Origin of the sequence: Stenotrophomonas maltophilia (assembly GCF_002799155.1) — a bacterium.
Classification (GTDB): domain Bacteria; phylum Pseudomonadota; class Gammaproteobacteria; order Xanthomonadales; family Xanthomonadaceae; genus Stenotrophomonas; species Stenotrophomonas maltophilia_R.
In genome coordinates this window covers 113,393-171,063 of sequence record NZ_NERD01000002.1, presented here as the reverse complement: position 1 = coordinate 171,063, position 57,671 = coordinate 113,393, and the positions used below count along the sequence as shown (strand labels likewise).

The 57,671-nt window shown below is 68.1% G+C and carries 45 protein-coding genes (2 of these 45 running past the window's edge); 16 read left to right on the top strand and 29 right to left on the bottom strand.

Going from position 1 to position 57,671, the window contains the following annotated elements; all coding sequences use genetic code 11:
* The 3 genes from B9Y82_RS01270 to B9Y82_RS01260 form a co-directional block, all read right to left on the bottom strand.
* A protein-coding gene (locus tag B9Y82_RS01270; RefSeq protein ID WP_100471252.1) for a fimbria/pilus outer membrane usher protein crosses the window boundary here: on the bottom strand, positions 1-1,179 show its start. It extends 1,386 nt beyond the left edge of the window; the window shows 1,179 of its 2,565 coding nt (coding positions 1-1,179); its start codon is at positions 1,177-1,179; its stop codon lies beyond the left edge, outside the window.
* A 92-nt stretch (positions 1,180-1,271) separates the two neighbouring features.
* The gene (locus B9Y82_RS01265; RefSeq protein ID WP_100471251.1) at positions 1,272-2,000 is read right to left on the bottom strand and encodes a fimbrial biogenesis chaperone; all 729 of its coding nucleotides are present in this window, start codon (positions 1,998-2,000) and stop codon (positions 1,272-1,274) included.
* A gap of 85 nt (positions 2,001-2,085) precedes the next feature.
* Positions 2,086-2,625 (bottom strand): fimbrial protein, encoded by a 540-nt coding sequence (locus B9Y82_RS01260; protein WP_100471250.1) that lies wholly within the window; start codon positions 2,623-2,625, stop codon positions 2,086-2,088.
* Between the two features lie 459 nt (positions 2,626-3,084).
* Between B9Y82_RS01260 and B9Y82_RS01255 the strand changes: the two genes are divergently transcribed.
* A complete protein-coding gene (locus tag B9Y82_RS01255; protein ID WP_087921496.1) occupies positions 3,085-3,450 on the top strand; it encodes a hypothetical protein in 366 nt (121 codons plus the stop codon).
* Between the two features lie 9 nt (positions 3,451-3,459).
* Here the strand turns inward: B9Y82_RS01255 and pncB are convergent, their stop codons facing one another.
* From pncB to purL, 17 genes are all read right to left on the bottom strand, one after another.
* Positions 3,460-4,638, bottom strand: coding sequence for a nicotinate phosphoribosyltransferase (gene pncB / locus B9Y82_RS01250; RefSeq protein WP_100471249.1), 1,179 nt, complete (start codon positions 4,636-4,638; stop codon positions 3,460-3,462).
* Between the two features lie 109 nt (positions 4,639-4,747).
* Positions 4,748-5,587: a glycosyltransferase family 2 protein gene (locus B9Y82_RS01245; protein ID WP_100471248.1), complete on the bottom strand. Its 840-nt coding sequence runs from the start codon at positions 5,585-5,587 to the stop codon at positions 4,748-4,750.
* On the bottom strand, positions 5,584-6,435 hold the full coding sequence (locus B9Y82_RS01240; RefSeq protein ID WP_100471247.1) for a glycosyltransferase family 2 protein: 852 nt from the start codon (positions 6,433-6,435) through the stop codon (positions 5,584-5,586). The genes B9Y82_RS01245 and B9Y82_RS01240 overlap by 4 nt, the downstream gene beginning before the upstream one ends.
* Positions 6,436-7,045: 610 nt before the next feature.
* A complete protein-coding gene (gene gspD, locus B9Y82_RS01235; RefSeq protein WP_100471246.1) occupies positions 7,046-9,247 on the bottom strand; it encodes a type II secretion system secretin GspD in 2,202 nt (733 codons plus the stop codon).
* Between the two features lie 9 nt (positions 9,248-9,256).
* The gene (locus B9Y82_RS01230) at positions 9,257-10,042 is read right to left on the bottom strand and encodes a general secretion pathway protein GspN (RefSeq protein WP_100471245.1); all 786 of its coding nucleotides are present in this window, start codon (positions 10,040-10,042) and stop codon (positions 9,257-9,259) included.
* Complete coding sequence (gene gspM, locus B9Y82_RS01225; RefSeq protein WP_100471244.1) at positions 10,032-10,748, bottom strand: type II secretion system protein GspM; 717 nt, start codon at positions 10,746-10,748, stop codon at positions 10,032-10,034. Before gspM ends, B9Y82_RS01230 begins: the two co-directional genes overlap by 11 nt.
* Entirely contained in the window at positions 10,723-11,868 is a 1,146-nt protein-coding gene (locus tag B9Y82_RS01220) for a PilN domain-containing protein (protein ID WP_100471243.1), read from the bottom strand. The genes gspM and B9Y82_RS01220 overlap by 26 nt, the downstream gene beginning before the upstream one ends.
* The gene (locus B9Y82_RS01215; RefSeq protein ID WP_100471242.1) at positions 11,865-12,728 is read right to left on the bottom strand and encodes a general secretion pathway protein GspK; all 864 of its coding nucleotides are present in this window, start codon (positions 12,726-12,728) and stop codon (positions 11,865-11,867) included. Before B9Y82_RS01215 ends, B9Y82_RS01220 begins: the two co-directional genes overlap by 4 nt.
* Positions 12,725-13,357: a type II secretion system protein J gene (locus B9Y82_RS01210; protein WP_100471241.1), complete on the bottom strand. Its 633-nt coding sequence runs from the start codon at positions 13,355-13,357 to the stop codon at positions 12,725-12,727. Before B9Y82_RS01210 ends, B9Y82_RS01215 begins: the two co-directional genes overlap by 4 nt.
* Complete coding sequence (gene xpsI / locus B9Y82_RS01205) at positions 13,354-13,773, bottom strand: type II secretion system protein XpsI (RefSeq protein WP_100471240.1); 420 nt, start codon at positions 13,771-13,773, stop codon at positions 13,354-13,356. Before xpsI ends, B9Y82_RS01210 begins: the two co-directional genes overlap by 4 nt.
* Positions 13,770-14,264 (bottom strand): type II secretion system protein XpsH, encoded by a 495-nt coding sequence (xpsH, locus tag B9Y82_RS01200; protein ID WP_100471239.1) that lies wholly within the window; start codon positions 14,262-14,264, stop codon positions 13,770-13,772. The genes xpsI and xpsH overlap by 4 nt, the downstream gene beginning before the upstream one ends.
* 6 nt (positions 14,265-14,270) lie before the next feature.
* The gene (gene gspG, locus B9Y82_RS01195) at positions 14,271-14,714 is read right to left on the bottom strand and encodes a type II secretion system major pseudopilin GspG (protein ID WP_087921484.1); all 444 of its coding nucleotides are present in this window, start codon (positions 14,712-14,714) and stop codon (positions 14,271-14,273) included.
* Positions 14,715-14,763: 49 nt separating this feature from the next.
* Positions 14,764-15,984 (bottom strand): type II secretion system protein XpsF, encoded by a 1,221-nt coding sequence (gene xpsF, locus B9Y82_RS01190; RefSeq protein ID WP_014035932.1) that lies wholly within the window; start codon positions 15,982-15,984, stop codon positions 14,764-14,766.
* A gap of 24 nt (positions 15,985-16,008) precedes the next feature.
* Entirely contained in the window at positions 16,009-17,730 is a 1,722-nt protein-coding gene (gene gspE, locus B9Y82_RS01185) for a type II secretion system ATPase GspE (protein ID WP_100471238.1), read from the bottom strand.
* A 136-nt stretch (positions 17,731-17,866) separates the two neighbouring features.
* Complete coding sequence (locus B9Y82_RS01180; RefSeq protein WP_100471237.1) at positions 17,867-19,720, bottom strand: S8 family peptidase; 1,854 nt, start codon at positions 19,718-19,720, stop codon at positions 17,867-17,869.
* A 157-nt stretch (positions 19,721-19,877) separates the two neighbouring features.
* Positions 19,878-27,404 carry an ESPR-type extended signal peptide-containing protein gene (locus B9Y82_RS01175; RefSeq protein ID WP_100471236.1) on the bottom strand — a complete coding sequence of 2,509 codons (7,527 nt, stop codon included), beginning with the start codon at positions 27,402-27,404 and terminating at the stop codon, positions 19,878-19,880.
* 438 nt (positions 27,405-27,842) lie between these two features.
* On the bottom strand, positions 27,843-31,727 hold the full coding sequence (gene purL / locus B9Y82_RS01170; protein ID WP_100471235.1) for a phosphoribosylformylglycinamidine synthase: 3,885 nt from the start codon (positions 31,725-31,727) through the stop codon (positions 27,843-27,845).
* Positions 31,728-32,461: 734 nt separating this feature from the next.
* Between purL and B9Y82_RS01165 the strand changes: the two genes are divergently transcribed.
* On the top strand, positions 32,462-34,561 hold the full coding sequence (locus B9Y82_RS01165) for a glycosyl hydrolase family 18 protein (protein ID WP_100471234.1): 2,100 nt from the start codon (positions 32,462-32,464) through the stop codon (positions 34,559-34,561).
* A gap of 58 nt (positions 34,562-34,619) precedes the next feature.
* Here B9Y82_RS01165 and B9Y82_RS01160 read toward each other — a convergent pair whose 3' ends face one another.
* Together B9Y82_RS01160 and xerD are read right to left on the bottom strand one after the other, a co-directional pair.
* Complete coding sequence (locus B9Y82_RS01160; protein WP_100471233.1) at positions 34,620-35,402, bottom strand: thioredoxin fold domain-containing protein; 783 nt, start codon at positions 35,400-35,402, stop codon at positions 34,620-34,622.
* Positions 35,403-35,490: 88 nt separating this feature from the next.
* Complete coding sequence (xerD, locus tag B9Y82_RS01155) at positions 35,491-36,468, bottom strand: site-specific tyrosine recombinase XerD (protein WP_100471232.1); 978 nt, start codon at positions 36,466-36,468, stop codon at positions 35,491-35,493.
* 56 nt (positions 36,469-36,524) lie between these two features.
* On the opposite strand from xerD, the gene B9Y82_RS01150 reads away from it, so the two are divergent.
* A complete protein-coding gene (locus tag B9Y82_RS01150) occupies positions 36,525-37,016 on the top strand; it encodes an RDD family protein (protein ID WP_100471231.1) in 492 nt (163 codons plus the stop codon).
* 56 nt (positions 37,017-37,072) lie between these two features.
* Here the strand turns inward: B9Y82_RS01150 and lptG are convergent, their stop codons facing one another.
* A complete protein-coding gene (gene lptG / locus B9Y82_RS01145; protein WP_100471230.1) occupies positions 37,073-38,179 on the bottom strand; it encodes an LPS export ABC transporter permease LptG in 1,107 nt (368 codons plus the stop codon).
* A complete protein-coding gene (lptF, locus tag B9Y82_RS01140) occupies positions 38,176-39,258 on the bottom strand; it encodes an LPS export ABC transporter permease LptF (RefSeq protein ID WP_100471229.1) in 1,083 nt (360 codons plus the stop codon). Before lptF ends, lptG begins: the two co-directional genes overlap by 4 nt.
* A gap of 104 nt (positions 39,259-39,362) precedes the next feature.
* On the opposite strand from lptF, the gene B9Y82_RS01135 reads away from it, so the two are divergent.
* From B9Y82_RS01135 to B9Y82_RS01115, 5 genes are all read left to right on the top strand, one after another.
* Positions 39,363-40,841 carry a leucyl aminopeptidase gene (locus B9Y82_RS01135; RefSeq protein ID WP_100471228.1) on the top strand — a complete coding sequence of 493 codons (1,479 nt, stop codon included), beginning with the start codon at positions 39,363-39,365 and terminating at the stop codon, positions 40,839-40,841.
* Positions 40,842-40,923: 82 nt separating this feature from the next.
* The gene (locus B9Y82_RS01130; protein ID WP_005415211.1) at positions 40,924-41,349 is read left to right on the top strand and encodes a DNA polymerase III subunit chi; all 426 of its coding nucleotides are present in this window, start codon (positions 40,924-40,926) and stop codon (positions 41,347-41,349) included.
* 19 nt (positions 41,350-41,368) lie between these two features.
* Positions 41,369-41,560, top strand: coding sequence for a YqaE/Pmp3 family membrane protein (locus tag B9Y82_RS01125; protein ID WP_014035920.1), 192 nt, complete (start codon positions 41,369-41,371; stop codon positions 41,558-41,560).
* Between the two features lie 33 nt (positions 41,561-41,593).
* Positions 41,594-44,422, top strand: coding sequence for a valine--tRNA ligase (locus B9Y82_RS01120; RefSeq protein ID WP_100471227.1), 2,829 nt, complete (start codon positions 41,594-41,596; stop codon positions 44,420-44,422).
* A 134-nt stretch (positions 44,423-44,556) separates the two neighbouring features.
* Entirely contained in the window at positions 44,557-45,378 is an 822-nt protein-coding gene (locus tag B9Y82_RS01115; protein WP_100471226.1) for an EamA family transporter, read from the top strand.
* A 45-nt stretch (positions 45,379-45,423) separates the two neighbouring features.
* Here B9Y82_RS01115 and rimI read toward each other — a convergent pair whose 3' ends face one another.
* The 3 genes from rimI to pssA are packed head-to-tail and all read right to left on the bottom strand — an operon-like array spanning position 45,424 to position 47,194.
* A complete protein-coding gene (rimI, locus tag B9Y82_RS01110) occupies positions 45,424-45,921 on the bottom strand; it encodes a ribosomal protein S18-alanine N-acetyltransferase (RefSeq protein WP_100471225.1) in 498 nt (165 codons plus the stop codon).
* The gene (locus tag B9Y82_RS01105; RefSeq protein ID WP_100471224.1) at positions 45,918-46,421 is read right to left on the bottom strand and encodes a hypothetical protein; all 504 of its coding nucleotides are present in this window, start codon (positions 46,419-46,421) and stop codon (positions 45,918-45,920) included. Before B9Y82_RS01105 ends, rimI begins: the two co-directional genes overlap by 4 nt.
* Positions 46,418-47,194 (bottom strand): CDP-diacylglycerol--serine O-phosphatidyltransferase, encoded by a 777-nt coding sequence (pssA, locus tag B9Y82_RS01100; protein ID WP_019660986.1) that lies wholly within the window; start codon positions 47,192-47,194, stop codon positions 46,418-46,420. The genes B9Y82_RS01105 and pssA overlap by 4 nt, the downstream gene beginning before the upstream one ends.
* A gap of 80 nt (positions 47,195-47,274) precedes the next feature.
* On the opposite strand from pssA, the gene B9Y82_RS01095 reads away from it, so the two are divergent.
* The 3 genes from B9Y82_RS01095 (at position 47,275) to B9Y82_RS01085 (ending at position 50,221) form a co-directional block, all read left to right on the top strand.
* Entirely contained in the window at positions 47,275-47,649 is a 375-nt protein-coding gene (locus tag B9Y82_RS01095; RefSeq protein WP_100475149.1) for a DUF4124 domain-containing protein, read from the top strand.
* Between the two features lie 262 nt (positions 47,650-47,911).
* Entirely contained in the window at positions 47,912-49,615 is a 1,704-nt protein-coding gene (locus B9Y82_RS01090; RefSeq protein WP_100471223.1) for a proline--tRNA ligase, read from the top strand.
* Positions 49,616-49,837: 222 nt separating this feature from the next.
* A complete protein-coding gene (locus tag B9Y82_RS01085; protein WP_005415203.1) occupies positions 49,838-50,221 on the top strand; it encodes an H-NS family nucleoid-associated regulatory protein in 384 nt (127 codons plus the stop codon).
* A gap of 111 nt (positions 50,222-50,332) precedes the next feature.
* Here the strand turns inward: B9Y82_RS01085 and B9Y82_RS01080 are convergent, their stop codons facing one another.
* The gene (locus B9Y82_RS01080) at positions 50,333-51,592 is read right to left on the bottom strand and encodes a threonine/serine ThrE exporter family protein (RefSeq protein WP_100471222.1); all 1,260 of its coding nucleotides are present in this window, start codon (positions 51,590-51,592) and stop codon (positions 50,333-50,335) included.
* 91 nt (positions 51,593-51,683) lie between these two features.
* Between B9Y82_RS01080 and B9Y82_RS01075 the strand changes: the two genes are divergently transcribed.
* From B9Y82_RS01075 to B9Y82_RS01060, 4 genes are read left to right on the top strand one after another with little or no spacing between them, the layout of a single operon-like run.
* A complete protein-coding gene (locus B9Y82_RS01075) occupies positions 51,684-52,805 on the top strand; it encodes an MlaE family ABC transporter permease (RefSeq protein WP_100471221.1) in 1,122 nt (373 codons plus the stop codon).
* 1 nt (position 52,806) lies between these two features.
* Positions 52,807-53,634, top strand: a complete 828-nt coding sequence (locus tag B9Y82_RS01070; RefSeq protein WP_100471220.1) for an ABC transporter ATP-binding protein — start codon at positions 52,807-52,809, stop codon at positions 53,632-53,634.
* 3 nt (positions 53,635-53,637) lie between these two features.
* Positions 53,638-54,564 carry an MlaD family protein gene (locus B9Y82_RS01065; protein ID WP_057496696.1) on the top strand — a complete coding sequence of 309 codons (927 nt, stop codon included), beginning with the start codon at positions 53,638-53,640 and terminating at the stop codon, positions 54,562-54,564.
* Positions 54,561-55,202 carry an ABC-type transport auxiliary lipoprotein family protein gene (locus B9Y82_RS01060; RefSeq protein WP_100471219.1) on the top strand — a complete coding sequence of 214 codons (642 nt, stop codon included), beginning with the start codon at positions 54,561-54,563 and terminating at the stop codon, positions 55,200-55,202. The genes B9Y82_RS01065 and B9Y82_RS01060 overlap by 4 nt, the downstream gene beginning before the upstream one ends.
* A 56-nt stretch (positions 55,203-55,258) precedes the next feature.
* Here the strand turns inward: B9Y82_RS01060 and B9Y82_RS01055 are convergent, their stop codons facing one another.
* Entirely contained in the window at positions 55,259-55,846 is a 588-nt protein-coding gene (locus B9Y82_RS01055) for an alpha-ketoglutarate-dependent dioxygenase AlkB family protein (RefSeq protein WP_100471218.1), read from the bottom strand.
* 118 nt (positions 55,847-55,964) lie between these two features.
* On the opposite strand from B9Y82_RS01055, the gene B9Y82_RS01050 reads away from it, so the two are divergent.
* Positions 55,965-57,671: the 5' portion of a glycoside hydrolase family 99-like domain-containing protein gene (locus B9Y82_RS01050; protein ID WP_100471217.1), read on the top strand. The gene runs 186 nt beyond the window's last position; the window shows 1,707 of its 1,893 coding nt (coding positions 1-1,707); the start codon lies at positions 55,965-55,967; its stop codon lies off the right edge, out of view.

Below are 57,671 nucleotides of genomic sequence, written 5' to 3'. Positions count from 1 at the left end.
CAGCCACGGCTCATCGGCCAGCAGCTTGTTGCGCACCTGGCCGGCGGTCAGCGAGTAACGCGACACGCCTTCGCGCAGCATCTGCGGCACCGAACCGAACGGCACCTTGAATTCGCGGCGGCGGCCATCGGCCTCGATCACGCTCACTTCCAGGTCGCCGCCGTAGCCGGTCGGGTACAGGTCGTCGATGACGAAGCTGCCCGGCGACACGGTGGAGGAGTAGATCAGCTGCTCGTTCTGGCGCACTTCGATGCGTGCGTTGGTCTCGGCGATGCCGCGCACGACCGGCGCGTAACCGCGCAGAGAATCGGGCAGCATGCGGTCGTCGCTGGCCAGGCTGGCACCGCGGTAACCGATCGAGTCGAACAGTTCACCGGTGGTGTAGGCCTCACCGATGGTGAGCATGCCGCGCACCTGCGGGATGCCGCGCTGCGCATAGGTGGCGATGCTCTGCCAATGGCGGCCATCACCCTCGGACCAGGTCAGGTTCGAATCGTGGCGGAACTGCCAGCCACCCAGGTTCATGCCGGCGTTGAGGCCGAGGTAGGCACTGCGGTTGCGCTGGCCACCTTCGACACGGCTGTCGCTGTCGATGGCATTGAAGCTGTAGCCGACGAAGCCGGCATTGATGCCACGGTCCCACAGCGCCGGATTGACGTAACCACGTGCCTCACGGCGCAGGAATACCTGCGGAATGCTGAGGTCGTAGCGCAGGTTGCCGCTGTCATAGACACCGTAGGCATTGGCCATGCGCTGCTGGACCGGCACGCAGCTGGTCTTGTCGGTGGGCACCGACGGGTCCTGCTGCAGCAGCACGGCCTCGCTGTCCACGCCCATTTCTTCCAGCATCGGCAGCGGCAGGCAGGCATCGACGCGGCCCTGCGCATCGGCCTTGAACTGCAGGTCGCGGCGGCCCTGCCAGGCCCCGTTGACGTAGACGTCGACGCGGTAGGTGCCGGCCACCATCGGGTTGCCGTTGCTGAAGGCTGCCAGGTCGACCTGCTTGGCCTGACCCGACAGGAAGCTGGAGTTGAACTGGGCCGATTCCGGTGCACGCGCGTTGGCCGCACCACTCTGCGCCATCAGCGCCTGTTCGCCGAGATTGGCCGGGGCAGCCAGCGCCCATCCTGGGCAGGCTACGCCAGCAACCAACAGGCAAAGCGCCTGATGGATCGACAATGTCAATCTGTTTCCGATCACACTGACATTCCTTCAATTCGCCGCACGGCGGCGGTGGCGGGATGCGCAGGCCCGTGGCCGGCGCGGCGCGTTCAGCCCCCGGTACTGCCGAGGCGGACCTTGTGCTCCACCCGACCGCCGTAATCGTTGATGGTGATGAAGCGCACCTGGTCGGAGCCCGCCGGTGCGGTGAACTCCAGGCTCTGCTTCGGCGCGACCATGGCGCCCTTGTCCTCGACGGTCTTTTCACTGCTGCCGGCCACGGCATGCACTTCGGCCAGCGTGACGTGGAAGGGGCTCGGGTTTTCCACCCGCAGGCGGTCGCCGGTGCGGGTCCAGCGCAGCGCTGCCGGTGCGTCGTTGGCGACGCCCTTCAGGCCCTGCGGCCGGTAGAAGAGCTTCAGGCGCGAACGAAACGCGACCTGCAGGTAATTCTGTTCGCCGCTGTCGGCGTTGTCCGGCGACGGCGGAACGTCCAGCACGTTGAGCCAGAACACCGACTCACGGTCGGTCGGCAGCTGCGCGCCGGAGAAGATCAGACGCAGCGCCTGGCTGCGGCCCGGCTCGACACGCGCGATCGGCGGCGTCAGCACGAACGGGGCATCGCTGGTATCGGCGGTCTGGTTGGCGTCGCCGCTGTCGATCCAGGCTTGGACCAGCGCCGGCGAATCGCCCACGTTGTCGACCTGCACGGTGACTTCGCGCGCCTGCGCCGGGTAGATCACTCGCGTGCCATTGACCACCACGCCAGCCAGAGCGTTCTGGCAGAAGGGCAGCGTGAACGCTGCCAGCAGCAGCGCCCGGGGAAAGAATGCTTTCATCGGAAGTACTACGCTCGAGGTATGTGGCCAGGGGCCGCGGTGCACTGGCCGGCGCGTACGCCGGCCAGTGCGGGTACGACTGCGATCAGTTGTAGATGATCGTGTACTTCACGCTGCTGGTGACGTCGCCCGGGGTGGCGGCGGCAGTGGCGTAGTACTCAGCGTAGTAGTTCAGATCGGCCGAGCCGTCGGTGCCGACGGTGACCCACTGCGAGTTGGTCTGGGCCTGGCCAGCGCCGGCAGCCTTGATCGGCAGGACCTGGTTGTTCGAACCCAGCAGCTGCAGCTGCACGTTGGTGGCAGCGTTGGCCGAGGCCTGGTTCAGCAGGCGGCCGGTGTTGAAGTCAACGGTCGAACCCGGCTCGAAGTAGGTGGCGACGTTGCCGGCGCTGCACTTGGTCAGGTTGATGGCGAACGGGGTACGGCCCGCAACGTTACCGGCGGCGGCCAGGGTGTTCTTGGACACGGTCGGCAGGTTGACGGCGAAGTCCTTGCCGCCCGGGGTCGAGATGGTGCAGGTCTTGTCGGTCACCTTGCCGTTGAAGGTGATGGTGCCGTCGGCGGCGTTGGCGGCCAGCGGAGCGGCGGCCAGCATCAGAGCGGCGATGATATTGATCTTGTGCATTCGCTTTTACCTAACCCTACTGAAGAGATGAGAAGTAGAGGAGGAAGCAAGGAGCACTGCCGGGCTATCAAGACCCATCCTTGCGTCTCACCTGTGGCCGGACTCGGACATACCTACCCCTGAATCCGTGACGCAAGTATAGGCATAACTGTGATGAAAGTCTCATTATTTTTCTGAACGCCAATTCATTGACGCCTTAAATGTGACGTGGTAGGCGGAATGGGCGCCAGAAGCGCGTGGAGGATTTGACGGTGGGACGGCCGGGTCACAGACGACCGTGGATGACACGTTGAGCGGCGTGTTCGACAGGCGCGGAAACCGGCCTTTTTCAGGTGGAAATCACCTTATTTGATGCGCATCACTCTTTCTTGGTGATGGCCCTAGCAGATTCGGATTTGTCCTATTAAAGGCGGATCGAACCTGTCGCTAACTAGGACACACCGAACCAGAGAACGTGTCATGAGGAATTCCATTCTGCTGTGCGTGGCCCTGATGTCCGTCAGCGCGCTGGCCCAGGCCAGCAGCGGCAACATTCGTTTCAGCGGCCGCATCGCCGAGCCGGGCTGCACGACGAACCTGTCCCAGGGTGAGCTGAGCCTGGCGGCCTGCCCGCCGTCGGCCAAGGGTTCGACGGTGGCCGTGACGGCGCTGGCCGATGGCCAGGCCGCGACGCTGCGCGATGGCAAGCGCCAGGGCCAGAAGCTGTCGGTGTCGGCCAGCGCGATGCGCGCCGGCGATATCGCCTTCTCCGAGCGCTACAGCGTGCAGGCTTCGAAGCAGCAACCGCTGCAGGGCGCTTACCTGGTGGTCGTCGACTACCTGTAAGCCGGCGCTTTACGCCGGCGGCAGCTCGAAGACCTGGCGCAGGTAGGCCAGGTAACCCGGGTCGTCGCACATGCTCTTGCCCGGCGAATCGCTGAGCTTGGCCACCGGCTGGCCATTGCAGCGGACCATCTTGATGACGATGTTGAGCGGCGTCGGGCCCAGATCATTGGTCAGGTGGGTGCCGACGCCGAAGGCGACCTGGCAGCGACCGCGGAAGTAGTCGTACAGGCGCATCACTTTGGCGATGTCGAGCCCATCGCTGAACACCAGCACCTTGCTGCGCGGATCGACCCGGCGCTGCTGGAAATGCGCCAGCATGCGGTCACCCCAGTCGAACGGATCGCCGGAATCATGGCGCACGCCGTCGAACAGCTTGCAGAAGTACATGTCGAAGTCGCGCAGGAACGCATCCAGGCCGACCACGTCGGACAGCGCGATGCCCAGATCGCCGCGATATTCCCGCGCCCACGATTCCAGTGCCGCCACCTGCGAATCGCGCAGGCGCGGGCCGAGGGCCTGGAAGGCCTGCAGGTACTCATGGGCCATGGTGCCGTGCGGGGTCATGCCGTACAGGCGGGCGAAGTGAACGTTGCTGGTACCGACCAGCTGCGGGCCGAGCGCATCGCGCAGCAGCGGCAGCAGCCGCGCATGCCAGTCCCGCGAGTAGCGGCGGCGGCTGCCGTAGTCGGCAATGCGGCACTGCTCGAAGCCGGGGGTATCGCGCAGCAGCGCGGCCTTGGCCTGCAGGCGGCGTTCGCCTTCGGCGAAGTCGGCCGTGGTGGTGTTGCGGAACCAGACTTCATTGATGATCGCCAGCAACGGCACTTCGAACAGGATGGTGTGCAGCCACGGGCCGGTGATGTCCAGTTCGATCTCGCCGGGCACGGCCTTTGATGCGCGCAGCTGGATGTACTTGCGGTCGAGATGGAACAGGCCGAGGAAATCGGCGAAATCCGGCTTCACGAAGCGCAGGCCACGCATGTAGTCCAGCTCCGCGTCGCTGAAACGCAGGCTGCACAGGTGGTCGATTTCTTCATCGATCTGGTCGATGCAGCTTGCCAGGTCGATACCGGGCGTGCGGCACTTGAAACGGTACTGCACCTGGGCGCCGGGGTGCTGGTGGAGCACCGCCTGCATCATGGTGAACTTGTACAGGTCGGTGTCGAGCAGGGACTGGATGATAGGCATGGGGCGGATTATGCGCCCGGCAGGGTGAACCGGGGTGCCTGCGAGCCACGCTCGGCTCACGGGGAACAACATGGGTAGATCCACGCCATGCGTGGATGCTCTTGCGGCGCTACAACGACCTGCGCAGCAGGCGGGGCACCAGCAGCAGCGCATGTGCCCAGATCGCGCCCCATACCGCCACGCGTACCGGCAGCGGACGCTGCCCGGCCTCGAACTTCTGGAAGTAGCGCCACAGCCCCCTGTGCTTGTGCCATTCCACGAAGAACGGCCGTGAGCGGCTGGAGACACCGCGCACATGGGTAACCTGCAGGTCGTTGGCGATCGCCACCACCGCGCCGGCCTCGCGTGCGCGACGGCACAGGTCCAGGTCCTCGGCGTGCAGGCGATAGCCCGCGTCCCAGCCACCGATGCGGTCGAACAGCGCGCGCGGCATCATCAGCAATGCGCCAGACAACGCAGGTACCCGCTGCAGCGCCTGGTGCGGCTCACGCGGAACCGCCAGCCTGGAGCCCTTGCCGGGCGAACGCAGCATCATCAGGAAATCCGGGTCGCGGCGGCGCACCGCCTCGTCGGCGTGGCCATGCTCGTCCACCTGTTCGACGCCCAGCAGGCAATCGCCCAGTGCTTCGGCGCGCGAACGCAGTTCGGCCAGCGTATCCGGCTCGACCATCAGGTCCGGGTTGATGAAGGCCAGCCACGGGCTGCGCGAGTCGGCCACGCCCTGGTTGTTGGCGGCGGCGAAGCCGGGGTTGTCCGGGTTGCCGACGAAGCGCACGCGCGGATCGTGGCTGGCATGCCGCTGCACGATGTCCAGGGTGCCATCCAGCGAACCATTGTCGATCACCCGGATCTCGGCCACATCCTGCGCCTGGCGCAGGCGCGAAAGGCAGGCATCAATGGTGCTGCCACTCTGGTAGGTGACGACGATGGCGGCAATGGCAACATTCAAACGGGTGGCTCCGGCGCGGACTGAACGAACAGGTCACCCTGTTCCCGCGGCATTATCGCCTGCCGCATGCGCTGCTGCAGATCAGCCCGCAACCCGTGCAGTGGATCGCGCATCAGGAAGTCGGCCAGCCGCGGTACCCAGGCCGGCCAGCGCGCCGCCAGGGCCTCCAGGTCGCCATCGCGGCTGACGGCCTCCCCTGCCCGGCTGACAAAGGCGGTTTCGCACAACACGTTGCGCCACCCCAGGCCGGCCATGCGCAGGCTGAGGTCGACCAGTGCCGCGTTCCAGCCCGCGTAACTCTCCACGTCCAGGCCACCGGCACGGCGGCGCGCGTTGCCACGCACCAGTACCGCGTGGGTGACCGCCGATGGCAGCTCCGGGTGCAGCGTCGGCAACGTCGCGCAGGTGTGCGCCAGCAGGGCCTGGTCCTGCGGTTCGGGATTGATCTCGCCCAGCCGTGGCCACGCTGCGGTCTCGCCGGCGTTGCACCATGGGGTTGCGGTGGCGATGGCGGCATCGCGTGCGAAGGCGTCCTGCAACTGCTGCAACCAGCCGGGTGAGGGCACGCTGTCCGGCGCCAGCACCGCCACGTCCAGGCCATCGCAGGCGCGCAGCATCTCGTCCAGATGGGCAACTTCGCCCAATGGCCGCGCGCGCCGGGTGTACTCGGCCTGCAGCGGCGTATGCGCCAACCAGTGTTCCACCACCGCCTGCGCGCGCGGCCCGGTCTGCGCATCATCGGCCAACCAGACCGCGGTCCCTGGCGCCGTGCCGGCATCCAGTGCGGCCAGGCAGCGGTCGAGCGCGGCATCGTCCACGCACAGCGGCAACAACACGATCGCCCCCATCCCGCCTCCGTGGTTGTCGGTGGCCACAGCGTAGCACCGGGAGGGTATCGGCCGGGTTGCACCCGGCGCCTGCTTCAGGCCAAGGCAACAGCAACAGCCGAAGCAAAGGCGGGTTCCTTGGGGATGGCGGGGTGGGTCCGGTTGCGGGGGACGCCGTAAATACGTCCCTGTAGGCTCGGTCGCGCCTTCGACAGATTTCTGCGATCCGCCGGCAAAGGCTGGGGTCAGATCCGTTTTCCAGAGGAAAACGGATCTGACCCCATTTTTGTATATCGGTATCTGACAGATGTGTCGACCAAGGTCGACACCTACCCACAGCCGCAGGAATCTGTCAGAGGCGGGGCGGTGTGGGGTGGCAGGACCGTTGGCGCCATGGATGGCGCCATCGAGCCCCCATGGGTGAGGGCGCTTTGCTTGCGAAGCACTGCTTCGCAAGCGCCCGAACGCACAGCCGCCAGCGGCTGGGCCGGACCCCGGAGGGGGGTTTACGGCGTGTCCTGCCACCCCACACCGCCCCGCCATCCCACGGAATGCCCGCTGTTGCTGTTGCTATTGCTATTGCTTCGGCCGTTGCTTCGGCGGGTGCCGGGCGCAGCCCGGCCGTAACCCCCTACTTCTTCGCGCGCGGCTGGTTCAGCGGCTCCATCGCGCGGAAGCGCTTGCTGTACTCGTCGGTCAGATTGCGCGATTCCTGGCTGTTGCGGACGATCGTCGGGGTCAGCAGCACGATCACTTCCGAACGACGGCTGGTGCGGGTCTTCTGCCCGAACAACGCACCGACCACCGGGATCCTGCTCAGGCCGGGGATGCCGCTGCTGCCGTCGGTGGCCGAGTCGGTGATCAGGCCCGCCAGCATGATGGTGTCGCCGCTCTGCACCGCCGCTTCGGTGGACAGCTTCTTGGTCGAGATGCGCGGGTTGCAGTTGCGCTCGGTCGGGTTGCAGGCGTCCGGCACGTCCGAGGCGCTGCTGACTTCCTGCACGATATCCAGGAATACGGTGCCGTCACGGGTCACGCGCGGGCGCACCTTGAGGATCACGCCGGTGTCGATGTACTGCACCGAGCTGTAGGTGCTGGTGCCCACGCCGGTATTCACCGTGGTGGTGTTGATCGGCACCTTGTCGCCGACGTTGAGCGTGGCCTCGGCGTTGTTGCGCACGAACACCGATGGCGTCTGCAGCAGGCGCAGGTCGGTCACCTTGTCCAGCGCGCTGACCACGGCAGCGGCATTGTGGCCGGTGAATGCCCAGCCCACACCATCATTGCCGGTCACGCCACCCGCAAAGGTATTCCAGGCACCCGCAGCAGCCGGCGGCAGGGTCAGGCCGCTGAGCGCGCCGGTCAGTGTGCGGCCGGCCACGGCGTTGTCGAAGAACCAGTTCACGCCGTACTTCAGGTCACCGGTCAGCGCCACTTCGGCCACCTGTGCCTCGATATGCACCTGCAGCGGCATCACATCCAGCTTCTCGATCACCTCGCGGATCGAGCGCCAGGCCTGCGGGGTCGAACGCACCAGCAGGGTGTTGGTTTCCTCCACCGCCGACACGCCGACGCGGTCGCCCTCCACCTCCAGGCTGACACTGACGTTGCCGGGCTGGCGCTGCGGCAGGTTCAGGCTGCCATTGCTGCTGCCACTGCCACTGGTTCCGCCCAGCGTCGAACCCAGGTTGCTGCTGCTGTTGTCCATGCCACGGTCGCCGTCGCCGCCCAGCTGCGACGGAATGGCGCCCGGTGCCAGCGAGGCCGGGCTGGAGCCGCCGCGGTTGCCACTGCTGGCGAAGGCCTCGCTGAGGCGCTCGGCCAGGTCGCGTGCCTTGATGTAGCGCAGCTCGTAGGAGAACAGGCGGGCGCTGCCGCCGGCGGTGTCGATGCGATCCAGCCACTGCTGGATCTGGTCCAGGTAGCGCACCTGCGGCGTGATCACCAACACGGCGTTGGCATTCTCCAGCGGCAGGAAACGGAACATGCCGGCACTGGGCGTCTTGCTCTCTTCGCCGAACACCTTTTCCAGGTCGGCCGCCACCTGCTCGGCCTTGCCCGACTGGATCGGGAACACGCCCACCGACATGCCCGACAACCAGTCGACGTCGAAGATCTCGACGGTGCGCAGGTAGTTCTCCAGCTCGGCGCGGGTACCACCAAGGGTGATCACGTTGCGGCCGCTGTCCACGTTGACGATGGCGTTGGGGCGCGCGTACGGCTCCAGCACCTTCTTCATCTCGGTGGCGGAGATGAACTGCAGCGGCACCACGCGGACTTCGAAACCGCGTGCACTGGCCGCCGGTGCCGTGCTCGGTGCGACCGTGCCGGCCAGCGCCTGGTCGGCGGCGACGATGTTGTAGCGCCCACCGCTGTAGACCATGCGCGCGTTGTTCCAGCCCAGCACCATCTCCAGCAGGTTCAGTGCCTGCGCCGGCGATACCGGCTTGGGCGTGGCCAGGGTGACCGTGCCCTGCACGCCCGGTGCGATCACGTAGTTCTGGCCGAGCATGTCGCCGAGGATGGCCTTGACCACCGCATGCAGCGATTCGCCTTCGAAGTTGAAGGTCGCCTCGCCGGTGCTGGCGCCGTGCAGCGCCGATGCCGGCGCGCGCGCGGCCTGGCGGTTGATCATCGTGCCGGTGCCACGGCGGATCACCGCCTGCGGTGCCCCTTGGCTTTCACGGGCGGCATCGGCAGCGACGTCGGCCGCCTGGCCGGCGTCGGCGCTGGGCGACAGGTTGCCGTTGCGCTGCACGTGCGGCGCGGACACCGTACTGCAGCCGACCAGCAGCGCGAGGGCAAAGGACCAGGGAAGAAAACGCAGGCTCATGCATTCACTCTATCGGTTGGTGCCATCGCCCGGGGGCGGCGACGGTTGTTGCTGCTGTTGCTGCAGCTGGCGGCGGCGGGCCTGGATGCGTTCGCGGATGGCCTGCATCTGCGCTTCGCTGGGACCGTTGTTGGCCGGTGGTGTTTTTGCAGCTGTCGCCGCGGGCGCTGGTGCATTGCCAGCGGGCGACGGCGATGGGGGTGCCGCGGCCGGTGGCGGCGCTGGCGGAGCGCCCGCCGAGGGCGGCACAACGATCGCACCTGCAGGCGGCGCACCATTGGCACCACGCAGCACCGTTGGCGGCTCACCGCCCTGGCCGTTGAACACCGCCAGTTCGAGAACCTGGTTGCCACCGGGCCCGATCACCGTGGCCTGGCGCGGCTGCAGCGCCACCAGCTGCCAGCCATCCACGGCTTCGCCGTTGAGGCGCAGGCGCAGCGAGCGGTTCTGTTCAGTGGTGAACGTGGCCATGCCGAAATCGCCGGTCAGCAGCACGCCGGTCAGGCGCAGCGCGGCGCTGGCCGCCGGTTCGCTGCCACCCAGCAGGTAGGGCCGCGGCCTGCGATCCTCGGCGAACAGCGGGCGCTCACTGATCGCGCTGTAGCTGTCGGCGCTGGCCATGCGTTCGGCGGCCAACGGCGGCAGCACCGGCAGCGAAGGCACCGCATCGGCGTCGCCATCCGCACCTGGCAGCTGGCTGCCCAGCCCGAAGCCGGTCGCCAGCCAGACGGCGGCCGCCCAACCGGCCAACGCCAGCAGGAAGCCGGTGCGCAGGCTGATCTGTTCAAGCTTCATCGGCCACCTCCTGTCCGTCGGACGGGGGCGCCGGGTTGGGCGCGGGTGCGGCCTCGTCCGGCGAAGCGGGTGGTGCCGGTACCGGTGCCGCAGCGGGTGCCGCAACCGTGCCGTCGGCGGCAGCTGGCAGCAGATAGCCGGCCAGCTCGAAGGACACGTCCAGGCCCAGCCCCGATTCGTTCGGCGATTGCTGGAAGCGCTGCGCGATCAGGTTGAGGTTGTCGACGAACAGGCGTGGGCTGCCGGTTTCCAGGCTGTGCAGCACGGTGGCCAGTTCGGCCACGCCGCAGCGCAGGCGCACCTGCATGGCGACGCGCACGAACTCGGCATCGCGCCGGTTGTCGGTCAGCGGCGTGCGGTTGCTGATGGTGCAGCTGCGGTTGCCCGGGCTGGCCATCGCCACTGCATCTTGCAGGCGGGCGCCCAATGCAGCGGCGGCAGCTTCGGCAGTGGCTTCGCGCAGGAAGCCCGGCCGCTGCTGCAGTGCCTCGCGGGTAGCGCGAAGGCGCTGTTCGATCTGCGGCTGCTGCTGCAGCTGCGCCTGCACGCGCGACTCGCGTTCGCGCAGGGCGGCGACATCGGCATCGATCGCACGCAACGGCTGGGTGAACCAGGGGTGCACCAGGAGCAGATAGGCCAGGCCCAGCACTGCCAGCAGCAGTGCCAGCGCCAGCCAGCGGTCACGGCGTGCGCTTGGCATCGGCATCGGCCGCCTCCGGGGTCGGTGCGGCAGCCGGCAACGGCTGCAGTTCGGCGGTCATGGTGAAGCGGTCGCGGCCACTGGCGGCGCCATCGGCCTGCAGCACCCCGGTCAGGTTGACCTTGCGCCACTGCGGTGCGTCCTGCAGCAGCTGCACCAGCTGCGATGCCTCGCGGCTCAGGCCGATCAGCTGCAGGTTGTTGTTCTCGATCGCCAGCTTTTCCAGGTAGGTACCTTCCGGCAGGCGCCGGGTCAGTTCGTTCCAGATCTCAACGGTACCGGCGCGCTGGCTGCGCTGCTTCTCCAGAAACGCGGCGCCATCGATCAGCGCCTGCAACTGCGCGCGTTCGCTGGCCACGCCACGCGCACTGCGCGCGCTGCGCTCGACCTGGTCACGCAGCTCATCGGCGGCGGCCTGGCGGTTGTCGAGCAGCTGCACCGCGGCCAGTACCAGCATCACCACGGCAGCCACGGCCAGCAGCAGGTTCCAGCGCCGCATCGGGTCTGGCCGCAGTTGGCGCTGCGCGGGCGGCAGCAGGTTCACCTGCAGCACGTTGCCCTGCGCATCGATGGCATCGACGCCTGCCAGCGCGTCGGCCCATGGGCCCACACCGGTGCGCCATGCGTCCAGCTGCCGCAATGGCCACGCCACCAGTTCGACCTGAAGCTGGCCCTCGCCGGCCGCCCCGAGCTCGCGCACGTCATAGCTGACCTGGCTGGATTCGAACGGCGTCTGGCGGTCGATCTCGAAGCCGACCACCGCACGCAGGCGGTCGGCGGCGGCGGCCGGCAGCCGCAGATCGCGACGCAGCACGGCGTTGGCGGGCAGCAGCCACACCCGCGGCAGGCCGCGCAGGCGAGGCTCCAGCACGCGGTCCAGTTCAACCGGCGACAGCGGCCACGGCAGGCGCGCCACCGCTTCGCGGCGTTCACCGGCTTCACGCCAGACCTGCAGCTGGTCACCCTCATGCTGCAGCAGCAACCGTGCCTGGCCCCAGCCCAATGCCCATTGCCAGCGCACTGGCACCCAGGCCAGCAGCGACTGCCGCCACCAGCGCAGGAAACGGCCAGCGCCCGGGCCGATCCGGCCCTGCACCTGCCGCAGAGTGTCCTGCCACGCCGTCATCTTGCTGTCATTCCCTGCTCCCAGCGAAGCACTGTGTAGGTCCGCCCGGGAACCCCGCCCGAGCCACTGCGTACCACGGCCTGCAGCACCGACCTGCGTCCACTGCGGTCGATGGCACCGGACTCGATACTATAGGTGCCGCTGCTGCTGGCAAGCGTTGGCGTACCACCAGCGGAATCTGCATCACGCTCCTGCTGTGCGCGCTGCGCCAGCACCCTGTCCGCATCCAGCCCCAGCGCAGCCAGCACCGGCGCGCTGGCGAACTGCGGATCCGGCCGTGCCTGGCGGCTGTACAGGGTCAGGTGCGGCAGCATCGCCCGGTACAGCGGTCCGCGCATGCCCAGGACCCGCTGCAGCTCGCCCAGGGTCTCGAACCGCCTGTTGCGCGGGCCGTAGGGCAGCCCGGCCGCGGCGTAGTCCTGCGCTTCGGCACCACCGCCCGGCTGCAGCAGGCTGTCCTCGTCGCGCCAGTCGATGATGGCCCCGGCCAACTGCCGGGCCTGTGCATCGTCTTCGCCAAGCGCCTTGAGGAAGGCCGTCAGCAGCGCCGCGTCGGCCAGGTTCAGGTTGATCTTGCCGTTCTCGTCCAGCACCTTGATCTCGATGCTGGCGTCATCGAACTGCCAGCGGTAGGTACGGCCATCGGCACGCCAGGGCGCCCGCTGCGGATCGGCTGACAGACGCAGCAGTGCATACTCGAGGCCGGCGCGCGCACGTTCCTGCCCGCGCGCATCGTCATCCAGCACGCGCTGCTGCAGGTGTTCGACCCGCGCGCTCAGCGCGAACGCGCCGACCAGCGCCGTCATCAACGCGATCAGCCACAGCACCAGCACCAATGCCGCCCCGCCCTGACGGTTCATCGCGCGCCTCCACTGCCACCGGCACGCGGCGCCACCACCAGCGGCGGCCACGGCGCGCCCCGGACCGGCACGATCTGGATCTCCACCAGCATCGGCAGGCGGCGCGTGTCATCCCAGCGCGGCAGCCAGTCGGTCACTTGCCCGGTGCTGGCATCGATGCCGCGATAGCGCAGCTGCACCGACTTCAGGTTCTCCACCAGTACCTCCGGCGGGCGCGGCGGATTCTCGGCGATGCGCTCGCCTTCCTGCAGCAGCACCAGGTCCAGCAGCAGGCGCTGCTGGCCATTGCGCCCGTCCACCTGCAGCGCGTGCAGGTAGGGGCCGCCACGGCCGAGGTATCCGGGCAGGTCGGCAGCGAACAACATGCGCTGCTCTTCGCCCTGGAAGAAGAGCGGTTCGCGGGTGGGGTCCGGGGCCTCCAGAGGGGTGCGCAATGCACCCGCCAACTGCCTGCGCAGCAAAGACTCCACTGCGCGCATGCGTTCGCTTTCGGCGGCAATCTGCTCACCGCGCTGGCTGACCGCCATCGCCGAACGCACGCTGGCAAAGGCCAGTGCCAGGCCGCCGGCCAGCAGTACGGTCGCGAGCATGACTTCGACCAGGGTGAAACCTGCGGCGTGGCGCCTCACCGTGCATTCTCCAGGTCGGGCGGCAACAGGCGCAGGCTGCGCCAGTGCAGCTGCTCGCGCTCGCTGTCGCCCCAGCGCACCTGCAATTGCAGCTCCGCCAGCCATGGGGTGCCCGGCGACGTTGCCTGCACGACGTTGCCGGCGCGCGGCTCCACCCACGGCTGAACCTGCAGTTCCCAGTGATAGCGTCCCTGTTCCCAGTCACCCTGCTGGCTGCCCACCTGCAGCGGCGCGCCGACGCCGGCCTCGGCCAGCAACGACTGTGCATGCAGCACCGCGCGCGTGCGCAGCTCGGCATCCCGTACCTGCCTGGCGCCTCCGGACAGGCTGCCCAGCAGGAGGGTCAACGCCAGGCCCAGCAGGGCGAAGGCGATGATCACTTCCAGCAGGGTGAAGCCACGCGCGCGCCGCTTCATTGCACCCGCCAGGGGCCGGAGCGGACCTCGCCGGTCAGCCAGCCGACGTCGATGCGCCATTCGGCACCGTCGCGCTGCAACCGGATGCGACCACCGCTGGAGCCGCCATCGGGATGAAATTCGATCACCCCCTGCCCCGGCGCGGTAGCCAGCTGGGCGGCACCTTCGAACTGCACCTGCAGCTGTGCCGGGACCTCACCGTGGCGCTGGTTGGCCCCTTCCCAGCGGCGCCGTGCCGGTTCGATCACGAAGCGCTGCGGTTCGCCGCGGGCGATTGCCTGCGCGCGCACCATGCGCAGCTGGCTGGCGATGTCCTTGCCGGCGCTGCGCAGCTGCATGCCCGCAAAACCGCGCGACAGGCCAGCGGCCGTGATCAGGCCGATCGCCGCGATCAGGGCGATCACCAGCAGCATTTCCAGCAGCGACAGTCCGGCCGCGCGCCTGCCGTGCAGGCGCGGGTGGGGCAACCGGCGCGGCAGGAAATACGTCATGCGCGGTTACGGCTGGTAGCGGATGTCAGCGTCGACGCTGCTGCCGCCGGCCTTACCATCCTTGCCCAGGCTGACCAGCTCATAGGGCTGGCTTTCGCCCGGCGCGCGGTATTCCAGCGCATGGCCCCACGGGTCGTTCAGGTCGGCCGGCTTGGCGTACGGGCCCAGCCACCCGCCGACGCCGGCCGGTGCCGTCACCAGGTCATTGAGCGTGCCCGGCAGCTTGCCGGTGTCGATCTGGTAGTTGTCGATCTTGGACGCGACGGTCTGTACCTGCGCCTTGGCGATGTTGGCCTTGCCACGGTCGGCGCCGCCCAGCACGCGGCTGGCGACCAGGGTCAGTACCGCGCCGATCAGCACGATGACGATGATGATTTCCAGCAGGCTCATGCCCGACTGGTTGCGCGCGGCGGTGAAGGAAAGGCGGATCGGTCGGCGACGGGCAATCATGGACGGTCCTTTCAGTTGCGGAGTGTCGGGGTTGCAGGGAGTGCCATCGTCAACCGATGGCATTGGTCAGGTCGTACAGCGGCACCAGCACGGCCACGATCACCGCGCCGACCACCGAGGCCAGCACCAGGGTGATCGCCGGCACCATCGCCGCCAGCATGCGGTCGATGCGCCGGGCGCTGTCCTGTTCGAACGTGTCGGCGGCTTTCAGCAGCATGGTATCGAGTGCGCCGGATTCCTCGCCGACCTGGATCATCTGCAGGGCCAGGCGCGGGAACCGCTTGCCGCGCGACAGTGCCAGCGACAGCCCGGCGCCGTTCTTGACTTCATCGGCAGCCGTTTCCACGTCGGCGGCCAGCGCGCGGTTGCCCAGCACGTTGCGGGCGATGCCCAGCGCACCCAGCAGCGGCACGCCATTGCGCAGCAGCGTCCCCAGCGTACGCGCCAGCCGCGCGGTTTCCAGCTCGCCGACGAGGCGGCCGATGCCACGCCGCTGCAGCAGCCAGCCATCCAGCGCCAGCCGGAACGCGGGTTGCCGCGCCTTGCGCTCGAAGAACAACACCACCAGTGCCGGCACCACCAGCAGCAGCACCCACCAGTCGCGCACGAACAGGCCCAGCTGCAGCACTGCATTGGTGAACCACGGCAGTGCCACGTCCAGGCTCTCGTACATCTGCGCGAACTGCGGCACCACATAGCCAAGCAGGAACAACAGTGCACCACCGACCACCACCAGCAGGATCGCCGGGTAGACCAGTGCGTTGATCACCTTGCCCTGCAGCGCGCGGCTGCGCTCGAGGTAGTCGGCCAGGCGCTGCAGGGTTTCATGCAGGCTGCCACCTGCCTCGCCGGCACGCACCATGTTCACGTACAGGCGCGAGAACAGCCCATGCTGGCGTTCCAGCGCGGTGGACAGCGGCGCACCGCCGCGCACCACATCGCGGATGTCGGTGATCGCGCGGCGCGATCGTTCGTCTTCGGGCAGGCCCAGCAGGATCGACAGCGCGCGGTCCAACGGCTGGCCGGCACCGAGCAGGGTCGCCAGCTGCTGGGTGAACTGCAGCAATGCGGCGCCCTGCAGCGGGCGCTGCTGCAGCAGGTTGCGCCAGCTGCTGCCGCCGATCGCGCCGGCATCGGCCAGCTGCGTCTCCATCGGCAGGTGGCCCTGGTCCTGCAGGCGCGCGATCAGCTCGGCCTCGCTGGCCGCTTCCATCTGCCCGTCGAAGACCTCGCCATGCGGATTGAGCGCCTTGTAGCGATAGTTCGGCATGTCAGCCCCGGCGTCCTGCGCGCATCAGCTTTCCTCGGTCACGCGCAGCACTTCCTCGATGGTGGTCTGCCCGCTCAACGCCTTGGACAGGCCATCTTCGTACATGGTGCGCATGCCGGCTTCGCGGGCGATGCGCTCGATCTCGCCCATGCCATCGCGACGCATCACCGCACGCCGCAGCGCATCATTCATCACCAGGAATTCCATGATGGTGGTACGCCCCAGGTAGCCGGTCGGCGCCAGCGCCGATGCCTTCGGGCGGTACAGGTGGATCGGCCCTTCCGGCTGCAGGCGGCGCAGCTCGAACCGCTCGATCTCCTCCGGCGAAGCGGCATAGCGCTCGGCGTGGGTCGGCTCCAGCCGGCGCACCAGGCGCTGGGCCAGGATGCCGTTGATGGTGGAGGTGAGCAGGTAGTCTTCCACGCCCATGTCGAGCAGTCGGGTGATGCCACCGGCAGCATTGTTGGTGTGCAGGGTGGACAGCACCAGGTGGCCGGTCAGCGCCGACTGGATGGCGATGCGCGCGGTTTCCAGGTCGCGCATTTCACCGATCATGATGATGTCCGGATCCTGGCGGACGATGCTGCGCAGCGCATTGGCGAAGTCCAGGCCGATCTGCGGCTTGGCCTGGATCTGGTTGATGCCCTCGATCTGGTATTCGACCGGGTCCTCCACCGTGATGATCTTGACGTCAGCGGTGTTGAGCTGGCTCAGCGCGGTGTACAGCGTGGTGGTCTTGCCCGAGCCGGTCGGGCCGGTTACCAGCAGGATGCCGTGCGGTTGTTCCAGCACCTTGCGGAACTGCGGCAGGAAGGCGTCGGTGAAGCCGAGCCGGTGGAAATCGAACACCACCGTTTCGCGGTCGAGCAGACGCATCACCACGCTTTCGCCATGCGCGGTAGGCACGGTGCTTACGCGCAGGTCCAGCTCCTTGCCCTGCACGCGCAGCATGATGCGGCCGTCCTGCGGCAAGCGGCGCTCGGCGATGTTGAGCCGGGCCATGATCTTGATGCGGCTGATCACTGCGGCAGTGAGGTTGGCCGGCGGGCTTTCGCCCTCCACCAGCACGCCGTCGACGCGGTAACGAACCTTCAGCCTGCTCTCGAACGGTTCGACATGGATATCCGACGCGCGCAGCTCCACCGCGCGCTGGATCACCAGGTTGACCAGACGGATCACCGGCGCTTCCGAAGCCAGGTCGCGCAGGTGCTCGATATCGTCGACGGCACCGCCCTCGCCGTCCGCGGTTTCCACGATCGCTCCCATCGCGCTGCGGCCCTGCCCGAACCAGCGTTCGACCAGATCATCGATTTCAGCGCGCATGCCCAGCACGGGTGTCACCGGAACCCCCAGCGCCAGCTGCACGGCCTGCTGTGGATAGGCGTCATGGGCATCGGCCAGCCACAGCCGCACCCCGTGTTCATCCAATTCCAGCGGGCACACGTGGAACTGCTTCAGGAAGCGCAGCGACAGCGGCAATCCCTCGGCCAGCCCCTGCGGCGGGGCCTCCGGCACCTGCTTGCCTTCCAGCAGCGGCAGGCCCAGCACCTCGGCACTGGCCTGTGCCTGGTCGCGTTCAGACACCAGGCCCAGGCGCACCAGCAGGCCCAGCAGGCTGCCACCGGCCTCGGCATGCAGCGGCCGCGCGCGTGCCAGGTCTCCTTCCTTGAGCCGGCCGCGCGCCAGCAGCGCATCCAGGATGCGGCCTTCGGCGTCGTCGGTAACGGTTGCAGCAAGCGCGTTCACGTGACTCTCCTGTCAATCGGCCCGACTTTAGCAGTTAAGCCGTGATTTCCGCCGCCCTGCGGCCACCTTTCGTAAAAAGACGAAGCCCGTCACACAGGATGACGGGCTTCGGCCATTCAACTACGACACGAGGTGCTTACTGCGTGGCGAGAATGCTCACACCGTTGTAGGCGGCTTCGCCCACCACCTTGATGTAGTACGTGCCTGCTACCGGCTTGGTCACCCGCACCGTTTCGGACGTGCCAGGACGGGTCGACTTGGCATCGTTGTCGCTGGCGCTCGGCTCGCGTCCCTGGGCGATGTAGACCGACACGTTGCCGGTGCCACCGTAGGTGATCACGCTGAGCTGCTTGCCGGCGACAGCTTCGAAGCTGTACAGGCGGCTGCTGGCGGCAGCGCCGCTGAGGCCACCGACCGCAGCCTTGTTGGTCAGCGGCGTCGCCACCGGCCCACAGTTCTCGGTGCACGGTTCTTCCAGTGCCTTGGCCAGCGCGGCCTTGGCGTCGAGAATACCGGTACCGATCGGGGTGGCCGCCGGAATGGCGACCGGGAACGGACGTGCGGTTTCCTTCAGCAGGGTGCGCATCGCCGCCGGGGCCAGCGGATCCTTGCCCTTGGCGATCAGCGCGCTCTGCACCAGTGCGGCGACGGCTGCCACGTGCGGCGAAGCCATCGAGGTACCGCCCATGCCCATGTAGCTGTAGCTGCCTGACTCCGGGGTGGTGGCCGCATCGGACCCGGACTGCCACACATAGCCTCCCGGGTTGCCATCGACACTGCCACCACCGCCTGGTCCGGACAGGTCAACGCGGGTGCCGTAGTTGGAGTAGTAGGTGATGCCGCCGGTGATACGGGTGGCACCCACGGTCACCACGCCCTCGCAGCTCGCCGGGCGGTACTTGGAGGCGTTGTCGGTTTCGTTGCCCGCCGCCACGACCACCGTGGTGCCACGCGAGATCGCGCCGTTGATCGCGTCCTGGTAGGTACCATCGCAGCTGCCGCTGCCGCCCAGGCTCATGTTGATGATCTCGGCCGGATTGGCGTTGGCGGGGACGCCCGTCACCGTACCGCCGGAGGCCCAGGTGATGGCATCGGCGATATCGGACAGGTAGCCACCGCACTTGCCGAGCACGCGGACCGGCAACACCTTGGCCTTGTGCGCCACGCCGGCCATGCCAACACCATTGTTGGTCTGCTCGGCAACGGTGCCGGCCACATGGGTACCGTGCCACGAACTGTCTTCGGCCAGCGAGCCGTTGTAGCACTCGTTGTCGTTCTCGACCCAGTCGCCATAATCCTGCGCGCCCGGCACGCGGTCGTCGGTGGCACGGCGCGAGGTCTCGGCATCGCTGATGAAGTCGTAGCCTTCCAGCAGGTTGCCGACCAGGTCCGGATGCTGGGGCAGGATGCCGGTGTCGAGCACCGCCACCACTACGCCCTCGCCCTGCGACACATCCCAGGCTGCAGGTGCGTTGATGCCGCCGGTAGCGTTGTGCAGGTGCCACTGATACTGCTGGTAGTACGGGTCGTTCGGCGCCAGCGCCGGCTGCACGTCGCCCGCGCGCAGTTCACTGCGGCGCAGCTTCACGTCGGCCTCGGCGTACTGCACGGCAGGATCGGCCTTCAGCTCCTTCAGTACGCGCTGCAGTTCAGCCGGGGCCAGGCGGCCCTGCAGGCGGATCACATCGGCGCCGATGCCGAGCTTGCGCACGACCTGCGGCCCGAGCGTGCTGGCACGTGCCGTGCCCCCCGACAGGTTGGCGCGGGTCAACGCCGATTGCACAGTGGACAGCTTGGCCGAGCGATCACTGGCCGCAGCGGTACCGGCGCGGTACTTGACGATGATGCGCTCGGCCCCCGGTTGGGCGGTGCTGGTCTGGCGCACCGGTTCACGGGTCGGCAGGCCGGCGGCGTGGACGGCACCGACGGCCGTCATCGACAGCACGGCGGCGGCAAGCACATTGATGCGAAGGTTCTGCTTCTTGATCACGTCGAATTCCTCTTCTGGGTCATGGATCGAACCAACACTGCGGCCATCATTCCTTGACGACTCCCGGCCGGCCCAGCCGGGATTGCCGTGACCTCCCCCCAGGCCCTGATTGCAGGTACGGCGCCGGCGTGGGTGGCCGCCGGCGCAATGGAGTGGCTTACCAGCCGAAGCCGGCACCGACGCCGACCGAACTGTCGTCACTGCTGAAGGCGCCGCCGAAGGTGACCGTGGCGCGATCGCTGATCGCACGCTGGTAACCCAGCGACAGCGCCGATTCGCCGCCCTGGAAACCGATGCCGACACCCACACGGTTCTGGGTGCGGATGCCGGCGGCACTGGTGGCCATGTTGAGCATCGCGGCACTCATCGCGCCCTGGCGGTCGATGCGGCGGTCCATGTGGCGCAGGCGTCCATCGATCTCGCCCTTGAACACATCGAAGCTGTCGGCAACGGCCTGCACGCGGCTGTCGGTGTAGCTGTTGGCCGTGGCCATGCCACGATCAAGCTGGCCCTTGTTGACGGCGTCGGTAGCGGTGGTGCCAGCGGCGACGTTGGTGACCTGACGTTCGTTGCCTTCGCTGCCCACCGAGACCGTGTTGGCACGATCGGCGACCGAACCCTGGCCCAGTGCCACGGCGTTTGCCGCAGTGGCGCTGGCGCCCTGGCCGATGGCCGTGGACGAAGCACCGCTGGCGACGGCGCCCTCGCCCATCGCAACGGCATTGGCCCCTGTCGCCGGGGTACCGACCGGAATGCCGGCCCCCGCCGCAGCGACCGTCGGCGTGCCCTGCACGCGCGCGGTACCGGCCGGTGCGGCATCGGCCGTTGCCGGTGCGTCGGCCACGCTGGCCAGCGGGCTTTCATCCAGCGACGCACTCATTGCGCGCAGGCTGGAAGCACCTGCGCGCGTGCCACCCGCGGTACGACGGTCAATCTCGCTGACCTTGCGGTCCAGCGCACCGAGCGCATCGCCGACGTTGCTGTAGGTGGCGCCCTGGATCACATAGTTGGGCGCCACGAACACACCCTGCATGCCGACGCTGGCGCCACCGCCGAGGAAGCTGGCGGCATCACTGAGCGACTGGAACAGCTGCCCGCCATTGATCGCCTGGCGGCTGCCTGCGGCGATGCTGCCGGCACCGACGTTGTCGATGGTGGTGCCCTGGAAACCGGACAGGGTCAGCCGGTCACGGCTGGCATCGTCATAGCCAACCGCACTGGCCGCGGTGGTCTCGACCGTGGCGATGCGCGAATCGAAATCACCCACGCGGGTTTCCACCGCGCCCACCCGCTGGTTGGTGACGTTGAGCTGGGAACCGGTGATGGCATCGGTACTGCCAGCGGCGATGCGGCCGTCGGCCACGTTGACGATGCGCCGCGTGGCCGGGCCGGCCGTGCCGTTGCCGCCGCCGACCGAGACCACATTGGCCTCAAGCGCGCGCGAACCGGCACCCAGTGCCACCGAGTTGTTGCCGCTGGCGCCGCTGTTGGCGCCCAGTGCCAACGCTGCATTGCCGAGGGCCGTGGCACCACTGCCCAGCGCATTGCTGCGGCTGCCACTGGCGTTGGCATTGCCGCCGATGGCCACGGCGTCGGTGCCGGTGGCACTGGCGGTACCCGAACCATTGGCCTTGAAGCGTTGGCCGACCGCATCGGCGGTAGCGGCCACTGCATCGAGCTGGCCCTTGTTCACCGCGTCGGTGGCCTGCGTACCGGCCGCGACATTGGTGAGCTGGCGGTTGATCGCGCTGTGGGTGACTCCGGCGGCATCGACCCAATCCTGTGCGGCGCCGACCGAAACCGTGTTGGCGCGGTCGGCCAGCGAGCCCGCCCCCAGCGCGGCGCTGTTGCCGGCGTCCTTGGTGGTCCAGGTGTTGCTGCCGAGCACCGTCGCGTTGGTGGCCTGGGCATAGCTGTTGTAACCGACCACGGTGGCGCCGTCCTCGGTCGCCCATGCCTCACTGCCGATGGCGGTGGTGTACTGGCCACCGCTGACGCTGCCTGCATCCTGTCCCGCCAGTGCGTTGAAGCCGACCGCCACGCCGTTCAATCCGGTGGCGGCGTTGTTGCCGAGTGCGGTGCCGTACTCGCCGGCCCTGGCCTGCACACCGAAGCCGGCGCCGGCGATCTGCGCGATGGTGCCCTGGCCCACCGCCGTAGAGACATCGGCGGCCTGCGCGGCACTGCCCACGGCGGTGCCGAAGAAGCCGGCGCTGGCACCTGCACCGAACGCCGTGGCGCGCCAGCCACTGGCTTGGGCGAAGTTGCCGACCGCCGTGGTTTCGCGGCCATCGGCGATCGCGCCATAGCCCACTGCAGTGGCAGCCAGACCGGCGGCCTCGGCGAGGCTACCGACGGCGGTCGCCCCGATGCCCTGCGACTGCGACTGCGCGCCGATCGCAATGCTGGCGGCGCCCCCGCTGCTGCTCTGTGCGCCCAGTGCGACTGCCCCGCTTGCGGTGCTGCTGGCACCGCTGCCGATGGCCACGCCCTGCTCGGCTGTAGCCAATGCGTCGACGCCTACTGCAGTGGCGTTGGCCGCCACCACCGTGGCACCGCTGCCCAGTGCGGTGGCGCCGTTGCCGAGGGCATTGGCCGCGTTGCCGGCGGCCAGTGCGTTGTCGCCGTCCACCAGTGCGCCTGCCTCGCCATCGGCATTGCCGCTCGCCTGGAACTGGCGGCTGGTCTTGTCGGCAACGCTGGCGACCGCATCCAGCTGGCCCTTGTTCACTGCATCGGTGGCCTCGGTGCCCGCCGCCACGTGAGTCACCTGGCGCTCACCGCCTGTCGTGCCCACGGCCACGGAATTGTCGCGCTCAGCCTTGGAACCGGCACCGAGCGCCACGCTGTTCACCCCACTGGCGGTGGCGCTGGCACCCAGCGCGGTGGCATCCGCCGCATCCGCCCACGAATTCCAGCCGATGGCCGTGGCGTAGTCTTCGGTGGCCCACGCACCCGCGCCGAATGCGGCCGCCCCTGTGCCACTGGCACGCGACGGGATCAGGCCGAAGAAGGTGCTGCCACCGATCGCCACGCTTTCTTCGCCACTGGCTTCGCTGGACTGGCCGACAGCCACTGCGCCGGTACCGGCGGCGGCGGCACCGAAGCCGACCGCCGTGGTGTTGGCGCCACTGGCCGCAGAACCGTAGCCCAGCGCAGTGCCGAGGCGGCCGGTGGCTTCGGCATAGCCGCCGACGGCGGTGGTGCCATCGGCGGAGGCCGTGCTGCGGAAGCCGCTGGCCAGTGCCTGCGTGCCGCTGGCGTTGGACTCGGTGCCGTTTGCAGTGCTGTAGGCACCGCTCGCCTGTGCACGCGCACCGACTGCGCTGGCGCCGAGCTCGCTTGCGCTGGCGCCAGTGCCGAGCGCAAGGCTGTCTTCACCGCTGGCCTGTGCGGTGCTGCCCAGCGCCGCCGCGTTGTTGCCGGTGGCCAGTGCATCAATGCCCACGGCCGTGGCATTGGCGGCCAGCGCATTGGCACCGCTGCCAAGCGCGGTGGCACCGTTGCCGATGGCGTTGGCCGCATCACCGGCCGCCAGCGCGTTGTCGCCCTCGACCAGCGCCCCCGTTTCGCCATCGGCGCTGCCGCTGGCCTGGAACTGCTTGCTGGTCTTTTCCGCTGCCGCGGCTACGGCATCGAGCTGGTTCTTGTTGACCGCATCATTGCCCTGCGTGCCATCGGCCACGTTGGTGATCTGGCGGGTATTGCCACCACCACCGACCGACACCGTGTTGTCACGGTCGGCGATCGAATCGGCGCCCAACGCCACGCTGTTGGCAGCGCGTGATTCGGCCGCATTGCCCAGCGCGGTGCTGTTGATGCCGCCGGACCAGGCGCCGCCACCGACGGCGGTGGAGTAGTTGCCCGATGCTTCGGTGGCCAGCACGCCGAACAGTGATCCGCCGACGGCGACGCTGTTGGTGCCGGTAGCCAGGCTGCCCTGGCCGGTGGCCGTACTGTAGGCACCGGACGCTTCCGCGTCGCCGCCCAGCGCCACGCTGTTGGATCCGGAGGCATTGGCGAAGTTGCCGAAGGCGGTGGCGTTGAAGGCCGACGCCTGGGCATAGCCACCGATGGCGGTGCTGTAGCCGCCGGTTGCTTCGGCACCGATGCCGAACGCTGCCGACGCGGTGCCACTGGCGACGCTCTCGCTGCCGACCGCGGTGGAGCCGCTGCCACTGGCGTTGCTGAAGTAGCCCACCGCCACGGCCTCCTCGCCGGAGGCTTCGGACAGCACGCCGGTAGCGGTGCTGCCTGCGCCGCTGGCGATGCTGGCCGCGCCGAACGCCGCGCTCTGCTCGCCGCTGGCCTCGCTTTCCGCACCGTGCGCGGTGGCGTACTCGCCCGTGGCCTGCGCATTGGCACCGACGGCACTGGCGTTGGCCGCAGTGGCCAATGCATTGAAGCCCAGCGCCTGGGCATTGTTGGCCAGCGCGTTGGCGCCGCTGCCCAGTGCGGTGGCGCCATTACCGATGGCGTTGGCCGCATCGCCTGCGGCCAATGCGTTGTCGCCTTCCACCAGCGCACCGGCCACATCGTCGCCGTTGCCGCTGGCCTGGAAGAAGCGGCTGGTAGTGGCTGCTGCACCTGCCACGGCATCCAGCTGCGCCTTGTTCACCGCATCGGTCGCCTGGGTACCGGCAGCGACGTTGGTGACCTGACGCTCGTTGCCGTCGCTGCCGACCGAAACGCTGCGGGCGCGGTTGGCGACCGAGCCGGCGCCCAGTGCAACGGCATTGCTGGCGCTGGCGTTGCTGCCGGCACCGAGTGCGATCGCGCTTTCGCCACCGGCCACCGTGTTGGTGCCGATGGCGATGCTGTTGAGGCTGTTGCCCAGCGCCTGGAAGCCCAGCGCCACGCTGTTGTCGCCATAACCGAAGGCACCGCGACCGACGGCGGTGGAGCTGGCGCCGTTGGCCCAGCTGTTGTAACCGATGGAGGTCGCGCCGCTGCCGCTGGCCCACGCCGCATTGCCGAACGCCGACGCGTTGGTGGCCGTCGCCCATGCGCCGGAACCGAAGGCGCTGGCGCCACTGGCGGTGGCCCAGCTGTAGCCGCCAACGGCGGTGCTGTCATCACTGCTGGCGAAGGCGCTGTCGCCGACCGCGACCGCGTAGCTGCCAGTCGCACGCGACTTGCCGCCGGCCGCGAAGCTGTTGTCGCCGCTGGCCTTGGCGGCGTTGCCGAACGCACTGCTGGCGGCACCGGTCGCCTGCGCACCGCTGCCAACCGCCGTTGCGTCCGCAACCGCAGTGGTGCCGACCTGCTGCGCCGTGCCGTCGGCATCGATGATCGGCTGGTTGTACTCATCGTAGGCCTGGCCGAGGCCACCGATGGCAACACCGCCATTGCCGGTGGCGTTGCTGTTGCGACCCACCGCCACGGCGTCGTCACCGATGGCCGAGGCCGCTGCGCCATGCGCAACCGCACCGGCGCCGATCGCATTGCTCGACGAACCTGCCGCAACCGCACCTTCGCCCTCGGCCATTGCACCGGCATCGCTGCCTGCTTCCGGCTGGGCCTGGAAGAAGCGCGCAGTGGTATCGGCGGTGCTGGCCACGGCGTCGAGCTGCGCCTTGTTCACCGCGTCGGTGGCTTCATTGCCGGCGGCGACGCTGGTGATCTGCCGCTCGTTGCCGGCACTGCCGACCGCCACGCTGTTGGCACGCACCGCTTCGGAGTTGGCACCGAGCGCAACGCTGTTGGCCCCGCGTGCGGTGGCGTAGTAGCCCACGGCGGTGCTCTGCGCGCCGCTGGCCCAGGTCTGTGCGCCCAGTGCACTGGCGTTCTCGCCAGGCGCATAGGCAAAGTAGCCGACTGCGGTTGCTTCGGCGCCGGAGGCTTCGCTCAGGCTGCCGTTGGCCACGGCGCGGTCACCACTGGCGATGGCGCCGGCACCGACGGCCGTCGCCGCTTCGCCGCTGGCCTGGGTCTGTACGAAGAAGCCCAAGCCCGGAATCAGGTCGGCCGGGCCACCGATGGCCACGCTGCTGGTGCCGGTCGCGTTGCTCTGCGTACCCAGCGCGGTGGAGTAATCACCGATGGCATTGGCGACGGCACCGAACGCCGACGCCTGCGCACCGGCTGCATAGGCGCCGACACCGTACGACGACGCTGCAAATCCACTGGCTTCGGCACTGGCGCCGACCGCAGTGCCACCGACACCTGCACTGGTGGCGCCGGTTTCCACCGGCACGCCACCACTGGTGATCAGCGGGTTGCCATCGGCATCCACCGCAGCGCCACCCACGGCAACGCTGCCCGGGCCATTGGCCTGCGCGTTGTTACCGAACGCTGCACTGTTCTGGCCCGAGGCCAGTGCGTTGTTGCCAACGGCGGTGGCGTTCTGCGCGACGGCCGCAGCACCGGCACCCACGGCCGTCGCGCCCTTGCCGATCGCATTGGCGGCCTCACCGGCCGCAAGCGCCTCGTCGCCCTCGGCCAGCGCGCCGGCATCACTGTCGCTGCTGCCGTTGGCCTGGAAACGCTTGGCGGTGGCATCGGCCACGGCGGCAACGTCCTTCAACTGGCCGACGTTGACCGCGTCGGTCTCTTCGGTACCCGCAGCGACGCTGGTGATCTGCCGCGTCAGGCCATATTCGGCCGCGCCGACAGAGACGGTATCGACGCGGTCGGCCAGCGAGCCGGCGCCCAGCGCCACGCTGCCGGTGGCGACCGCCGCCGAATTGGAGCCCAGCGCGGTGCTGAATTCACCGACGGCGGTGCTGAACGCACCCACCGCGATCGACGCTTCGTTGGCGGCAGTGGCGCCGCGGCCCAGTGCGGTGCTGCCCGGGCCCATCGCCACGGCACCACCACCCACGGCAGTGGCGCCATCGGCGGTGGCTTCGGACAGGGCGCCGAGTGCGGTGGCCGCACCGTTTTCGCTGGCTGCGGTAGCGCTTGCGCCGACTGCGGTGTCGCCAAGACCGAATGCCGCAGCGCTCTGCCCGACCACCACGCTGGCATCGCCGATCGCAAATGCGCCCTGGCCGAACGCGCTTGCGCCCAGGCCAGCGGCAATGGCCTGGGTGCCGATGGCGGTGGTGGCGTTGGCCAGCGACTGTGCACCGGCGCCGGCCGCAACTGCGCCCTGCCCCTCGATCTTCGCTGCGTCGCTGTCATCGCCGGCGCCGTCGGCCTTGAAATAGCGGTTTCCATCTGCGGCCACGTCCGCCAGTGCGGCCTGCGTGGCGCGCGCCTGCGCATCCAGCTGCGCCTTGTTCACCGCATCGGTGCCCTGGGTACCGGCGGCCACGTTGGTGATCTGCCGCTCCTTGCCGGTATCGCCGACGGACACCGTGTTGGCGCGCGTAGCCTTGGAGCCGGCGCCCAGCGCCACGCTGTTGGCCGCGCTTGCGCTGCTGTTGCCGCCGATCGCCACCGCGTTGCTGCCCTTGGCACTGGCCGAGCCTTCGATCAGGCACTTTTCCAGCAGCTTGCCGCTGAATGCGACGCAGGTGGCGCTGCCGCCGATCTGCACCGACTGTGCGGCGGCCGAACCGCTCATGCCCAATCCCACTACCAGGCCCAGTGCCACCGCCAGCAGGGCGGGCGTGGCCTGAGTCGCATTGCGGCGCTGGTCGACCACCCCGCCGCTGCCGCTGTCGGAGGAAGCCAGTTCCGAGGCCACCACCAACTGACCCAATGCTTTGTTCCAGACCTTGCGATAAATCCGATTCATCGGTACGGCTCCTGATTGGACTGGTTTTGGGCAAAGCAACGCCACCGCCGGACCTTCTGGTCCAACGTCCCCTGGGGGCGTTTATTCGCGTGATTTACTGCGGGTATTGCCGAACGGCGCGCAGCGACAGAAAACCGAGCGCGTGCGCCAAGCGGTTACTGCGGAATGAATGGTTCTGAAACGGGGTTCAAGTGTTAACGGCAACTTTGCAGATCGTCAAGACTTTGACACGACAAATCCTATTGCCGTGAAGCAGTTCACCATTTCACGTGTTTATAAAAGCATTTTGTTAGGTATGCGTGACGAACTGTTGGCGCATGAAAACGGATGTAACTAGCGGGCAGATCAGGAATTTCACGCGCGCAAAGAAAAACCCGCCGACAAAGCAGCGGGTTTCTCCATACGCGGTGGCATTGCGGCCTGCGCGGAACGATGCGATCAGCCGCACCACACCCGGGCATTGCGGAACATCCGCATCCACGGCGAATCACCCTGCCATTCCGCCGGTGCCCAGCTCAGGTTGAGCGCACGCGGGGTGCGCTCCGGGTGCGGCATCATGATGGTGACGCGACCATCGGTGCTGGTCAGGCCGGTGATGCCGTCCGGCGAACCGTTCGGGTTCAGCGGGTACTGGCTGGCAACGTTGCCGTGGCCATCGATGTAGCGCAGCGAGACACGTGCGGCAGCCTGGTCGACGGCATTGTCGAACACGGCCTGGCCTTCGCCATGTGCCACCGCCACCTGCAGGCGCGAGCCGGCCATGCCACGCAGCAGGACCGACGGCGACTCCACCACTTCCAGAAGCGCGGTGCGGGCTTCGAACTGCTCGCTGGCATTGCGGCGGAACTGCGGCCAGTGCTCTGCACCCGGGATGATGTTCTTCAGCTGGCTCATCATCTGGCAGCCGTTGCACACGCCCAGCGCGAAGCTGTCTTCACGCGCGAAGAACGCGGCGAAGGCATCGCGCAGTGCGCTGCGCTCCAGGATCGAGGTGGCCCAGCCCCGGCCGGCACCGAGCACGTCGCCGTAGCTGAAGCCGCCGCAGGCGACCAGGCCGGTGAAGTCCTGCAGCGCCACGCGGCCTTCGATCAGGTCGCTCATGTGCACGTCGAAGGCGCGGAAGCCGGCACGTTCGAAGGCGTTGGCCATTTCGATCTGGCCATTGACGCCCTGCTCGCGCAGCACGGCCACGCGCGGACGCGCGCCGGTGCTGATGAAGGGTGCAGCCACGTCTTCGTTCAGGTCGAAGCTGAGCTTGGGCTTCAGGCCCGGCGCAGTGAAGGCACGGGCAACCTCGCGCTCGGCATCGGCGTTGGCCGGGTTGTCGCGGCGCTTCTGCATCGCGTGGGTGACCGACCACCATGCGTCGAACAGCGCGTCCCAACGCCACTCGGCCAGGTTCTCGCCACCCAGCGACACGCGCACCACCGGCGCGGTGGTCGGCTTGGCGATGCGCTGTGCGCATTCGGTCAGTGCGTGGCGTTCGACCAGGTCGGCGAACGCAGCGCGGTCCTCGCGCGCGATCTGCACCACCGCACCCAGTTCTTCGTTGAACAGGCTGCGGAACGGATCATCGCCCCAGGCATCGAGGGTGATGTCCAGGCCCAGCCGCGAGGTGAACGCCATTTCGCACAGCGCGGCGAAGGCACCACCATCGCTGCGGTCATGGTAGGCCAGCAGCAGGCCAGACTGGCGCGCATCGCGGATCAGCTCGAAGAAGCCACGCAGGCGCTGCGGATCGTCGAGGTCCGGCGCGGCCCCGGCAAAGGCCGGCAGGTCGCCGTGGTCGGCATGCACCTGGGCCAGGATCGAACCGCCCAGGCGCTGCTTGCCGGCACCCAGGCCGATCAGCCACAGCTCGCTGTCCACGTCGCGGTCGAGCAGCGGGGTCAGCTGCTGGCGCACGTCTGCCACCGGCGCGAACGCCGAGATCACCAGCGACACCGGCGACACGCTCTTGTGCGCTTCGCCCTGGTCGTGCCACTGCGCCTGCATCGACAGCGAGTCCTTGCCCACCGGGATGCTGATGTCCAGCTGCGGGCACAGTTCCATGCCCACCGCCCTCACCGCGTCGTACAGCAGCGCGTCTTCGCCCGGGTGGCCGGCCGCGGCCATCCAGTTCGCCGACAGCTTGATTTCATCCAGCGCATCGACCGGGGCCGCACACAGGTTGGTCAGCGCTTCGCCCACCGCCATGCGTGCCGACGCAGCGGCGTCGAGCAGGGCCAGCGGGGTGCGCTCGCCGATCGACATCGCTTCGCCGGCCACGCCGTCGAAGTCGGCCAGGGTGATCGCCACGTCGGCCACCGGCAGCTGCCACGGGCCGACCATCTGTTCGCGCGCGGTCAGGCCGCCGACGCTGCGGTCACCAATGGTGACCAGGAAATTCTTCGAAGCCACCGTCGGGTGCGCGAGCACGCGCAGGCCGGCTTCCTGCAGGTCCAGGCCGCCGGTCTTCAGCGCCGGCCAGCGCGGGGCCGGCGGGTGCGCGGTGTCGCGGTGCATCTTCGGCGGCTTGCCGAACAGCACGTCCATCGGCAGGTCGATCGGTGCATCGGCCGGGGTGTGGCCCGGCACGGCACCGTAGGCCACCACCAGGTGTTCCTCGGCGGTGGCCACGCCAACCGCAGCGAACGGGCAGCGCTCGCGGGCGCACAGCGCGGCGAACTCGGCCAGGCGCTCCTGGGCCACGCCCAGTACGTAGCGCTCCTGCGATTCGTTGCACCACAGCTGCATCGGCGACAGCGACGGATCGTCGGTGGGCACCTTGCCCAGGTCGATGACACCACCAACCTTGGAGTCGTGCAGCAGCTCGGGGATGGCATTGGACAGGCCACCGGCACCGACGTCGTGGAAGAACTTGATCGGGTTGTTGGCCCCCATCGCCACGCAGCGGTCGATGACCTCCTGGCAGCGACGCTCCATTTCCGGGTTGTCGCGCTGCACGCTGGCGAAGTCCAGGTCCTCGGCGCTCTCGCCGGAGGCCACTGAACTGGCGGCGCCGCCGCCCAGGCCGATCAGCATTGCCGGTCCACCCAGCACGATCACCGCATCACCGGCCTGCAGCTGGATCTTGTCGACCTGCACGCGGTCGATGGCGCCGAGGCCACCGGCCAGCATGATCGGCTTGTCGTACGCGCGCACCAGATCGGCGCCCTCCGGCAGCTCGAAGCTGCGGAAGTAGCCGAGCAGGTTCGGGCGGCCGAATTCGTTGTTGAACGCAGCGCCGCCGAGCGGGCCGTCGGTCATGATTTCCAGTGCCGGTGCCATGCGCGGGTTCAGCGCGCGCGGCGCTTCCCACGGCTGCGGCAGCTCGGGAATGCGCAGGTGCGAGACCGAGAACCCGGACAGGCCCGCCTTCGGCTTGCCACCGCGGCCGGTCGCGCCTTCGTCGCGGATCTCGCCGCCGTTGCCGGTCGATGCGCCCGGGAACGGCGCGATCGCGGTCGGATGGTTATGCGTCTCCACCTTGATCTGGAACGCGCTGGGCACCTGCGGCTCGCGACGGTATTCGCCACTGGCCGGATCGGGGCGGTAGCGCGAGGCCGGATGGCCTTCGATCACCGCGGCATTGTCGCTGTAGGCGCTGAGTGTGTGCTGCGGGGTCTGCTGGTGGGTGTTCTTGATCATCCGGAACAGCGAACGGTCCTGTTCCTGGCCGTCGATGGTCCAGCTGGCGTTGAAGATCTTGTGGCGGCAGTGCTCGGAATTGGCCTGCGCGAACATCATCAGTTCGACATCGGACGGCGCGCGGCCGAGCGCGGTGAAGCGTTCGCGCAGGTAGTCGATCTCGTCCTGGGCCATGGCCAGGCCGAGGCGCTGGTTGGCGGCCTCCAGCTGGTCCACCGGCACGCGCTCCAGTTCACCCCGGGCCGGCGCCGAGAACAGCGCCTGGCCCTGTTGCACGGTCTCCAGCACCGACTGCGTCATCGGGTCGTGCAGCGCCTTGACCAGCGCCTGCTGGGCGGCGGCATCGGTCGGCCAGCCCTGCACGTCGATGCGCAGGCCACGCTCGACCCGGCTGACCGGCTGGCCGGCACCGCGGACCAGTTCGGTGGCCTTGCTCGACCACGGCGACAGCGTGCCCAGGCGCGGCACCACGATGCGGCTGACCGCGCCGTCGGCCACGGCTTCGGCCTGCGGCGCGGCTTCGAGGATGCGGCACAGGGTGGTCAGGTCGGGGGCGGCGCTGCCTTCGGGCTGCACGAAGTAGACGTGCCAGGCACCGCTGATGCGCAGGGAGGGAGCGATGGACTGCAGGCGGGATTCAAGACGTTCGCGGCGGAACGGCGACAGGGCGGGCGCGCCCTCGAGGACCATCATGTCCGGGGAACCGTAGTTGGGAAACGGGCCCGACATTGTACCGGAAGCGGGGGGTGGGCTTTGGCCGGGCGGCGCCCGGCACCCGCCGAAGCCAAGGCAACGGCAACGGCCAAAGCAAAAGCTGGGTTCCCGTGGGATGGCGGGGTGGGTCCGGTGGCGGGGGACGCCGTAAACCCGTCCCTGGGGGCTTGGCCGCGGCATCCATGCCGCGGACACCCCCGCCACCGGACCCACCCCGCCTCCGACAGTTTCCCGCGATCTGCGGTAGATCCACGCCATGCGTGGATGCTCTGCGGTAGTGCCGGCCGCTGGCCGGCAACCAGGGAACAACACAAATCAGTCATTTGAAGAGCGAGCTGCGCAGGGGCGTAAGCGCCATGGATGGCGCGCCCGAGCCTACAGGGACGTATTCACGGCGTCCCCTGCGCAGCCCACCCGACCGGCCAACCCCCAGAAATCCGCTGTTCGCGGAAAGCCCCAGCCACGAGGGGGCTCCGCCGATGGCCGCCTACCGCGCGCAGCGCCGCCCTCCGCCCGGATCCCGGAACCATGCGCTTGCTCACGGATTGACCACGCGATTGATGACAACGTTGTCCCCACCTGGCGCCGGACTCTCTCCCCGGCCTCCCAGGTGCCTCCGTCCGGCCCCTCCGTCGCCTTCCCGGGCGACGCCCGGACCTGCGTCACGCGCGGCGCCATCGGGGCCCGCGCGCCCTTTGATCGGAGACTTACCCATGTACGACCCGATTGTGCGCAGTGCCGAACGTTCGACCCGAAGCTGTCGTCCCCGGCGACTGGCCTGGCTGCTCGCCCTGGCCGCCGGTACCGCCGCCCTGCCCGGCCTGGCGCAGGCTGCCAGCTGTGCCGGGGTGGCCCAGTGGGACCAGGCCAAGATCTACCGGGCCGGCGATACCCTGCAGAAAGGAGGCGTCCTCTATCGGGCGAACCAGGACATCTGGAACGCGCCCCCGGACCATCCGGCCGGTGCGCCCTACTACACCAACCTTGGCGCCTGCGATGGCAGCGGCAGCAACCAGCCGCCGGTGGTCAGCCTGACCTCGCCAGCCAACGGCGCGACCTTCAGCGCCGGCAGCACGGTCAACGTGACCGCCAACGCCAGTGATCCGGATGGCAGCGTCGCCAAGGTCGAGTTCTTCCGCGATGGCAGCACGCTGGGCGTAGCCACCAGTGCGCCGTATGCGGCCAGCTGGGCCAATGCCAGCGCCGGCAGCCACACCCTGCGCGCAGTGGCGACCGACAACAACAACGCGACCAGCAGCACCGCGACCATCACCATCACCGTCAACGCCGCCGGTGGCGATACCACCGCACCGAGCGTGCCGGGCGGGCTGGCGGTGGGCACCCGCACCGCCAACAGCATCGCGCTCAGCTGGAGCCCGTCCACCGACAACACCGGTGGCAGCGGCGTGGCCGGCTACGACGTGTACCGCAACGGCAGCCTGGTCGGTTCGCCGTCCAGCGCCAGCTATGTGGATGGCGGGCTGACCGCGTCGACCACCTACCGCTACCGCGTGCGCGCCCGCGACAACGCCGGCAACGCGTCGGCACAGGGCACCGAGATCAGCGCCACCACGCTTGCCGGTGACGGCGGCACCACCGGCAAGCGGGTCATCGGCTACTTCACCCAGTGGGGCATCTACGGCCGCAACTACCGGGTCAAGAACATCGACAGCAGCGGCTCGGCCGCGCGCCTGACCCACATCAACTACGCGTTCGGCAACGTGCGCAACAACCGCTGCGAAGTGGGCGTCACCCAGCCATCGGATCCGAACAGCGGTGCCGGTGGCGATGCCTTCGCCGATTACACCAAGGCCTTCAGTGCCGCCGAGAGTGTCAGTGGCAGCGCCGATACCTGGGACCAGCCGCTGCGCGGCAACTGGAACCAGCTCAAGCAGCTCAAGGCCAAGTACCCGGGCATGAAGGTGCTGATCTCGCTGGGCGGCTGGACCTGGTCGCGTGGTTTCTCCAGCGCGGCGCGCCCGGAAAACCGCCAGGCCTTCGTTGCCTCGTGCATCGACGCCTACATCAAGGGCAACCTGCCGGTGACCGACGGTGCCGGTGGCGCCGGTGCCGCACTGGGCGTGTTCGACGGCATCGACATCGACTGGGAATACCCGGTGGCCTGCGGCATCGAATGCGGCAAGCCGGAGGACAACGCCAACTTCACCGCGCTGATGGCCGAGTTCCGCCGCCAGCTCGATGCGGTGCGTCCGGGCCTGTTGCTGACGGTGGCGGTGGGTGCCGGCATCGACAAGATCCGCGTCACCGATCCGGCCGCATACCACCCGTACCTGGACTACATCAACGTGATGACCTACGACTTCCACGGCGCGTGGGATGCGAAGACCAATCACCAGTCGGCGCTGTTCGATTCGCCGAATGATCCGTCCACCGGCGACCAGAAGCTGTACAACAGCAATGACGCCATCGAGGCCTTCATCAGCCGTGGCGTGCCCGCCGCCAAGCTCAACCTGGGCATCGGCTATTACGGGCGTGGCTGGACCGGTGTGGCCAATGCCAACAACGGCCTGTACCAGACCGCCAGCGGTGCCGCCCCGGGCACGTATGAAGCCGGCATCGAGGACTGGAAGGTGTTGAAGAACCTGGCGTGGCCGGGCTACACCGACAACACCGCCGGTGCCACCTGGATCTACAACGGCAGCACGCTGTGGAGCTTCGACACCCCGGCCAACATCACGCGCAAGATGGGTTACGTGAAGACCCAGGGCCTGGGCGGTGCGTTCGTCTGGGAGTTCAGCGGTGACGATGCGCAGGGCACGCTGACCAAGGCGGTCAGTGATGGCCTGAAATAAGGAAAAAGCCGGGGATGCGACACGCATCCCCGGCTCTACAGGAAAAGGTCGGCTGCGATCAGCGCTTCCCGGACAGCTTGTCCAGCGCCGCACGCAGCTGTGCCGGCGGCAGGTAACCGCCCAGCTGGGTGCCATCGGGCGCGAAGATCGCCGGCGTGCCGTTGACGCCCAGCTGCTGGCCCAGCGCGTACTGCATCGCCACCGGGTTGGTGCAGTTCCTGGCCGGCACGCTGCCACCGCGCTTGGCGTTGGTCAGCGCCTGCCGACGATCGGCCGCACACCAGACTGAAATCATGTCGGTGTAGTCCTTGCTGCCCAGGCCCATGCGCGGAAACGCCAGGTACTCCACGGTGATGCCGTTGCGGTTGAGCTCGGCGATGTCCTGGTGCAGCTTGCGGCAGTAACCACATTCGATGTCGGTGAACACGCTGATGGTGTACTTCGCGTTCGGCGCAGCGAACACGATGCGGTCGCCGTGGTTGGCCTTGGCCAGCAGGCCGCGACGATAGCCGAGCAGGCCTTCGCTGTTTGCAGGGCCCTTGGCACGGGTGTCGTACGGCTGCGACTGGAACAGGTAGCGGCCATCATCGGACACGTACAGCAGCTGGCCGGAGACGACGACCTCGCGGAAGCCGGGGAACGGCGCGGCACCGATGTAATCCACCTGGAAACCCGGATTGAGTGCGGTCAACGCGGCACGTACCGCCTGGTCGGCCGGCGCGTTGGCGGCCGGGCTGGCCTTGGCCGCAGCAGCAGGCGCCTTGGCGGCCGGCGGAGCCGGCTGGGCGCAGGCGGTCAGGCTGAGCGCACCGAACACGGCGGCGATGGCAAATCGGAGCATGGAGCGATCCGCAACAGAAGAAGATCCCGGATTCTGACACAGCCACCGGAGCCGGGCCGCGACGCCCGGCACGGCCCCGGGCAGCGATTCAGCCGCGCGGATGGTGGCGGGCGTGCAGCTTCTGCAGATGCTCGCGCGCCACCAGGGTGTAGATCTGGGTGGTCGACAACGAACTGTGTCCGAGCAGCATCTGCAGCGCGCGCAGGTCGGCACCGCGGTTGAGCAGATGGGTGGCGAAACTGTGGCGCAGGCCATGCGGGCTGATCCGCGCCGGGTCGATGCCGGCCACCTGCGCGTGGCGCTTGACCAGGTGCCAGAACGCCTGCCGGGTCAGCGCGTGCAGCGTCGGCTCGATGAACAACGGCGTCTGCCCATCGGCCAGCGCGTGCACCTTGCCCTTCCCGACCAGCAAAGGCCGCGACTGCTGCAGGTAACGCTCCAGCCAATGCTGCGATTCCTCGCCCAGCGGCACCAGCCGTTCCTTGCTGCCCTTGCCGGTGACCCGCAACACGCCCTGGCGCAGGTTGACTGCGGTCGCAGGCAGCAGCACCAGCTCGCTCACGCGCAGGCCAGCGGCATACATCAGTTCCAGCATGGCGCGATCGCGCAGGCCCAGCGGGCTGTCGATGTCCGGTGCCGCCAGCAGCGCATCGATCTGGCTTTCGGCCAGCGCCTTGGGCAACAGCCGTGGCAGCTTCGGCGGGTCGAGCAGCGCACTGGGGTCCTCGCTGCGTTCACCCCGGCGCACGCCATCGGCGAAGAATGCGCGCAGCGCCGACAGCAGGCGCGCATTGCTGCGCGGCGACCAGCCATGCCGGGTGCGCCAGGCCAGGTAATCGAACAGCCCGGGACGCTCAATGCCGGCCAGGCCACCGTCGCGCCCATCCATCCAGCGCGCCAGCCCTTCCAGGTCACGCCGGTAGCTGTCCAGGGTGGCGCGGGCCAGGCCGTTCTCGGCCCAGATCGCATCAAGGAAACGCTGGATGCGCGCGCTGTCGTCGGCGCGCAGCTCGGGCAGTTGCTGGACCAGCTGGCGGCGTTCGGCGGGGGTGGAAACAAGGGCCATGCATGCAGGATACGAGGGCCACTGCGGGCACGGCCAGCTTTGCGTATGCTCGGCGCATGTCCCGCCCTGCCACCGACACGGCCCCTGCGGCCGCTACCGAAATGCCCCGCCCACGTGCCTTGTTGGCCTGGCGCGTGCTGGCGATGGTCTACGACGCACTGCCGGTGCTGGCGCTGTGGATGCTGGCCGGTACGCTGTTCACCCTTGCCTACACCTTCAGCGGCCACGCGCAGCGCGAGAACATCGCACCCTTCAGTGCCTGGCAGTGGCTGCTGTGGGCGGTGTGCTGGGGAATCACGGGGTGGTACGCCACGGCCAGCTGGCGCCGTGGCGGACAGACGCTGGGCATGCGTCCGTGGCGGCTGAAACTGCAATCGAGCGATGGCACGCCGCTGCGGATCGGCCAGCTGTGGCTGCGCTTCGCGGTCGGCACGCTGTCACTGCTGCTGGGCGGGCTGGGTTTCTGGTGGGCCTGGGTCGACCGCCAACGCCTGACCTGGCATGACCGCGCCAGTGGCACCCGCGTGGTGCGCATGCCGAAGCGGTGATGCGCTGTCTGTAGCCGAGCACAGGCTCGGCTACAACAACGCTACAACAACCAGAATCAGCCCGACTTGCGCCGGAACAGCAGGCCGGACACCGCCAGCATCACGATCGGTGGCAGCGCATAGGCAATGCGGTAATCGAACTTCAGCGCACCGGCCATGCGGCCGAAGAACAGCTGCAGCAGCCAGAAGCCCAGCGCGAACAGGATGCCCAGGAACAGGCGCTTGCCCATGCCGCCACTGCGCAGCGAACCAAACGCGAACGGCACCGCCGCCAGGCACAGCGCCAGCACGTTCACCGGGTAGAACCAACGGCTCCAGTACACATCCTCGAAATCACGCGCATCCAGCCCGTTGCGCTCGCGGTAGGCAATGCTGGTGCTCAGCTCGGCTACGCTCAGGTTGCGCGGCTTGGCGATGCCGGTCGCCAGCGCGGCAGGATCCAGCTTCGAGTTCCAGGGTTCACGCGCCACTTCCTGGCGGGTTGCCGAGCGCTCGCCGAAGGTGTCTCGACGCACCCCGGTCAGCGCCCAGCCGTCCTTGTCGTGCTCGACCGTGGCGGCGTGGGTCAACGAGGCAATCCGGCCATCCTCGGCGATGCGGTACAGACGCACGTCGCGCAGGATCAACCGGGTTCCCTTGTCACCGACCAGCTGTTCCTCGCCGCTCTGCGCGTTGAGGAACGTATCGCCCTCGCGTGCCCACAGACCGGAATAGCGGGTGGTGGAGATATCCCGCCCCCACTTGGCGCTGGATTTGAGCGCATCGGCGCGGTCCTGGCCCCATGGCCCCAGCGTCTCGGCGCTGAGCACCATCACCGCGGTCAGCAGCGACAGGGCGATCGCCACCGACACGCTCAGGCGCTTGCGCGACAGGCCCAGCGCGCGCAGCGCGGTCAGCTCGGAGGTGGCGGCCAGCTGGCCCAGCCCCATCAGCGCGCCGATCACTGCCGCGGTAGGGAAGAAGGTGTAGGCACGGCGGGGCACGGTGTACAGCACCCACGCCGCAGCATGCCCCAGCGTGTAGCCGTTCTTGCCGATGTCCTTGAACTCACCGGAGAAGGCCATCACCACGTCCAGGCCGGTCAGCACGGCCCAGGTGAGCAGCACGGTGGTGAACACCGCACGACCCAGGTAGAAGTCGAAACGCATCGGGCGCAGCTTCATGCGCGGGCTCCCTTCGTGCGGGCCAGGCGGCCATCACGCACGTACATCCAGATGGCCAATGCCAGCAGCGGCAGGGTCAGCCACCACAGGCCAAGCGCGCCGGGAATCTTGCCGTCGGCGATCCAGCCGGCGCCGATGAAGGTCAGGTTGGTCCCTACCATGTAGGCCAGCAGCGCCAGCATCATGCGCCCGTAGCGCTGCTGGCGCGGCGAGCTGCGGCCCAGCGGCACGGTCAGCAGGGCGAAGGCCAGCGCGATCAGCGGCGGTGCCAGGCGGCGGTGCAGCTGGGCCTGTGCCTGCGGCCGCGCATCGCCGATCAGCTCCAGGGTTGGCATCAGTTCCGGGTCGTCCTCGGTGCGGGTCTGTGCGCCATCGGGCAGGGCCACATCGTTGCGGGCAAAGGTCGCCAGGCGGTAGTCCAGCGCGCCGGCCACCGGCCCTTCCACCTGGTGGCCGTCATCCAGCTCCAGGAAGCGCTGGCGGGTGCCCTCGAAGTACATGCGGCCGCTGTTGGCCGACACCACTTCCAGGCGATCGTCCTTCTGCCGCTGCAGGAATACCTTGCCCAGCTCGGTGCCGTCGGGCGAGATCGAGGACAGATAGACCACGCCGCCATTGGGCAGCGGTGTGAAGCGGCCCGGCTCCAGGCCGGCCATCAGCACGCTGCGGTTGGCCTCGATGATCATCTGCTCGGCCACCCGGCCGGCCCACGGGCCCAGCCACAGCGAGCAGGTGCCGACCAGCAGCACCACCGGTACCACCAGCATCAGCAGCGGCCGCAGCAGCCGCTTGGGCCCCACGCCAATGGCGGTGATGACCGCCATCTCCGAGTCGCGGTACAGGCGGGCGATGGCCAGCAGCAGGCCCAGCATCAGCGCCAGCGGCAGGATCAGCGGCAGGTAGGCGATGAACTGCAGGCCCAGCTGGGAGAACAGCAGCTTGGCCGGCAGGCGCCCGTCGGCAATGTTGCCAAGGATGTCCACCAGCACGCCGCCCACGCTGACCACCAGCAGGACGATCAGGGTAGCCAGGAAACTCTGGACGAAATCGCCCAGCAGGTATCGGTCGAGCTTCAGCATGGGGCGGTGGTTTAAACTCTGGGGTTCGTTCGCGGTGCCGCCCAGTCTACTGTCTGGGCGTAAACGGCCTGCGATTGTACGGACTCGCCAATGGAATCTGCTCAATGGCCCTCGAATTCACCCTGAACCACGTTGCTCCGGCCACCGCCACCGTTGATTGCTTGGTGGTCGGCGCGTATGCCGACCATACCCTGACTCCGGCTGCGCAGGCCCTGGACGCCGCCAGTGGTGGCCGCCTGGCCGCCCTGGCCCAGCGCGGCGACCTGTCCGGCAAGACCGGCGTCACCACCCTGCTGCACGACCTGCCGGGCGTGTCTGCCCCGCGCGTGCTGGTGGTCGGCCTCGGCGAAGCCGCCCGTTTCGGCGTGCCGCAATACCTGAAGGCCATCGGCGACGCCGTGCGCGCGCTGAAGGCCGGTGCTGCCCGCAGCGCACTGTTCACCCTGTCCGAAGTAGCCATCAAGGACCGCGACGCGGCCTGGGCGATCCGCCAGGCGGTGATTGCCGCCGATCACGCCGCTTACCGCTACACCGCCACCCTGGGCAAGAAGAAGGCCGACGATGCCGGCCTGGCCCAGCTGGCCGTGGCCGGTGACGACGCCCAGGCGCTGGCCCAGGGCCAGGCCATCGCCGCCGGTGTCGAGTTCGCCCGCGAACTGGGCAATCTGCCGCCGAACTACTGCACCCCGGCCTATCTGGCCGAAGTGGGCGTGAAGTTCGCCGGCGAACACGAAGGCGCCGAAGCCGAGATCCTCGACGAGCACCAGATGGAAGCGCTGGGCATGGGCTCGCTGCTGGCCGTGGCCCGTGGTTCGGCCAACCGCCCGCGCCTGGTCGTGCTGAAGTGGAACAATGGCGGCGACGCCAAGCCGTATGTGCTGGTCGGCAAGGGCATCACCTTCGATACCGGTGGCGTCAACCTGAAGACCCAGGGCGGCATCGAAGAGATGAAGTACGACATGTGCGGTGGCGCCAACGTCATCGGCACCTTCGTCGCCGCAGTCAAGGCCAAGCTGCCGCTGAACCTGGTGGTGGTGGTGCCGGCGGTGGAGAACGCCATCGACGGCAACGCCTACCGTCCGTCCGACGTGATCACCTCGATGTCGGGCAAGACCATCGAAGTCGGCAACACCGACGCCGAGGGCCGCCTGATCCTGTGCGACGCGCTGACCTACGCGCAGCGCTTCGAGCCGGCCGCGCTGGTCGACGTCGCCACCCTGACCGGTGCCTGCATGGTCGCCCTGGGCCACCAGACCGCCGGCCTGATGAGCAAGCACGACGACCTGGCCAACGAGCTGCTGGCCGCGGGCGAGCACGTGTTCGACCGCGCCTGGCGCCTGCCGCTGTGGGACGAGTACCAGCCGATGCTGGATTCGACCTTCGCCGACGTCTACAACATCGGCGGCCGCTGGGCCGGTGCGATCACCGCTGGCTGCTTCCTGTCGCGCTTCGCCGAAGGCCAGCGCTGGGCCCACCTGGACATCGCCGGCGTGGCCAGCGATGAAGGCAAGCGTGGCATGGCCACCGGCCGCCCGGTCGGCCTGCTGAGCCAGTGGCTGCTGGACCAGGCCGCCCGCGCCTGATGCCGTACCCGACCCTGGCCGGCCTGCGCCGGCCAGGGCCTCGCCCGGCACTGCCGGGCCCCTGCCTGACCCGGACCCTGCCATGCCCCGCGCCGACTTCTACCTGATTGCCAAGCCCCGCTTCCTGACCGAGCCGTTGCGCCTGGTCTGCGAGCTGGCACGCAAGGCCAATGACGCCGGGCTGTTCACCCTGGTGCTGGCCCGTGACCAGGCCCAGGCCGAGGAACTGGACGAGCTGCTGTGGGCGTTCGACAACGATGCCTACATCCCGCACCAGATCGCCGGCGAGGACATGGACGAGGAAGAGGCCCTGGTGCTGATCGCCGTGCCCGGCACCGAGGCACCGGCGCGCCCGCTGGTGATCAACCTGCGCGACGAGCCCTGGCTGGGCCAGTGCGAGCGCGTGCTGGAGGTGGTTCCGGCCGATCCGGAAGCGCGCGAACCATTGCGCGAGCGCTGGCGCCAGTACAAGGCCGCCGGTTACGACCTGAACAAGCACGACATGTAAACCCGGCGAGGACCCCTTGATGCGCCTGCTGATCGCCCTGATTCTTCCCTGGCTGTCTTTTTTCACCATCGGCCGACCGCTGGCCGGCATCGTCTGCCTGATCCTGCAGATCACCCTGATCGGCTGGTTGCCTGCTGCCATCTGGGCCGCCTACGCGGTCAGCCAGTACCACACCGACCAGAAGATCCGGCGCGCCCTCGGTTCGCGCTGATCTCCCTTCCGCCTTGATTACCGGTTCCCCCGCATGACCCAACTCGCCTCCAGCTACGACCCGAAGTCCTTCGAGACCGACCTCTACGAGGCCTGGGAGAAGGCCGGCCACTTCAAGCCGTCCGGCACGGGCGAGCCGTACACCATCCTGCTGCCGCCGCCGAACGTGACCGGCACCCTGCACATGGGCCATGCGTTCCAGCAGACCCTGATGGACGCACTGGTGCGCTACCACCGCATGCGCGGCTACGACACGCTGTGGCAGGTCGGTACCGACCACGCCGGCATCGCCACCGAAATGGTGGTCAGCCGCAACCTGGCGCTGGAGGGCAAGGGCGAGACCCGCGATTCGCTGGGCCGCGAAGGCTTCATCGGCAAGGTCTGGGAGTGGAAGCAGCAGTCCGGTGACACCATCGAACGCCAGATGCGCCGCCTCGGCACCTCCGCCGACTGGTCGCGCAGCACCTTCACCATGGACCCGCAGCCGTCGGCGGCGGTCAACGAAGCCTTCGTGCGCTGGTACGAGCAGGGCCTGATCTACCGCGGCCAGCGCCTGGTCAACTGGGATCCGGTGCTGAAGACCGCGATCTCGGACCTGGAAGTGGAGAGCGCCGAGGAAGACGGCTTCCTGTGGTCGATCGCCTACACGCTGGATGACGGCCTGAGCTACGAGCACGTCGAGCGCGATGCCGACGGCGTGGAAACCCTGCGCGAAACCCGCGACTACCTGGTGGTCGCCACCACCCGCCCGGAAACCCTGCTGGGCGATACCGCAGTGATGGTGCACCCGGAAGACACGCGCTACGCACACCTGATCGGCAAGAACGTGGTGCTGCCGCTGACCGGTCGCCGCGTGCCGGTGATCGCCGATGACTACGTGGACCGCGCGTTCGGCACCGGCGTGGTCAAGGTCACCCCGGCCCATGACTTCAATGACTATGAAGTCGGCGTGCGCCACAGCCTGCCGATGATCAACCTGTTCACCCCGGTGGCAGCGCTGAACGAAAACGCGCCCGAGCGCTTCCAGGGCCTGGACCGTTATGAAGCACGCAAGGCCGTGCTGGCCGAACTGGAAGACCTCGGCATCCTGGTCGAGACCAAGGCGCACAAGCTGCAGGTGCCGCGCGGCGACCGGACCGGCCAGGTGATCGAGCCGTACCTGACCGACCAGTGGTTCGTGAAGATGGACGACCTGGCCAAGCGTGGCCTGGAACTGGTCGAGGACGGAAGCATTGCCTTCGTGCCGCCGAACTGGATCAACACCTACCGCCACTGGATGAACAACATCCAGGACTGGTGCATCAGCCGCCAGCTGTGGTGGGGCCATCGCATTCCGGCATGGTTCGATGCCGCCACCGGCAGCTGCTACGTCGGTCGCAGCGAGGAGGAAGTGCGGACCAAGAACAACCTGGGCAGCGACGTGGTGCTGAACCAGGAAAGCGACGTGCTGGAGACCTGGTTCTCCTCGCAGCTGTGGCCGTTCTCCACCCTGGGCTGGCCGAACGAGCAGGCCATGGCCGAGCGCGGCTTCGATCGTTACCTGCCGTCGTCGGTGCTGATCACCGGCTTCGACATCATCTTCTTCTGGGTGGCGCGCATGATCATGGCCACCGACAACCTGGTCGGGAAGATCCCGTTCAAGGACGTCTACTTCACCGGCCTGATCCGCGACGGCCAGGGCCAGAAGATGTCCAAGAGCAAGGGCAACGTGCTCGACCCGCTGGACATCATCGACGGCATCACCATCGACGACCTGGTCGCCAAGCGCACCGGCGGCCTGATGCAGCCGAAGATGGTGGAGAAGATCGAGAAGGCCACCCGCAAGGAATTCCCGGACGGCATTGCTGCCCACGGTGCCGACGCGCTGCGTTTCACCATCGCCGCGCTGGCCACCCACGGCCGCGACATCAAGTTCGACATGAACCGCGCCGAGGGCTACAAGAACTTCTGCAACAAGCTGTGGAACGCCAGCCGCTTCGCCCTGATGAACACCGAGGGTGCTGCATTCACCGGCGTGCCGACCCCGCGCACCGATGCCGAACGCTGGATCCTCTCGCGCCTGGCCGCCACCACCGCCGAGGCACAGGGCCATTTCGCCGCCTACCGCTTCGACCTGTTGGCGCAGTGCCTGTACGAGTTCGCCTGGAACGCGTTCTGCGACTGGTTCCTGGAACTGAGCAAGCCGGCACTGAACGGTGCCGACGCCGCCGACGCCGAAAGCACCCGCCACACCCTGCTGTACGTGCTGGAAGCGCTGCTGCGCCTGCTGCACCCGCTCACCCCGTTCATCACCGAACAGCTGTGGCAGCAGCTGGCGCCGCGCCTGGGCCTGGCCGAGACCACGCTGTCGCTGCGCCCGTACCCGACCGCCACCGAATTCGAAGGCGATTTCGCCCAGGCCGAGGCCGACGTGGAATGGCTGAAGGCGGTGATCAGTGCAGTGCGTCGCGTGCGCAGCGAATTGAACGTCGCCCCGTCCAGGCAGGTGCCGCTGCGCCTGCAGGCCGGGCTGGAGCAGGATCGCGTGCGCATCGAACGTTTCAGCGCCTCGCTGTCGTTCCTGCTCAAGCTGGACAGCATCCAGTGGCTGGCCGAGGGCGAAAGCGCACCGCCGGCCGCCGCCGCGATCGTGGGTGAGCTGAAGCTGCTGGTGCCACTGGAAGGCCTGGTTGATCTCGATGCCGAGCGTGTGCGCCTGGACAAGGAAATCGCGCGCGTCGAAGCCGAAAAGGAAAAGAGCGAGACCAAGCTGGCCAGGTTCACCGACAAGGTGCCACCGGCGGTGGTCGAGCAGGAGCGCGTGCGCCTGGTCGACTGGAACACCCAGCTGGCCGGCCTGCGCGAGCAGCGCGCCAAGCTGTAAGCGCCGCGCTCTGGTGCGTGCCAACCAAGGTTGGCACCTACCACGGCGGGAAAGGTTGGCACCCACCGAAGCGGCATCGGAAACGCCGGGCAATGCCCGGCGTTTCCATTTCCCCGGCATGGCATCATCACCGGATGCCGCTTTCCATCTTCCTGCTGGTTCTCGCCGCAGCCGCGCTGCATGCCAGCTGGAATGCGATCGTCAAACGTGGACCGGACAAGTTCCTTGGCACGGTGCTGGTCACCGGCAGTGCCGCGCTGTTGTCGGCCGCCGCCCTGGGCTTCCTGCCCTTGCCGGCCGCACGGAGCTGGCCGTGGCTCGGCGCGTCGGTACTGCTGCAGGTGACGTATTACGGGCTGGTCGCACGCTGTTACCAGCAGGTCGACATGAGCCTGGCCTATCCGCTGATGCGTGGCAGCGCGCCGATCCTGGTCGCACTGGCGGGCACCCTGCTCGGTGAGGCCTTGCCCGCCGCAGCGTGGCTGGGCGTGGTGCTGGTAAGCACCGGCATCCTGTGCATGGCACTGGGGGCGCGTGGCGGCCAGCTGCGCCTGCCGCTGCTGACCGCGGCAATGATCGCCACCTACACCCTGGTCGATGCGCAAGGCGCGCGGCAGTCAGGCAGCGCGCTCAGCTACACGCTGTGGTTGTTCCTGCTGTCGGGCATTCCGCTGCCGCTGTGGGCGTTGTACACCCGCGGCGGCGTGGTGCTGGACTATGCGCGGCAGCATTGGCCGCTGGGCCTGGCCGGTGGCGTCGGCACCACGGCCTCTTACGGGATGGCCCTGTGGGCGATGACCCAGGCGCCGGTGGCGATGGTCTCGGCGCTGCGCGAATCCTCGATCCTGTTCGCGCTGCTGATTTCGGTGTTCCTGCTGCGCGAACGCATACCGCGTGCGCGCTGGCTGGCAGCGGCGCTCATCGTCGGCGGTGTGCTGGCGTTGCGGCTGGCGTGAGCGGCGCATCGGGCGCGCCGGCCGCTGGCCGGCAACCATTCCCCGTTACAGCGGCGGCATTGCCTGCAGGTCGCCGTCGACCAGTTCGATCGCCATCACCACCGCATCCTCGCGGCCCTGTGCAGCCGGGTAGTAGCGCGGGCGGCGGCCGATCTCGTTGAAGCCTTCGCTGTGGTACAGCGCCAGCGCCGGCGTGTTGGACGGACGCACTTCCAGGAACACGCGCTGTGCGCCGCGGTCGGCGGCCAGCTGCACCAGCGCGCGCAGCAGCTGGCGCCCCAGCCCGCGCGACTGCGCCAGCGGATCGATGCAGATGTTCAGCACGTGCGCTTCATCGGCGGCGATGCTGAGCACGCCATAGCCGATCAGCAGGCCATCGCGCTCCATCGCCAGGCCGGGATAGCCGGCGCGCAGGCAGTCGATGAAGATGCCGCGGGTCCAGGGAAAAGGGTAGCCCCGCAGCTCGATCGCCATCACGGCGTTGAGGTCGCTCTCGCGCAGCGCGCGCAGGCTGACCGGGCCGGGCCGGGTCACCGCGCTCATGGCGTGCCCCGCTTGCGCAGGGCACGCAACTGCGGCCACAACGCACGCTTGGCGGCTGGGTCGCGGCGCAGCTGGTCCAGCGGCCAGCTTTCCATCAGCCGCTGCGTCGCCGGGTCGTTCGGGTTGCAGCCGGACGCACGCAGCAACGCGATCTGCAGGCGATCCGGCAGGCGGACCACCGGCTGGCGTGCGTTGCCGCTGGGCATCGGGCGCTGAGACGCCGGCACGGTATCCGGGGCGCTGACCGGCGTTTCGCGGCCCGGCGGTGCCGGGCGTTCCTGCCGGGCTGCGGGCGCCGGCCCGGCATGCGGTTCGCGCGATAGCACGGGGGCCCGCACCGGTTCCGGCGCGGCGACGCTGGCCTCGGCTTCGGCCACGCTCAGCTGCAGCGCGGCATCCAGCTCGGTGGCCAGCTGGCCGTCGTGATAGACGGTGTAACCCATGGCCTGCAGCCAGGCCTGCTGGGCCGGTGACCACAGCACGGGCAGGTCCTGGCTCACGCGGCCTCGGGCTTCTTGCGCAGGCGCTGCACGGCCCACATCACCGGGCCGGACAAGGCGTACAGGATGCCGACCGCGAACAGCACGCGCGGCAGGTCGATGACCGCAATGGCGATGGCCACCGGCACCAGGGCCAGCACCAGGAACGGCACGCGGTCCGAACGGGTACCCTTGGCACCGCCGCCCTTGAAGCTCCAGAAGCGGATGCGGCTGACCATCAGCAGTGCAGCGATGATCGTCACCGCCAGCGCCACGTAGCGCAGCTGGTTGCCGTCCCAGCCCAGGTTGCCATCGGCGAACGCCCAGACGAAGGACATCATCAGGCCCGCTGCAGCCGGGCTGGCCAGGCCGACGAACCAGCGCTTGTCGACCACCGCCACCTGGGTATTGAAGCGGGCCAGGCGCAGTGCCGCGCAGGCCGCATACAGGAAGGCCACGGCCCAGCCGACGCGGCCGAGCAGCGGATCGTCGAACTTCAGCCACGACAGCGACCAGTGGTACATCACCAGCGCCGGGGCCATGCCGAAGCTGACCAGGTCGGCCAGCGAGTCGTACTGCACGCCGAATTCACTGCTGGTGCCGGTCAGGCGCGCCACGCGCCCGTCCAGGCCATCCATCACCGCCGCCACGAACACGGCGATGCTGGCATTGACGAAATCCCCGTTGGCCGCGGCGATGATCGCGTAGAAACCGGCGAACAGGCCGGCGGTGGTGAACAGGTTGGGCAGCAGGTAAATCGTGCGCGAGCGCGGCGGCGGTGTGATCGGGTCCATGGAATCCAGTTTAATCGACTTGCCAGCGGTCGGCGCCAATGCTGCAATCGGCGTTCTGCGCCCATTCCGTGGAGTTTGCCATGCGTGCCCTGTCCTGCCTTGGATGCCTGCTGCTGTTGGCCAGTGCCAACGCCGTGGCCGGCCCCGTCTACAAATGGAAGGACGCCAATGGCGTAACCCAGTACTCGGAGACCCCACCGGCGGGCAAGAAGTTCGAGACCCGCGAACAGGCCCGCACCCCGCAGGCCACGACCAGCACCGAGACCCCGGCCGCGCCGGTCCCCGAGCAGTGCAGCACGGCCCGGGCCAACCTGGCCCTGTTGGATGGTGGTGGCCAGGTGATGCAGGACACCGATGGCGATGGCAAGCCCGATACTCCGTTGACCCCGGAGCAGCACACCGCGCAGAGGGGATTGGCCGAAGCCGCCATCAAGGCCTACTGCCCAGCACAGTGAGGGTATCGGCAGGGCTTGCAGCCCTGCACCCGCAGAGGCAACAGCAAGGGCAACGTCAAATGCCAGAGCGGCTTCCTGGGGGATGGCAGGGCACTGTGGGTTTACGGCGTCCCCTGCCACCGGACCCACCCCGCCATCCCACAGGAAGCCCGCTGTTGCTGTTGACGTTGCTTCAGGCGGGTGCAGGGCGCAGCCCTGCCGATACCCCTCCCCCCGGCCGGGCTGGCAGAATAGAGGTCTCTGCCGTTATCCGAAGCCGACGATGCGCCTCTCCCAGTTCCACCTGCACACCACCAAGGAAACCCCCAGCGACGCCGAGCTCACCAGCCACCGGCTGATGCTGCGCGCGGGCATGATCCGCAAGCTGGCATCGGGCCTGTACACCTGGTCGCCGCTGGGCCTGCGCGTGCTGCGCAAGGTCGAGCGCATCGTGCGCGAGGAAATGGACCGGGCCGGTGCCGTGGAATTCCAGATCCCGACCATCCAGCCGAAGGAACTGTGGGAGCAGACCGGCCGCTGGCAGAAGTTCGGCCCGCAGCTGCTGAAGATCAAGGACCGCAAGGACCAGGTGTTCTGCTACAGCCCGACCGCCGAAGAAGCGGCCTGCGACTTCGCGCGCAGCGAGCTGTCCAGCTACAAGCAGCTGCCGGTGAATTTCTACCAGGTGCAGACCAAGTTCCGCGACGAGATCCGCCCGCGCTTCGGCGTGATGCGTTCGCGCGAATTCCTGATGAAGGACGCCTATTCGTTCCACCTGCACGATGAGTGCCTGGTGCGCGAGTACGAGAACATGAAGTCGGCCTACAGCCGCATCTTCACCCGCCTCGGCCTGGATTTCCGCATGGTGCAGGCGGACTCCGGTGCGATCGGCGGCGATGCGTCGCAGGAGTTCCACGTGATCGCCGATTCCGGTGAGGACGCCCTGGTGTTCTCCACCGGCTCGGATTACGCGGCCAACATGGAAGCGGCCATTGCCGCCGATCCGGCGCCGCGTGCGGCCGCCACCGAAGCGATGCGCAAGGTGGAAACCCCCACCCAGAAGACCTGCGAGGACGTCGCGGCACTGCTCGGCATCGACCTGCAGCGCACCGTCAAGTCGGTGGCGCTGATCGCCGGCGAAGGCGAGGCGCAGCAGTTCGTACTGGTGCTGGTGCGTGGCGACCACGAGGTCAACGAGATCAAGCTGGCCAAGGTTGCCGGCCTGGACGAGCAGCGCTTCGCCAGCGAATCAGAAATCGCCGAGTACCTGGGCAGCGTGCCGGGCTTCCTCGGCCCGGTCGCCCCGGCCAAGGCCATCCGCGTGGTGGCTGACCGCGAAGTGGCGGCGATGGCGGACTTCGTCGTTGGTGCCAACGAGGCCGGTTTCCACCTGGCCGGCGTCAACTGGGGCCGCGACCTGCCGGAACCGGAAGTGGCCGATATCCGCAACGTGCGTGCCGGCGACCGTGCCGTGGACGGCGGTGAACTGAAGATCGCCCGTGGCATCGAAGTCGGCCACGTGTTCCAGCTCGGCCGCAAGTACGCCGAAGCGCTGGATGCCACCGTGCTGGATGAAAACGGCAAGGCGGCGGTGATGGCGATGGGCTGCTACGGCATCGGTATCTCGCGCGTGGTGGCTGCCGCGATCGAACAGAACCATGACGATGCCGGCATCATCTGGCCGGATGCGATGGCACCGTGGCAGGTGGTGGTATGCGTGATCAACCCGAAGGGCGATGCAGCCGTGGCCGACGCCGCTGCCACCCTGCTGCAGGAGCTGCGCGACGCGGGCCTGGATGCTGCACTCGACGACCGCGGCCTGCGCCCGGGCGCGATGTTCGCCGACATGGAACTGATCGGCATTCCGCACCGCGTGGTGGTCAGCGAACGCGGCCTGGCCGGCGGTACCTACGAGTACCGCTCGCGCCGCGCCAGCGACGCGGAGAGCCTGGACAAGGCGACCCTGCTGCAGCGACTGCAGGGCTGACATGAAAAGACCGGGGCCTGCCCCGGTCTTTTTTTTGCCTGCGCCAGCGCGGGCCAATATTGCAGCGGACATAATCCGGTCAAAATCACCGCAACAGCGTCGGCATGCCGCCACGGCATGTCCTTCCTGCATTTGTGCTTGGATTAATTCATCTCTATTCTGTCCGCCGACGCCATGGACTGGCTCGTCCCGTCCACTTATTAGTTTCCGGAGTAACCGTAAATGAGCATTGACCTGACCGGCCTGTCGGCGCGCGAACTGGGCGCCCTGATCCGCACCGCGAAGAAGCAGCAGACCATCGTCGCCAAGCGCCGGCCGATCACCAAGGTTCGCGCCCAGCTGACCAAGCTGGCCAAGACCGAGGGTTACACCATCGAGGAACTGTTCGGCGACGCCCCGGCCCCGCGCGCGCGCAAGGTCGCCAAGGTTGCCAAGGCCCCGTCGAAGACCGCCGGCCGCAAGCTGGGCAAGGTGGCCCCGAAGTACCGCAACCCGGCCAACCCCAAGGAAACCTGGACCGGCCGCGGCAAGCAGCCGCGCTGGATGGCCGAGCTGACCGCCAAGGGCAACAAGAAGCCGGAAGATTTCCTGATCAAGAAGGCCTGAGGCCGGATCGGGATGCACTGAAGAACGCCGGCGAACGCCGGCGTTTTTTCATGTCCCGGAAAGGTGTGTGGACCAACGGTCCACACCCACAGGAAGCAGCCCAGAGGGCGATTACAGGGTTTTGCGAGCGGGCATCAGCAGGTTGCCGAACAGCAGGCCGGCCACCAGCGCCATCACCACGTTGAGCACGGTGAGGAACACGCTCTGGCCGGCCCCCACGTCCTGCTGCTGGACCAGGGTCAGCACGCCGCGCAGGCTGGTGCTGCCGGGCACCATCATGATGATGCCCGGCAGGCGGATGATCGCGCCCGGACGCCCGACCAGGCGGCCGAACAGATTGCCACCGGCAGTCAGCAGCATCGCCGACAGGAAAATGCCGGCCGGCGCGCCCCAGGCGTGCCCACCGAACTTGGAGATCGCATAACCGGCCACCGAGGCGGCGATCACCCACGGGTAATCGCGGCGGTTGGCCTTGAACAGCATCGCGAAGGCGAAGGCTGCGGTCAGCAGCGAGCCCCACTCCACCCATGGCCCCTGCGGCCGCGTGGCGCGGACCACCGGGTCCAGCCCCAACACGTCGGCCAGGGTCACCGCGATCATCGCGCCGACGCTGAGCTTCATGATGGTGGTCAGCGCGCCGGCAAAGCGCGCGGTCCCCGACACCCAGTGCTGGCTGGCCAGCTCGTTGACCGCATTGGTCAGCGACATGCCGGGCAGCAGCACCACCAGCGAGGCGATGATCACCGTGTTGAGGTTGAGCGCACCGATGAAGGATGCGACCAGCGTGGCGACCAAGCCGGCCAGCAGCGCGGCCAGTGCCTCGGCGGCTTCGCGGGTGGCCGGGCGGCGGTCGGTGACCATGCCGAGCAGGCCGATCATCAGGCCGATGACACCGGCCGTGGCAATGTCCAGCCACGGCAGCTTCCACATACCCGCCACGCCGGCCGCGCCGAGGCTGAACGACAGGATGGTGCGCAGCTTGCCGCGTCGGCCCGGATCCTTGTCCAGCTGGCGCAGCGCGGTATGGCCCTGGGCGATGCTCATCCGCCCGTTGGACACTTCCTCAGCGATATGGTCGGCGACGCTGAGCTTGTGCAGGTCGTTCTCACCGGGCGCCAGGCGGATCACGCGGGTGATGTCACTGGAGCCGATCGCCTGCGCCGGATCGCTGAAGCTGAGGATGATACCGGTGGGATTCGACCACGGTTCACAATCCAGATCGAGCTGGCGGGCCAGTGCCACCACCGCCGCTTCCAGGCGTTGGGCCGTGGTGCCATAGCTGTGCAGGCGTCCGGCGATCTCGGAAACAAAGGCCACGCGCTGTGCGTAGGTAGCCTGGGGCGTGGGGATCGTGTGAGCGTCTGCGGACATGCGCCGTAGTATTACCTACGCTGGGCCCACCGGAGAAATTCATCCGAGTTCGACGCGAAGCCCGATACAGAACGGTTATGCTGCGACCCGAATGGCCCAAGTGACCCCGAACCACGCCCCCCAGCTCGAACAGGATGCCCACGACCCGGGCCTGATCCGCCTGTCCGGCACCTGGACCTTGAAGACCGCGCTGGCCGCGGCCGAGGTCCTGCACGGCGTTCCCGATACGCTAACCGGCATCGATGCCACCGGTATCGAACAGCTGGATTCGGCTGGCGTGCTGCAGGTACTGCGCGTGGCACATCGTGCCGATCTGCACGAAGACGCACTGCAGTTCCGCCCGGACCACCAGGCGCTGGTGTGCACCATCGAGGAAGTGGCCGACGACCGGCCCAAGCCCAAGCGCGATTTCGGCGTGCTGGCCGCGCTGGAACGGCTGGGCGTCAGCGTCCACACCACCGGCCACAACATCAAGGCGCTGTGCAGTTTCCTCGGCGAGAACCTGGTCAAGGCGGCCCGGCTGGTCAAGGAACCCCGCCGTTTCCGGCTGACCGCCACCGTGCACCAGATGGAGCAGGTGGGGCTGGACGCGGTACCGCTGGTGGCGCTGCTGTCCTACCTGGTCGGTGCGGTGATCGCCTTCCTCGGCTCGACCATCCTGCGTGACTTCGGCGCCGAGATCTACGTGGTCGAGCTGGTCAACATCGCCTTCCTGCGCGAGTTTGCCGTGCTGCTGACCGCCATCGTGCTGGCTGGCCGCACCGCCAGTGCGTTCACCGCGCAGATCGGTGCGATGAAGGCACGCGAGGAAATCGATGCGATGCGCACGCTGGGCCTGGACCCGGTCGACCTGCTGGTGTTGCCTCGATTGCTGGCATTGCTGGTCACCCTGCCCCTGTTGACCTTCATCGCGATGGTCGCCGGCCTGGCCGGCGGCATCACCGTGGGCGCGTTCGACCTCGACATCCCGCCAAAGATGTACATCGCGCGCATGCACGAGACGATGGAAGTGCGGCACATGCTGGTCGGCCTGTCGAAGGCGCCGGTGTTCGCGCTGGTGATCGGCCTGATCGGCTGCCTGGAAGGACTGAAGGTCGAGGGCACCGCGCAGTCGGTCGGCGAGCGCACCACCTCCAGCGTGGTGCAGACGATCTCGCTGGTGATCATCATCGACGCCTTCGCGGCGTTGTGGTTCATGCACATGGACTGGTGACATGAGCACATCCGCCCTCCCCGAAACCCTCGACATGCACGATGGCGACGGCCACGAACTGGCCATCCGCGTGCGTGGCCTGGTCAACCGCTTCGGCAGCCAGACCGTGCACGAAGACCTGGACCTGGACGTGCGCCGCGGCGAGATCCTGGGCGTGGTCGGCGGCTCCGGTACTGGCAAGTCGGTGCTGATGCGCTCGATCCTTGGCCTGCGCACGCCCGACGAGGGCCGGATCGAAGTGCTGGGCCGCGATGCGCGTGCCGACGATGCCGAGAGCCGCCTGCACATCGAGCGCAACACCGGCGTGCTGTTCCAGGACGGCGCGTTGTTTTCGTCGCTGACCGTGGGCGAGAACGTGCAGGTGCCACTGAAGGAACACCATCGCGAACTGCCCGAACGCTGGCACTACGAACTGGCGCTGCTGAAAGTGAAACTGGCCGGCCTGCCCGCCGACGCGATCAACAAGCTGCCCTCGCAGCTGTCCGGCGGCATGCGCAAGCGCGCCGGCCTGGCCCGGGCGCTGGCGCTGGATCCGCCGCTGCTGTTCCTGGACGAACCCACCGCCGGCCTCGACCCGATCGGCGCGGCGGCATTCGACCGCCTGATCAAGACCCTGCAGGAAGCGCTGGGGTTGACCGTGTTCCTGATCACCCACGACCTGGACACGCTGTACGCCATCTGCGACCGCGTCGCCGTGCTGGCCGACCGCAAGGTGGTGGCCAACGCGCCGCTGCCGGACATCGAGAAACTGGATCATCCGTGGATCCAGGAATACTTCCACGGACCCCGCGCGCGCGCCGCGCGTGGCGAACAGATCGAGAGTGCCTGAGCCATGGAAACCAAAGCCAACTACGTGCTGATCGGCGCGTTCACCCTGATCACCGGCCTGGCCCTGCTGGCCTTCGGCCTGTGGGCGGCCAAATACTCCTCCGACCGCACCTGGCAGGAATACCGCGTGGTCTTCCGCGAAGCGGTGACCGGGCTGTCGGTGGGCAGCCCGGTGCAGTACAACGGCATCGCGGTGGGCTCGATCACCGAACTGAACCTGGTGCCGGACGACCCGCGCCAGGTGGTCGCGCGCATCCGCCTGAACTCGACGACACCCGTCAAGACCGATACCCGCGCCAAGCTGGCGATCACCAGCCTGACCGGCCCGTCGATCATCCAGCTTAGTGGCGGCACGCCGCAGTCACCGGCGCTGACCACGGTCAACAAGGACCCGGCACCGATCATCCCGACCACCCCTTCCGCGCTGCAGAACATCACCGACGTCGCCAACCGCATCGTCGAGCGCATGGACCAGATCCTCAGCGACCGCAACGTGGCCTCGATCAACGCCACGCTGGCCAATCTGGAGACGATCAGCGGCGGCCTGGCCGACCGTGACCAAGGCACCCAGGCACTGCTGCTCAGCGCGCGCGATGCCGCACGCAGCCTGGACACCACGCTGAAGACCACCAACGGCACCATCGAGCGCCTGGACAAGAACCTGGTGCAGCAGCTGCCGGGCATCATCGACAAGCTCGACGCTACCCTGGCCAAGCTCGACTCGGCCGCTGGCAACGCCGATTCGATCCTCGGCGAGAACCGCGCCGCGATCAACAGCTTCGCCAATGATGGCCTTGGCCAGCTGGGCCCGACGCTGACCGAACTGCGCGGCCTGATCCGCGACCTGCGCCGGGTCAGCGACCGTCTCGAGAACAATCCCGCGCGCTACCTGCTGGGCCGCGACGCACCGAAGGAGTTCGAACCCAAATGAGCCCGACCACCCTTCCGCGCCTGCTGCTGGCCGCTTCGATGGTCTCCCTGCTGGGCGGCTGTTCCATTCTTGGCAGCAGCGAGAAGACCGCGGTGACGCTGTACTCGCCCGCCGTGCAGGTGAAGGCCGACCCGGCGTGGCCGCAGGCCAGCTGGCAGCTGGTGCTGGCCAAGCCCAGCGCCGCGCGCATGGTCGACAGCCCGCGCATCAATGTGCGCCCCACACCGTCGCAGATGGAGATCTACAAGGGTGCCAGCTGGGCGCAGCCGGCCACCGACATGATCGAAGACACCCTGCTGCGCGGGTTCGAGGATTCCGGCCGCATCCGTGGCGTGGCCCGCGTGGCCGCCGGCATCCGTGCCGACTACAAGCTGTCCACCGACGTGCGCCGATTTGAATCGGATTACCAGGGCCAGGCTACGCCAACCGTGGTGATCGAAGTCAACGCCAAGCTGATCCACGTCGCCGACCAGCGCGTGGTGGCCGACCGCACCTTCCGCCAATCGCAGCCGGTGGGCAGCACCGACGTGCCAGCCGTGGCCGCCGCGTTCGAGCGCGGCCTGCAGCAGCTGGCGCAGGACGTGGTGGGCTGGACGCTGGTGAGCGGGCAGAACGACGCCACGGCGGCCAAGCGCTGACGCGTCGCAGGGGTCAGAGCCCTTTCCTGCCGGAAAGGGCTCTGACCCCTTCTTGGTCACCGCGGCGTAATCCAGCGGAAGGTCAGGTTGATTCGTTCGCCCTGCACCCGCGCCATCTTCGGCAGCGCGTGCTGGTAGAAGCGCTGGGTTTGTCCGGCCATCAGCAGCAGGTCGCCATGGCCCAGCACGAATTCGGCCTTGCGCGCCGGTTCGTCGCGGCGTCGCAGCAGGAATCGGCGCGCAGCGCCCAGGCTCAGCGAAGCAATCACCGGGGCCGGCCCCAGCTCTGGCTCGTCATCGCTGTGCCAGCCCATGTAGTCACCGCCGCTGCGATAGCGGTTCAGCAGCACGCTGTTGAAGCGGCCGTGGCCTTCCGCTTCCAGGCGCCCGCGCACGGCCTGCAACACGGGCGCCCATGGGTGTGGCACAAACTCGGCACCGGAGTAGCGGTAGCGCGCCTGCGGGTCGCCGATCCAGCAGCTCAGCCGCGGCGAGTCCACCCAGTTGCCGAACATGCGGATGCGATGGGTTTCCCAGGGCACCTCGGCCTGCAGCGAGGACAGCAGCTGGTCGGCGTCGGACGCAGCCAGCCAGCCCGGCAGGTGCAGGACATCGGCATCGGGCAGGTCGTGGGGGAACAGCATGGTCACACGCTAGCACGCCGCCGTTTGCCGTCATGGCCGCCAGCACCGAAAATGGCGCCATGACCGTTGCCCAGATGCTGATCCCGTCCTACCGTCCTCTGTCGCGAGGCCCCGCCCGATGAGCCTGCGCCAGTCGCTGTTCCCGTTGCTGCGCGCCGTGTTCCGGGCCTTGCCGTTGCCGCAGGCGCAGCGCGACCGGTTGCGCACCCGGCTGTTGTCACGGCATGGCGACTGGGTGCCGCCGCCGCCCAAGGGACAGCAGGATGAGGGGAGCGCCCGCGCCAGGGCCCAGCTGCGCTGGCGTGCCGACGAGCCGGCGATCGGCCACGTACCCTGGCGCGAGGGAGCATTGCCGTCGCCCATGCCGGCGACGCTGGTTGCTTTCTACCTGCCGCAGTTCCACACCTTCCCAGAGAACGACGCCTGGTGGGGCAAGGGCTTTACCGAGTGGCGCAACGTGACCCGCGCCCTGCCGCAGTTCGAGGGCCACATCCAACCCCGCCTACCGGCCGACCTCGGCTTTTATGACCTGCGCAACCCGCAGGTGATGCGTGACCAGGCACGCTTGGCTGCGGAACACGGCATCGGCGCATTCTGCTTCTACTACTATTGGTTCAGCGGCCGCACCCTGATGGAGGATCCGCTGCGTCAATGGCTGGCGGATGACAGCATCGACCTGCCGTTCTGCCTGTGCTGGGCCAACGAGAACTGGGCACGACGCTGGGACGGCCGCGACGACGACATCCTGATCGGCCAGCAGCACAGCGCAGAGGACGATCTGGCCTTCATCGCACATGTAGCGCCTTACCTGCTCGACCGCCGTGCATTGAAAGTCGAGGGTCGGCCGATGCTGCTGGTCTATCGCCCGAACCTGCTGCCCGACGCCCGTGCGACTGCCGAGCGCTGGCGTCGCTGGTGCCGCGACAACGGTGTCGGTGAGATCCATCTGGCCTACGTCCAGGGCTTCGAGCGACCGGATCCGCGCGATATCGGCTTCGATGCCGCCGTCGAATTCCCGCCGAACATGAGCAACCCGCGCTCGTTGTCGGCACAACAGTGGCTGCTCAATCCTGCCTTCAACGGCGATGTACGCGACTGGCGCGAACTGGCTGCAGAAATCGCAGCGCGGCCGCTGCCGGATTATCCGCTCTATCCCGGCGTGAACCCGGGCTGGGACAACGAGGCGCGTCGTTCCGGCCGCGGCCGCGTGTACCTGCACGCCTCACCCCGTGGCTACCGCGACTGGTTGCGCACCACGATCCATGAGCGCCTGTCTGCAGCACCGCAGGCACAGCGAATGGTGTTCATCAACGCCTGGAACGAGTGGGCTGAAGGTGCCGTGCTGGAGCCGGATGCCCGGCTTGGGCATGCCTGGCTTGACGCGACGCGCCAAGCGCTGTCCCCGGCTCCGCCCGCTTCCCCCCTGCGGGCCTGCCTGCTGGTTCTCATTGATGATCCCGGGTTGATCGCTACAGCTTGTGAGGCCGCAAGCGACCTGGGCGTGAGCTACCGTGTTTTCATTCCAATGGCGCAGCGCCCTCATGACGCTGCGGCCGATATCATCGGCCATGCTGACAATGCCTTGTCCAGCATCGTGCAGGTTCTGGAGGCTTTCGGTCCGGATCCATCGTTGCTGGCCTGCTGGCTGGACCTCCGCGGAAGCGGCGAGGCAAGACCGCAGCTACCAGGGACGGCCGATCTCGACGCTGTGCTTCAACAGTTCGATGAGCAACCTGCGCTGGGCATGTTCGCGGCATCCACTCAGGAGGCAATCGTCGTTTCGCGCAGTCATCTCCGCTGGGCGGCGCGGCTGGGGATGGCCGAC

What these genes read in the sequence shown, in the direction of transcription:
- B9Y82_RS01265 (WP_100471251.1), bottom strand. Translation starts at nt 2,000, where the DNA reads ATGAAAGCATTCTTTCCCCGGGCGCTGCTGCTGGCAGCGTTCACGCTG.
- B9Y82_RS01260 (WP_100471250.1), bottom strand. Translation starts at nt 2,625, where the DNA reads ATGCACAAGATCAATATCATCGCCGCTCTGATGCTGGCCGCCGCTCCG.
- B9Y82_RS01255 (WP_087921496.1), top strand. Translation starts at nt 3,085, where the DNA reads ATGAGGAATTCCATTCTGCTGTGCGTGGCCCTGATGTCCGTCAGCGCG.
- pncB (WP_100471249.1), bottom strand. Translation starts at nt 4,638, where the DNA reads ATGCCTATCATCCAGTCCCTGCTCGACACCGACCTGTACAAGTTCACC.
- B9Y82_RS01240 (WP_100471247.1), bottom strand. Translation starts at nt 6,435, where the DNA reads ATGGGGGCGATCGTGTTGTTGCCGCTGTGCGTGGACGATGCCGCGCTC.
- gspD (WP_100471246.1), bottom strand. Translation starts at nt 9,247, where the DNA reads ATGAGCCTGCGTTTTCTTCCCTGGTCCTTTGCCCTCGCGCTGCTGGTC.
- B9Y82_RS01230 (WP_100471245.1), bottom strand. Translation starts at nt 10,042, where the DNA reads ATGAAGCTTGAACAGATCAGCCTGCGCACCGGCTTCCTGCTGGCGTTG.
- gspM (WP_100471244.1), bottom strand. Translation starts at nt 10,748, where the DNA reads ATGCCGATGCCAAGCGCACGCCGTGACCGCTGGCTGGCGCTGGCACTG.
- B9Y82_RS01220 (WP_100471243.1), bottom strand. Translation starts at nt 11,868, where the DNA reads ATGACGGCGTGGCAGGACACTCTGCGGCAGGTGCAGGGCCGGATCGGC.
- B9Y82_RS01215 (WP_100471242.1), bottom strand. Translation starts at nt 12,728, where the DNA reads ATGAACCGTCAGGGCGGGGCGGCATTGGTGCTGGTGCTGTGGCTGATC.
- xpsI (WP_100471240.1), bottom strand. Translation starts at nt 13,773, where the DNA reads ATGAAGCGGCGCGCGCGTGGCTTCACCCTGCTGGAAGTGATCATCGCC.
- xpsH (WP_100471239.1), bottom strand. Translation starts at nt 14,264, where the DNA reads ATGACGTATTTCCTGCCGCGCCGGTTGCCCCACCCGCGCCTGCACGGC.
- gspG (WP_087921484.1), bottom strand. Translation starts at nt 14,714, where the DNA reads ATGATTGCCCGTCGCCGACCGATCCGCCTTTCCTTCACCGCCGCGCGC.
- xpsF (WP_014035932.1), bottom strand. Translation starts at nt 15,984, where the DNA reads ATGCCGAACTATCGCTACAAGGCGCTCAATCCGCATGGCGAGGTCTTC.
- B9Y82_RS01175 (WP_100471236.1), bottom strand. Translation starts at nt 27,404, where the DNA reads ATGAATCGGATTTATCGCAAGGTCTGGAACAAAGCATTGGGTCAGTTG.
- purL (WP_100471235.1), bottom strand. Translation starts at nt 31,727, where the DNA reads ATGATGGTCCTCGAGGGCGCGCCCGCCCTGTCGCCGTTCCGCCGCGAA.
- B9Y82_RS01165 (WP_100471234.1), top strand. Translation starts at nt 32,462, where the DNA reads ATGTACGACCCGATTGTGCGCAGTGCCGAACGTTCGACCCGAAGCTGT.
- B9Y82_RS01160 (WP_100471233.1), bottom strand. Translation starts at nt 35,402, where the DNA reads ATGCTCCGATTTGCCATCGCCGCCGTGTTCGGTGCGCTCAGCCTGACC.
- xerD (WP_100471232.1), bottom strand. Translation starts at nt 36,468, where the DNA reads ATGGCCCTTGTTTCCACCCCCGCCGAACGCCGCCAGCTGGTCCAGCAA.
- B9Y82_RS01150 (WP_100471231.1), top strand. Translation starts at nt 36,525, where the DNA reads ATGTCCCGCCCTGCCACCGACACGGCCCCTGCGGCCGCTACCGAAATG.
- lptG (WP_100471230.1), bottom strand. Translation starts at nt 38,179, where the DNA reads ATGAAGCTGCGCCCGATGCGTTTCGACTTCTACCTGGGTCGTGCGGTG.
- lptF (WP_100471229.1), bottom strand. Translation starts at nt 39,258, where the DNA reads ATGCTGAAGCTCGACCGATACCTGCTGGGCGATTTCGTCCAGAGTTTC.
- B9Y82_RS01135 (WP_100471228.1), top strand. Translation starts at nt 39,363, where the DNA reads ATGGCCCTCGAATTCACCCTGAACCACGTTGCTCCGGCCACCGCCACC.
- B9Y82_RS01130 (WP_005415211.1), top strand. Translation starts at nt 40,924, where the DNA reads ATGCCCCGCGCCGACTTCTACCTGATTGCCAAGCCCCGCTTCCTGACC.
- B9Y82_RS01125 (WP_014035920.1), top strand. Translation starts at nt 41,369, where the DNA reads ATGCGCCTGCTGATCGCCCTGATTCTTCCCTGGCTGTCTTTTTTCACC.
- B9Y82_RS01120 (WP_100471227.1), top strand. Translation starts at nt 41,594, where the DNA reads ATGACCCAACTCGCCTCCAGCTACGACCCGAAGTCCTTCGAGACCGAC.
- B9Y82_RS01115 (WP_100471226.1), top strand. Translation starts at nt 44,557, where the DNA reads ATGCCGCTTTCCATCTTCCTGCTGGTTCTCGCCGCAGCCGCGCTGCAT.
- rimI (WP_100471225.1), bottom strand. Translation starts at nt 45,921, where the DNA reads ATGAGCGCGGTGACCCGGCCCGGCCCGGTCAGCCTGCGCGCGCTGCGC.
- pssA (WP_019660986.1), bottom strand. Translation starts at nt 47,194, where the DNA reads ATGGACCCGATCACACCGCCGCCGCGCTCGCGCACGATTTACCTGCTG.
- B9Y82_RS01095 (WP_100475149.1), top strand. Translation starts at nt 47,275, where the DNA reads ATGCGTGCCCTGTCCTGCCTTGGATGCCTGCTGCTGTTGGCCAGTGCC.
- B9Y82_RS01090 (WP_100471223.1), top strand. Translation starts at nt 47,912, where the DNA reads ATGCGCCTCTCCCAGTTCCACCTGCACACCACCAAGGAAACCCCCAGC.
- B9Y82_RS01085 (WP_005415203.1), top strand. Translation starts at nt 49,838, where the DNA reads ATGAGCATTGACCTGACCGGCCTGTCGGCGCGCGAACTGGGCGCCCTG.
- B9Y82_RS01080 (WP_100471222.1), bottom strand. Translation starts at nt 51,592, where the DNA reads ATGTCCGCAGACGCTCACACGATCCCCACGCCCCAGGCTACCTACGCA.
- B9Y82_RS01075 (WP_100471221.1), top strand. Translation starts at nt 51,684, where the DNA reads ATGGCCCAAGTGACCCCGAACCACGCCCCCCAGCTCGAACAGGATGCC.
- B9Y82_RS01070 (WP_100471220.1), top strand. Translation starts at nt 52,807, where the DNA reads ATGAGCACATCCGCCCTCCCCGAAACCCTCGACATGCACGATGGCGAC.
- B9Y82_RS01065 (WP_057496696.1), top strand. Translation starts at nt 53,638, where the DNA reads ATGGAAACCAAAGCCAACTACGTGCTGATCGGCGCGTTCACCCTGATC.
- B9Y82_RS01060 (WP_100471219.1), top strand. Translation starts at nt 54,561, where the DNA reads ATGAGCCCGACCACCCTTCCGCGCCTGCTGCTGGCCGCTTCGATGGTC.
- B9Y82_RS01055 (WP_100471218.1), bottom strand. Translation starts at nt 55,846, where the DNA reads ATGCTGTTCCCCCACGACCTGCCCGATGCCGATGTCCTGCACCTGCCG.